The 55,248-nt window shown below is 62.8% G+C and carries 53 protein-coding genes, 1 tRNA gene and 1 pseudogene (1 of these 55 only partly in view); 32 read left to right on the top strand and 23 right to left on the bottom strand.

Annotation, left to right across the window (positions count from 1 at the left end; genetic code table 11):
- Together bufB and bufA2 are read right to left on the bottom strand one after the other, a co-directional pair.
- On the bottom strand, positions 1-602 hold the 5' portion of the coding sequence (bufB, locus tag PRZ01_RS06570) for an MNIO family bufferin maturase (protein WP_273595973.1). Its footprint begins 271 nt before the window's first position; 602 of the gene's 873 nt are visible here — the first part of the coding sequence; it begins with the start codon at positions 600-602; its stop codon lies off the left edge, out of view.
- 121 nt (positions 603-723) lie between these two features.
- Positions 724-999: a BufA2 family periplasmic bufferin-type metallophore gene (gene bufA2 / locus PRZ01_RS06565; RefSeq protein WP_273595972.1), complete on the bottom strand. Its 276-nt coding sequence runs from the start codon at positions 997-999 to the stop codon at positions 724-726.
- Between the two features lie 286 nt (positions 1,000-1,285).
- On the opposite strand from bufA2, the gene PRZ01_RS06560 reads away from it, so the two are divergent.
- Both PRZ01_RS06560 and PRZ01_RS06555 read left to right on the top strand, forming a co-directional pair.
- Positions 1,286-2,560 (top strand): MFS transporter, encoded by a 1,275-nt coding sequence (locus PRZ01_RS06560; protein WP_273595971.1) that lies wholly within the window; start codon positions 1,286-1,288, stop codon positions 2,558-2,560.
- Between the two features lie 19 nt (positions 2,561-2,579).
- Positions 2,580-4,184, top strand: a complete 1,605-nt coding sequence (locus tag PRZ01_RS06555; protein WP_273595970.1) for a glycoside hydrolase family 10 protein — start codon at positions 2,580-2,582, stop codon at positions 4,182-4,184.
- Between the two features lie 39 nt (positions 4,185-4,223).
- Here PRZ01_RS06555 and PRZ01_RS06550 read toward each other — a convergent pair whose 3' ends face one another.
- Complete coding sequence (locus tag PRZ01_RS06550) at positions 4,224-4,712, bottom strand: glutathione peroxidase (RefSeq protein ID WP_273595969.1); 489 nt, start codon at positions 4,710-4,712, stop codon at positions 4,224-4,226.
- Positions 4,713-5,019: 307 nt separating this feature from the next.
- Here PRZ01_RS06550 and PRZ01_RS06545 point away from each other — a divergent pair, with 307 nt between their 5' ends.
- Positions 5,020-5,958 carry a hypothetical protein gene (locus PRZ01_RS06545; protein ID WP_273595968.1) on the top strand — a complete coding sequence of 313 codons (939 nt, stop codon included), beginning with the start codon at positions 5,020-5,022 and terminating at the stop codon, positions 5,956-5,958.
- A gap of 28 nt (positions 5,959-5,986) precedes the next feature.
- On the opposite strand, the gene lplT is transcribed toward PRZ01_RS06545, so the two are convergent.
- On the bottom strand, positions 5,987-7,267 hold the full coding sequence (gene lplT, locus PRZ01_RS06540) for a lysophospholipid transporter LplT (protein ID WP_273595967.1): 1,281 nt from the start codon (positions 7,265-7,267) through the stop codon (positions 5,987-5,989).
- Between the two features lie 182 nt (positions 7,268-7,449).
- On the opposite strand from lplT, the gene alr reads away from it, so the two are divergent.
- On the top strand, positions 7,450-8,559 hold the full coding sequence (gene alr / locus PRZ01_RS06535) for an alanine racemase (protein WP_273595966.1): 1,110 nt from the start codon (positions 7,450-7,452) through the stop codon (positions 8,557-8,559).
- A 2-nt stretch (positions 8,560-8,561) separates the two neighbouring features.
- A complete protein-coding gene (gene arfB, locus PRZ01_RS06530) occupies positions 8,562-8,966 on the top strand; it encodes an alternative ribosome rescue aminoacyl-tRNA hydrolase ArfB (RefSeq protein WP_273595965.1) in 405 nt (134 codons plus the stop codon).
- A 223-nt stretch (positions 8,967-9,189) separates the two neighbouring features.
- Here the strand turns inward: arfB and PRZ01_RS06525 are convergent, their stop codons facing one another.
- Both PRZ01_RS06525 and PRZ01_RS06520 read right to left on the bottom strand, forming a co-directional pair.
- On the bottom strand, positions 9,190-9,924 hold the full coding sequence (locus PRZ01_RS06525) for a substrate-binding periplasmic protein (RefSeq protein WP_273595964.1): 735 nt from the start codon (positions 9,922-9,924) through the stop codon (positions 9,190-9,192).
- 103 nt (positions 9,925-10,027) lie between these two features.
- On the bottom strand, positions 10,028-10,660 hold the full coding sequence (locus PRZ01_RS06520; protein ID WP_273595963.1) for a LysE family transporter: 633 nt from the start codon (positions 10,658-10,660) through the stop codon (positions 10,028-10,030).
- Between the two features lie 98 nt (positions 10,661-10,758).
- On the opposite strand from PRZ01_RS06520, the gene radA reads away from it, so the two are divergent.
- The gene (gene radA, locus PRZ01_RS06515) at positions 10,759-12,120 is read left to right on the top strand and encodes a DNA repair protein RadA (RefSeq protein ID WP_273595962.1); all 1,362 of its coding nucleotides are present in this window, start codon (positions 10,759-10,761) and stop codon (positions 12,118-12,120) included.
- Positions 12,121-12,165: 45 nt separating this feature from the next.
- On the opposite strand, the gene PRZ01_RS06510 is transcribed toward radA, so the two are convergent.
- Positions 12,166-14,154, bottom strand: a complete 1,989-nt coding sequence (locus PRZ01_RS06510) for a diguanylate cyclase domain-containing protein (RefSeq protein WP_273595961.1) — start codon at positions 14,152-14,154, stop codon at positions 12,166-12,168.
- Between the two features lie 346 nt (positions 14,155-14,500).
- On the opposite strand from PRZ01_RS06510, the gene PRZ01_RS06505 reads away from it, so the two are divergent.
- The 7 genes from PRZ01_RS06505 to PRZ01_RS06475 all read left to right on the top strand — a co-directional run bounded on the left by PRZ01_RS06505 (position 14,501) and on the right by PRZ01_RS06475 (position 18,603).
- Positions 14,501-14,836, top strand: a complete 336-nt coding sequence (locus tag PRZ01_RS06505) for an antibiotic biosynthesis monooxygenase family protein (RefSeq protein WP_273595960.1) — start codon at positions 14,501-14,503, stop codon at positions 14,834-14,836.
- Positions 14,833-15,258, top strand: coding sequence for a hypothetical protein (locus PRZ01_RS06500; protein WP_273595959.1), 426 nt, complete (start codon positions 14,833-14,835; stop codon positions 15,256-15,258). Before PRZ01_RS06505 ends, PRZ01_RS06500 begins: the two co-directional genes overlap by 4 nt.
- A gap of 92 nt (positions 15,259-15,350) precedes the next feature.
- Positions 15,351-16,274: a branched-chain amino acid transaminase gene (locus PRZ01_RS06495; RefSeq protein WP_273595958.1), complete on the top strand. Its 924-nt coding sequence runs from the start codon at positions 15,351-15,353 to the stop codon at positions 16,272-16,274.
- A 35-nt stretch (positions 16,275-16,309) separates the two neighbouring features.
- Positions 16,310-16,516, top strand: coding sequence for a zinc-finger domain-containing protein (locus PRZ01_RS06490; RefSeq protein WP_273595957.1), 207 nt, complete (start codon positions 16,310-16,312; stop codon positions 16,514-16,516).
- Between the two features lie 14 nt (positions 16,517-16,530).
- Positions 16,531-16,980: a YybH family protein gene (locus tag PRZ01_RS06485; RefSeq protein WP_273595956.1), complete on the top strand. Its 450-nt coding sequence runs from the start codon at positions 16,531-16,533 to the stop codon at positions 16,978-16,980.
- A 76-nt stretch (positions 16,981-17,056) separates the two neighbouring features.
- On the top strand, positions 17,057-18,058 hold the full coding sequence (locus PRZ01_RS06480) for a YheT family hydrolase (protein WP_273595955.1): 1,002 nt from the start codon (positions 17,057-17,059) through the stop codon (positions 18,056-18,058).
- Positions 18,059-18,075: 17 nt separating this feature from the next.
- Complete coding sequence (locus tag PRZ01_RS06475) at positions 18,076-18,603, top strand: DUF2946 family protein (protein ID WP_273595954.1); 528 nt, start codon at positions 18,076-18,078, stop codon at positions 18,601-18,603.
- Positions 18,604-18,688: 85 nt separating this feature from the next.
- Here the strand turns inward: PRZ01_RS06475 and PRZ01_RS06470 are convergent, their stop codons facing one another.
- Together PRZ01_RS06470 and PRZ01_RS06465 are read right to left on the bottom strand one after the other, a co-directional pair.
- Complete coding sequence (locus PRZ01_RS06470) at positions 18,689-19,252, bottom strand: c-type cytochrome (RefSeq protein WP_273595953.1); 564 nt, start codon at positions 19,250-19,252, stop codon at positions 18,689-18,691.
- Positions 19,253-19,421: 169 nt separating this feature from the next.
- Positions 19,422-20,720, bottom strand: coding sequence for an SGNH/GDSL hydrolase family protein (locus PRZ01_RS06465; RefSeq protein WP_273595952.1), 1,299 nt, complete (start codon positions 20,718-20,720; stop codon positions 19,422-19,424).
- A gap of 114 nt (positions 20,721-20,834) precedes the next feature.
- Here PRZ01_RS06465 and PRZ01_RS06460 point away from each other — a divergent pair.
- Together PRZ01_RS06460 and PRZ01_RS06455 are read left to right on the top strand one after the other, a co-directional pair.
- A tRNA-Arg gene (locus PRZ01_RS06460) sits at positions 20,835-20,909 on the top strand.
- A 251-nt stretch (positions 20,910-21,160) separates the two neighbouring features.
- The gene (locus PRZ01_RS06455) at positions 21,161-21,727 is read left to right on the top strand and encodes a PEP-CTERM sorting domain-containing protein (protein ID WP_273595951.1); all 567 of its coding nucleotides are present in this window, start codon (positions 21,161-21,163) and stop codon (positions 21,725-21,727) included.
- A gap of 113 nt (positions 21,728-21,840) precedes the next feature.
- Here PRZ01_RS06455 and PRZ01_RS06450 read toward each other — a convergent pair whose 3' ends face one another.
- Positions 21,841-23,181 carry a glutamine synthetase family protein gene (locus tag PRZ01_RS06450; protein ID WP_273595950.1) on the bottom strand — a complete coding sequence of 447 codons (1,341 nt, stop codon included), beginning with the start codon at positions 23,179-23,181 and terminating at the stop codon, positions 21,841-21,843.
- 272 nt (positions 23,182-23,453) lie between these two features.
- Here PRZ01_RS06450 and PRZ01_RS06445 point away from each other — a divergent pair, with 272 nt between their 5' ends.
- Positions 23,454-25,370, top strand: coding sequence for an acyl-CoA synthetase (locus tag PRZ01_RS06445; protein WP_273595949.1), 1,917 nt, complete (start codon positions 23,454-23,456; stop codon positions 25,368-25,370).
- Positions 25,371-25,413: 43 nt separating this feature from the next.
- On the opposite strand, the gene PRZ01_RS06440 is transcribed toward PRZ01_RS06445, so the two are convergent.
- The gene (locus PRZ01_RS06440; protein WP_273595948.1) at positions 25,414-26,961 is read right to left on the bottom strand and encodes a mechanosensitive ion channel family protein; all 1,548 of its coding nucleotides are present in this window, start codon (positions 26,959-26,961) and stop codon (positions 25,414-25,416) included.
- 399 nt (positions 26,962-27,360) lie between these two features.
- Between PRZ01_RS06440 and PRZ01_RS06435 the strand changes: the two genes are divergently transcribed.
- The 4 genes from PRZ01_RS06435 to PRZ01_RS06420 all read left to right on the top strand — a co-directional run bounded on the left by PRZ01_RS06435 (position 27,361) and on the right by PRZ01_RS06420 (position 31,475).
- Positions 27,361-28,788 (top strand): circularly permuted type 2 ATP-grasp protein, encoded by a 1,428-nt coding sequence (locus PRZ01_RS06435; RefSeq protein ID WP_409993813.1) that lies wholly within the window; start codon positions 27,361-27,363, stop codon positions 28,786-28,788.
- Positions 28,789-28,860: 72 nt separating this feature from the next.
- Complete coding sequence (locus PRZ01_RS06430; protein ID WP_273595947.1) at positions 28,861-29,829, top strand: alpha-E domain-containing protein; 969 nt, start codon at positions 28,861-28,863, stop codon at positions 29,827-29,829.
- Positions 29,830-29,846: 17 nt separating this feature from the next.
- On the top strand, positions 29,847-30,674 hold the full coding sequence (locus PRZ01_RS19230) for a transglutaminase family protein (protein WP_273595946.1): 828 nt from the start codon (positions 29,847-29,849) through the stop codon (positions 30,672-30,674).
- Positions 30,675-30,743: 69 nt separating this feature from the next.
- Positions 30,744-31,475 (top strand): proteasome-type protease, encoded by a 732-nt coding sequence (locus tag PRZ01_RS06420; protein WP_273595945.1) that lies wholly within the window; start codon positions 30,744-30,746, stop codon positions 31,473-31,475.
- A 78-nt stretch (positions 31,476-31,553) separates the two neighbouring features.
- On the opposite strand, the gene nadC is transcribed toward PRZ01_RS06420, so the two are convergent.
- Entirely contained in the window at positions 31,554-32,411 is an 858-nt protein-coding gene (gene nadC / locus PRZ01_RS06415) for a carboxylating nicotinate-nucleotide diphosphorylase (RefSeq protein WP_273595944.1), read from the bottom strand.
- A gap of 81 nt (positions 32,412-32,492) precedes the next feature.
- Complete coding sequence (locus tag PRZ01_RS06410; RefSeq protein WP_273595943.1) at positions 32,493-33,191, bottom strand: fumarylacetoacetate hydrolase family protein; 699 nt, start codon at positions 33,189-33,191, stop codon at positions 32,493-32,495.
- A gap of 194 nt (positions 33,192-33,385) precedes the next feature.
- Here PRZ01_RS06410 and PRZ01_RS06405 point away from each other — a divergent pair, with 194 nt between their 5' ends.
- The 3 genes from PRZ01_RS06405 to PRZ01_RS06395 are packed head-to-tail and all read left to right on the top strand — an operon-like array spanning position 33,386 to position 36,906.
- Positions 33,386-34,471 carry a septal ring lytic transglycosylase RlpA family protein gene (locus PRZ01_RS06405; RefSeq protein WP_273595942.1) on the top strand — a complete coding sequence of 362 codons (1,086 nt, stop codon included), beginning with the start codon at positions 33,386-33,388 and terminating at the stop codon, positions 34,469-34,471.
- A 12-nt stretch (positions 34,472-34,483) separates the two neighbouring features.
- Positions 34,484-35,728, top strand: a complete 1,245-nt coding sequence (locus PRZ01_RS06400; RefSeq protein ID WP_273595941.1) for a GGDEF domain-containing protein — start codon at positions 34,484-34,486, stop codon at positions 35,726-35,728.
- Positions 35,728-36,906 (top strand): GGDEF domain-containing protein, encoded by a 1,179-nt coding sequence (locus PRZ01_RS06395; protein ID WP_273595940.1) that lies wholly within the window; start codon positions 35,728-35,730, stop codon positions 36,904-36,906. Before PRZ01_RS06400 ends, PRZ01_RS06395 begins: the two co-directional genes overlap by 1 nt.
- Before the next feature lie 24 nt (positions 36,907-36,930).
- Here PRZ01_RS06395 and PRZ01_RS06390 read toward each other — a convergent pair whose 3' ends face one another.
- Together PRZ01_RS06390 and PRZ01_RS06385 are read right to left on the bottom strand one after the other, a co-directional pair.
- Positions 36,931-38,589, bottom strand: coding sequence for a tetratricopeptide repeat-containing diguanylate cyclase (locus PRZ01_RS06390; protein ID WP_273595939.1), 1,659 nt, complete (start codon positions 38,587-38,589; stop codon positions 36,931-36,933).
- 82 nt (positions 38,590-38,671) lie between these two features.
- On the bottom strand, positions 38,672-40,207 hold the full coding sequence (locus PRZ01_RS06385) for a CoA-acylating methylmalonate-semialdehyde dehydrogenase (protein ID WP_273595938.1): 1,536 nt from the start codon (positions 40,205-40,207) through the stop codon (positions 38,672-38,674).
- A gap of 96 nt (positions 40,208-40,303) precedes the next feature.
- Here PRZ01_RS06385 and PRZ01_RS06380 point away from each other — a divergent pair, with 96 nt between their 5' ends.
- Both PRZ01_RS06380 and PRZ01_RS06375 read left to right on the top strand, forming a co-directional pair.
- Positions 40,304-41,266: a LysR family transcriptional regulator gene (locus PRZ01_RS06380; protein ID WP_273595937.1), complete on the top strand. Its 963-nt coding sequence runs from the start codon at positions 40,304-40,306 to the stop codon at positions 41,264-41,266.
- A gap of 70 nt (positions 41,267-41,336) precedes the next feature.
- Positions 41,337-42,170 carry a YecA/YgfB family protein gene (locus PRZ01_RS06375; RefSeq protein WP_273595936.1) on the top strand — a complete coding sequence of 278 codons (834 nt, stop codon included), beginning with the start codon at positions 41,337-41,339 and terminating at the stop codon, positions 42,168-42,170.
- Positions 42,171-42,188: 18 nt separating this feature from the next.
- Here PRZ01_RS06375 and PRZ01_RS06370 read toward each other — a convergent pair whose 3' ends face one another.
- The 3 genes from PRZ01_RS06370 to PRZ01_RS06360 form a co-directional block, all read right to left on the bottom strand.
- Positions 42,189-43,541 (bottom strand): Hsp70 family protein, encoded by a 1,353-nt coding sequence (locus tag PRZ01_RS06370; protein ID WP_273595935.1) that lies wholly within the window; start codon positions 43,539-43,541, stop codon positions 42,189-42,191.
- A gap of 64 nt (positions 43,542-43,605) precedes the next feature.
- A complete protein-coding gene (locus tag PRZ01_RS06365; protein ID WP_273595934.1) occupies positions 43,606-44,880 on the bottom strand; it encodes a D-amino acid dehydrogenase in 1,275 nt (424 codons plus the stop codon).
- Between the two features lie 19 nt (positions 44,881-44,899).
- A complete protein-coding gene (locus PRZ01_RS06360; protein WP_273595933.1) occupies positions 44,900-45,538 on the bottom strand; it encodes a LysE/ArgO family amino acid transporter in 639 nt (212 codons plus the stop codon).
- Positions 45,539-45,614: 76 nt separating this feature from the next.
- Here PRZ01_RS06360 and PRZ01_RS06355 point away from each other — a divergent pair, with 76 nt between their 5' ends.
- Together PRZ01_RS06355 and PRZ01_RS06350 are read left to right on the top strand one after the other, a co-directional pair.
- Complete coding sequence (locus PRZ01_RS06355) at positions 45,615-46,553, top strand: LysR family transcriptional regulator ArgP (RefSeq protein WP_273595932.1); 939 nt, start codon at positions 45,615-45,617, stop codon at positions 46,551-46,553.
- 202 nt (positions 46,554-46,755) lie between these two features.
- A complete protein-coding gene (locus PRZ01_RS06350; RefSeq protein ID WP_273595931.1) occupies positions 46,756-46,980 on the top strand; it encodes a hypothetical protein in 225 nt (74 codons plus the stop codon).
- Between the two features lie 35 nt (positions 46,981-47,015).
- On the opposite strand, the gene PRZ01_RS06345 is transcribed toward PRZ01_RS06350, so the two are convergent.
- A complete protein-coding gene (locus tag PRZ01_RS06345; RefSeq protein ID WP_273595930.1) occupies positions 47,016-47,438 on the bottom strand; it encodes a universal stress protein in 423 nt (140 codons plus the stop codon).
- A gap of 146 nt (positions 47,439-47,584) precedes the next feature.
- On the opposite strand from PRZ01_RS06345, the gene PRZ01_RS06340 reads away from it, so the two are divergent.
- Entirely contained in the window at positions 47,585-48,430 is an 846-nt protein-coding gene (locus PRZ01_RS06340) for a metallophosphoesterase (protein ID WP_273595929.1), read from the top strand.
- A 73-nt stretch (positions 48,431-48,503) separates the two neighbouring features.
- Here the strand turns inward: PRZ01_RS06340 and PRZ01_RS06335 are convergent, their stop codons facing one another.
- Both PRZ01_RS06335 and PRZ01_RS06330 read right to left on the bottom strand, forming a co-directional pair.
- Positions 48,504-49,286 carry a UPF0149 family protein gene (locus tag PRZ01_RS06335; RefSeq protein WP_273595928.1) on the bottom strand — a complete coding sequence of 261 codons (783 nt, stop codon included), beginning with the start codon at positions 49,284-49,286 and terminating at the stop codon, positions 48,504-48,506.
- 49 nt (positions 49,287-49,335) lie between these two features.
- Entirely contained in the window at positions 49,336-50,298 is a 963-nt protein-coding gene (locus PRZ01_RS06330) for a LysR family transcriptional regulator (protein ID WP_273595927.1), read from the bottom strand.
- 187 nt (positions 50,299-50,485) lie between these two features.
- Between PRZ01_RS06330 and PRZ01_RS06325 the strand changes: the two genes are divergently transcribed.
- Complete coding sequence (locus PRZ01_RS06325) at positions 50,486-50,734, top strand: hypothetical protein (protein ID WP_273595926.1); 249 nt, start codon at positions 50,486-50,488, stop codon at positions 50,732-50,734.
- Between the two features lie 190 nt (positions 50,735-50,924).
- Here the strand turns inward: PRZ01_RS06325 and PRZ01_RS06320 are convergent, their stop codons facing one another.
- The gene (locus PRZ01_RS06320; protein WP_273595925.1) at positions 50,925-52,817 is read right to left on the bottom strand and encodes a phosphoenolpyruvate carboxykinase (GTP); all 1,893 of its coding nucleotides are present in this window, start codon (positions 52,815-52,817) and stop codon (positions 50,925-50,927) included.
- A 278-nt stretch (positions 52,818-53,095) separates the two neighbouring features.
- The gene (locus PRZ01_RS06315; RefSeq protein ID WP_409993819.1) at positions 53,096-53,542 is read right to left on the bottom strand and encodes a phage integrase N-terminal SAM-like domain-containing protein; all 447 of its coding nucleotides are present in this window, start codon (positions 53,540-53,542) and stop codon (positions 53,096-53,098) included.
- A gap of 293 nt (positions 53,543-53,835) precedes the next feature.
- On the opposite strand from PRZ01_RS06315, the gene PRZ01_RS06310 reads away from it, so the two are divergent.
- The 3 genes and pseudogenes from PRZ01_RS06310 to PRZ01_RS06300 all read left to right on the top strand — a co-directional run.
- Positions 53,836-54,333: a DinB family protein gene (locus PRZ01_RS06310; RefSeq protein WP_273595924.1), complete on the top strand. Its 498-nt coding sequence runs from the start codon at positions 53,836-53,838 to the stop codon at positions 54,331-54,333.
- A 126-nt stretch (positions 54,334-54,459) separates the two neighbouring features.
- Positions 54,460-54,681, top strand: a complete 222-nt coding sequence (locus PRZ01_RS06305) for a hypothetical protein (protein ID WP_273595923.1) — start codon at positions 54,460-54,462, stop codon at positions 54,679-54,681.
- Between the two features lie 157 nt (positions 54,682-54,838).
- Positions 54,839-55,047, top strand: a pseudogene (locus PRZ01_RS06300) (transposase); the annotation flags it as partial.
- Between the last annotated feature and the right edge of the window lie 201 nt (positions 55,048-55,248).

Here is a 55,248-nt window from a genome sequence, read left to right as displayed (position 1 = left end):
CTGGCGGGCATGCGGTCGATGTAATCGCGTGGATCAAAGCCATGATTGCGGCTGGACACATAGACGTTGTTCACGTCCAGCAATAACTGGCAGCCGCTACGGCGCAGCAGCTCGGCCACGAACTGGGCTTCACTCATTTCATCGGCCGTGAATCGCACATAGCTGGAGGCGTTTTCCAGCACCAGCGGGCGCTGCAGAAACTCCTGCACCTGCTGGATGCGCGGCACCAGATGCGCCAGCGCCGACTCTGTGCAGGGCATGGGCAACAGGTCGTGCAGATTGCGGTGATCCACGCCGGTCCAACACAAATGGTCTGAGACCCAGGCCGGTTGTACCCGCGCCGCCAAGCTCTTCAAGGCTTGGAGATAGTCCAGATTCAAATCGTCGGTGCTGCCGATGGACAGCGACACGCCATGCATGACCATGGGGTAATCGCGCCGGATACGGTCCAGATGGTGCAGCGGGCGGCCACCCGGCACCATATAGTTTTCCGAGATGATTTCCAACCAGTCCGGGCGCAGCCCTCGGGACAATGGCGACTCAAAAGCGCTGTAATGCTCGGGCCGCAGGCCGAGACCGAAGCCATGAACAGGTGTTGTCATAGGATATTTCGCTGGATAAATAGCCCGTGCTGTGGGTCAGGTCTTGCAGGCTACGGGCCACGCCCCTGGGCTTGCACAGCGTGCAGTCCCAGGAGCGCTGACTGTCAGTGCAGGATCGCGCTTACTTTTCGACCTTTCCGCCCATTTTTGTGCACTCGTCCGCCGACTTCTTGCTGACCCAGCCCTGGCCCTTGCAGCTGTTCTGGCCCTTGCATTCGTTCTTGGCGGTCTTGCAATCGGCCGTGCCCTTGCAGCTGTTGACGCCGGAGCACTTGACCATGCCCATGCCGTCGTCAGCCGCTTGCGCGTTCACGCTGAAGCCGGCACTGGCGAACAAGGTGGCGGCGGCGGCAGCGATGCTCAGGCCAGCGGAGAGAGATTTGAAAGTCTGTTGCATGAGGAACTCCCGATCAGTAAAAACAAGTGGTTAGAGACAGAACAGGTCGCTGAAATGCTGAAGCCTGTGCTGCTTCAGTCGCTGCCGGCGTGCCGTTCTTACAGCGGCATTGAAAAATATTTGTGCGCTGCGTAATTCGCCGGGCCGCGCCTTTTCGAAAACCCCCGCCCCATCCAGCGCCCGCGTCACGGAGAATGGCGCCCTGACTGATCCATCGCCCCATGCCACTGTTTGTTTCACCTCCTTCGCCGGCTTGCTGCCCGGCACCTCACCTGGCCGCCACGTCATGAGCACAACGGCGTCGCCCTGGCGCTGGATTCCATCGCTCTACTTCGGCCAAGGCCTGCCCTATGTGGTGGTGATGACGCTGTCGGTCATCCTGTACAAAAACCTCGGGCTGGACAACACAGACATCGCGCTCTACACGAGCTGGCTCTACCTGCCCTGGGTGATCAAGCCGCTATGGTCACCGCTGATTGAGCTGGTTCACACCAAGCGGGCCTGGATCGTGGCGATGCAGTTCCTCATCGGCCTCGCGCTGGCGATGGTGGCCCTGACGCTGCCGGGGCCGCAGGCCTTCAAGCTCAGTCTGGCGGTGTTCTGGCTGATGGCCTTCGCCTCGGCGTCGCACGATATTGCGGCCGATGGCTTCTACATGCTGGCCCTGCCCCGGCGCAGCCAAGCGGCCTTCGTCGGCGTGCGCTCCACCTTCTACCGGCTGGCCAATATCGGTGGGCAAGGCGGGCTGGTGTATCTGGCGGGTGAATTGCAGGAGCGCACCGGCTCGATGACCACCGCCTGGTCGCTGGTGTTCGGCCTGCTGGGCGGCCTGTTTGTGCTGATGGCGGTGTATCACTGGCTGATCTTGCCCCGGCCTGCCCTGGACGTCGAGACGCCCGAAGCGGCACGCCCGCCAGGCGGCCTGCTGACGGGCTTTGCGAGCGTATTTGCGGAGTTTTTTCGCAAGCCCGGCATCGGCGTGGGCATCGGCTTCTTGCTGCTGTACCGATTCCCTGAAGCGCAACTCCTGAAGCTCGCTGCGCCCTTTCTTCTCGACACGATCGGCGCTGGCGGCTTGGGGCTGAGCAACAAGCAAGTAGGCATCGCCTATGGCACGGTGGGCTTGACCGCCCTCACGTTGGGCGGCTTGGCAGGCGGCTGGATCATCTCGCGCGTGGGGCTCAAGCGGGCCCTGTGGCCGCTGGTGCTGTTGATGCATGTGCCCAACCTCGCCTTTCTCATTTTGGCCCTGACCCAGCCTGACAGCCTGCTCGTGATCAGCCTGGCATTGGCCGTCGAGCAATTGGGTTATGGCCTCGGTTTCACGGTCTATCTGATGACCATGATGTGGTTGGCCGAAGGCCCTCACAAGACCGCGCATTACGCCCTCTGCACCGGTTTCATGGCGCTGGGCATGATGCTGCCGGGCATGTGGAGCGGCTGGCTGCAAGCGCAGCTCGGCTACCTGCATTTCTTCATCTGGGTGTTGATCGCCACCGTGCCCTCCTTCGTCATGACCGCCCTGATCAGGGTCCCCGCCGACTACGGCAGGAAAGACTGAACGCGTTCTAATGCCCTCCATGCTTTCGCGCCGTACTCTTTTAACCGCCACGGCGGGCGCCCTGGTAGCCTGCGCCGAATCGCCCCTGCGGCCCGACCAGCCTCGCCCCCTGCCCTTGCAGGCCGCAGCGACGGGAGCCATGGATTGGGCCGCTCTGGCGCCGCCCCTGCCGCGTGAAACCCGGGCGGCCTGGGTGGCCACGGTCGGCAATATCGACTGGCCCAGCCGCAAGGGGCTCAAGCCCGTCGAGCAGCAGGCTGAAATGTTCGCTCTGCTGGACCGCGCCGTGGCGCTGAAGCTCACCACCCTCATCCTGCAGGTTCGCCCGGGTGCCGATGCCCTCTACGCCTCAGCCCTGGAGCCCTGGAGCGAATCGCTCACGGGCACGCAGGGCCAGGCCCCCGAGCCCTTCTACGATCCGCTCGCGATGTGGATCGAGCAAGCCCATGCCCGTGGCCTGGAGTTGCATGCTTGGTTCAACCCCTTTCGTGCCCGGCCCTCACAGGCGCGCTCGGCGCCGGCGGCGCTGCACCTCAGCCAGACGCAGCCACAGTGGATCAGGCGTTATGGCGACCAGCTGTGGATCGACCCCGCAGAGCCTGCCGCCGTTCAACACACGCTGGCCGTGATTCAAGACGTCTTGACCCGCTACGACGTAGACGGCATCCATCTGGACGACTACTTCTATCCCTACCCGGTCGTGGACCCGCTGACCAAGGCGGAGATCGACTTTCCCGATGAGCCGGGCTGGCAGCGCTACCGGCAAGAGGGCGGCACCCTGAGCCGCGCCGACTGGCGCCGTGACAATGTGAACCAGCTGGTGCAGCGCCTCTACCAAATGGTGCGGGCCAGCGGCAAACCCTGGGTTCAACTGGGCATCAGCCCCTTCGGCATTCCCAAACCCAGCCTGCGGCCGACCGGCATCACCGGCATGAGCCAGTACGACAAGCTCTATGCAGATGTCGAGTTATGGCTTACCCAAGGTTGGTTGGACTATCTCTTGCCCCAGCTCTACTGGCCCATGGCGCAGCCGCCCCAAGCCTTTGGTGTGCTGCTGGACTATTGGCACCGGCAGAACCCGTTGAGCCGGCACGTTTGGGCCGGCCTTTTCACCAGCCGAGTGATCCCGGCCGGCGACAAGGCGGATGGCTGGCCCGTCAGCGAAATCAGCGGCCAGATTGCCCTGCAACGCAGCCGCGCGCCCGGCACCGGCCATGGCCACTTCAGCATGGTGGCGCTGATGCAAAACCGCCGCGGCTTGGCCGACACCCTGGCAGCCGAGGTGTATGCCGAAGCCGCGCTACCCCCGGCCACGCCCTGGCTCGACCCACGCCCGCCTGCCCCCCTGCCGCCCCTGCTCATGCGTGCGGCCACTGACGCCACGGCGGCAAGCTGGCAACTGAGCTTTGCGCCTGCAGGCAACACCCCAGCCCCGCAGCGCCCTGCCGCAAGGGTGCTGCTTTGGACCCTGCATGGCACGCAGTGGCGCTTGTACATCAGCCCAGGTGAGCCGGACCGCTGCACGTTCACGGTGCCCGCGCAAAACCTGACCGGGCTGGTCGTTGCTGGCCTCAGCCGCAGCGGTGTCGAAGGACCCCGGCAGGCGTACCGGCTGGGCGACTGAACGACGCCCTCGGGCTCGGGTTTTCAGGCCATCAGGCCATCACGCCTTCAGCGCTGCCTCGATGTCGGCGCGTATTTTTTCAGGCGCGTCGTTGGGGGCATAACGCTTGATCACCTGGCCGTCGCGGCCAATCAGGAATTTGGTGAAATTCCATTTGATCAGCTCAGTTCCCAAAAATCCGGGCTTCTCGCTTTTCAGCCATTGCCACAGGGGATGCGCCTCAGCGCCATTGACCTTGACCTTTTCCATCATCGGAAAACTAACGCCGTAGTTCAGCTCACAGAAGGATGAAATCTCCTCATTGCTGCCAGGGTCTTGTCCACCAAACTCGTTGCTGGGAAACCCGACCACCACCAAGCCCTGGTCGCGAAAATCTTCCCACAGGGTTTCAAGCCCTTTGAACTGCGGCGTGAAGCCGCAGGCGCTGGCTGTGTTGACGATCAACAGCACGCGGCCTCGCTGGCTGGCCAGATCGGCCGGCTTGCCATCAATAGAAACTGCCTGAAAGTCGAAAGCGCTTTGGGCCATGAGTGCATCTCCATGCTGAGTGTGGCGGCAATGGTAGCCCGGCTGATGCCCCGGCGCAGCGGCTACCGGCCCATGCCCTTTTGGGGGCTTCAGGATTACAGGGCTGACCCAATATCTCGACGGCATCAAAAATATTTCATCTCGAGTAGAAATGGGGCTTGAAAAACCGCCCCCGGGGAGCTACAAGACAGCGCAGCCCTGCGCGCCGCGGAGGCGCCCGGGTTTGCAGGGCGTTCCTGGGTTCGCCTCGCTTGAATTTGCCGACATCGGGTTTTCTTACGCAACGCTATGCACAGGAGAGATTCTTTTGAACCATCTGGCCTGCTTCACCCCGGGGGATCTGGCTGCCGCATCGGCGCCTGATCTGACAAGCTACCGCTGGCGACTGCTGGCGCAGGGGGATTCCTGGTTTTCCACAGCGGACGACAAGCTCAACGCGCATGCCAATCTGCTGCAGGAGATGGTCTACAAAGAGCCAACCTGCGCCGTCAACTGTGCCGGCAAAGGCGGGACCCTGAGCCACTTGGTGGATCTGGAATCCGCCCCCGATTTTGTGCGTCTGCTCAGCGACAAAGACTCAACGGTCTGGGACGGCGTGCTGCTGTCCATGGGTGGCAATGACCTGATCTCGGCAGCGCAAACACCCGCCCACGATGCGGCAGGCAATCGCGTCCCCCTGCACCTGCGCCTGCTGCGCCATCAAACAGAGTGGGGTGCCCCCTCCAGTGGCGTTGCGCGTTATTTTTCCGAGCCCGGTTGGGCCACTTACAGCGACTACTTGCGCACCAATGTCCGCCATCTGCTGACGCTGCGCGACCAGGGCCCATCAGCCGGCAAGCCCATGTTCATGCATTGCTATGCCGTGCCCATGCCACGCCCCGCTGGCGCGGAAGATGTCGGGTTGGGGCAGTCCGGGCCCTGGCTTTACCCGGCCTTGAAAGCGTATGCGCTACCAGCGGCAGATTGGGCGGCCGTTAGCCGGCTGATGGTGTTTCACCTGGCTCAATTGCTGAAAAGCATGGCCGCCGACCCGGTGCAGTTTCCGGGCTTGCATGTGTTTGACTCCACCACGGTGCCGCTGGCCCCGGCAACGCCCGGCAGCAGCGGCAGCAGCGGCGACTGGCACAACGAGATTCACTTGAACCACAGCGGCTGCTTCAAGATTGCCCGCGCCTGGTCTGAACACGTGGAGGCGGTACTGAGCGGGGCCCACACCGCGGCCCCCGTCAAACGCAGCCGCCGCTGAAGGCACGGCGTCGGCGGTAGCCTTCGCCTCAGTGCACCTCGTCGCAGCGGGCCAGCGCCAGCAGGCGCTCAACCTCTTCGCGGTGGTTCACGCAGTTGTGTTGGTGCCAGCGGCGCACCATCCACATGGTCACCGCGACGATCCCGCCGAAGATAGAAATGGCGATAAAGGCTGACAAGCCCCAACGCGTCATGCCCGTGTACAGCGCGCCCAGCGCCAGGATACAGGCCTGCTCATTGAAGTTCTGCACGGCAATGGACCGCCCAGCACCCATCAGGTTGTGGCCCCGGTGCTGCAGCAGCGCATTCATGGGCACGACCAAATAGCCGCCAATGACGCCCAACACGATCAAGAAGGGAGTCGCCGCCCAGACATTGGTGATCATGTTCAGGCCGATGATGAGCACGCCCATCAAAATTCCCAGCGGGATCACACGGGTGGCGCGGTCCAGGCGCATATACATCGAGGCGACCACCGCACCGATCGCGGTGCCAATCGCCACCACCCCGCCCAGGGTGGATGCTTGCGTGGTCGTGTAGCCCAGAGCCATGGCGGCCCAGGCGAAAACGATGATGCGCAAATTGCCCGACACACCCCAGAACAGCGTGGTGGTGGCCAGGGAGATTTGCCCCAGCTTGTCTTTCCACAGCAATGAATTGCACATCGCAAAGTCCCGCACCAGGGTCAAGGGGCTGTGCGCCAAAGGCTGCAGCGCAGTTTGCGTGCGGGGGATGTAGAGATTGAAGCAAGCGGCAATCACATACAAGAACACCAGGCTGGCAATGGCCGCCTCGGGCGGTGTGTCAACACCGGTGTCGATGAAGGGAAAGTCGAAGCTCAGCAAGATCGGCGCAAGATGGGGCCCCACCAATTGCCCGCCTAAAAGAATGCCCAGAATGATGGAGGCGATGGTCAGCCCCTCAATCCAGCCATTGGCCTTGACCAATTGGGAAGGCGGCAGCAACTCGGTCAAGATGCCATATTTGGCGGGTGAATACGCGGCCGCACCCAAGCCGACGATGGCATAGGCCAGCAAAGGATGCGCGCCGAACAGCATCATCAAACAACCCACGATCTTGATCAGGTTCGAATAGAACATGACCTTGCCTTTGGGCACCGCGTCGGCAAAAGCCCCCACAAAAGGCGCCAAAAGCACATAAAACAAGGCAAACATGGGGCCAAGCGCAGGAACTTGCCAGGCTGGCGCGCCACTCGACTTCAACAGTTCAATGGCACCGACCAACAATGCCTGATCAGCCAGCGAGCTGAAAAACTGCGCTGACATGATGATGGAAAAGCCTTTTTTCATGAGCCCATTCAATACTGCGGGAAAAAGGCCTGCCGGCTGGCGCGGGATTGAACCCAGCGCTGACGCCGGGAACCTACGGGTCGGCAAATAGGATGCTGCGGCGGCTTTATAGCATGCCGTCCCAACTTAGGAGCGTCCCGCAGGCGCCAGAAAGACCCGCCAGCAGTGCCACAATTCGCCCCATGCCACGCCCAATTGAAGCCCTGATCCACACTCAAGCCATCGCCCACAACTTGGCTCGCGCCCGCGCGCATGCGCCCGATGCCCAAGTCTGGGCGGTGGTCAAAGCCAATGCCTATGGCCACGGTATCGCTAACACCTTTGACGCTATGCGCAGTGCAGACGGCTTTGCGCTGCTGGACTTTGCCGAGGCGCAGTTGCTGCGCGAGCTGGGCTGGCGCGGCCCCATCTTGTTGCTGGAAGGCTGCTTCGAGGCCCGCGACCTGGAGTTGTGCTCGCGCCTGAAGCTCTGGCATGCGGTGCACAGCGAGCAGCAGATTGACTGGCTGGCCATGCACAAGACCCATGAGCCGCACCGGGTGTTTCTCAAATTGAACAGCGGCATGAATCGCCTGGGCTTCACGCCCCAAAACTTCCGCGCCGCTTGGACCCGCCTCAATGCACTGCCCCAGGTGGATGAGATTTCGTTGATGACGCATTTCTCGGACGCTGACGGCGATCGCCTCGGAGCCTGCGGCATCGCCGAGCAACTCGCCAACTTCGAGCGCGTCACCGCTGACCTGCCAGGCGAATGCAGCCTGAGCAACAGCGCCGCCATCCTGCGCCACAGCGAGGCGCTGCGCAGCGATTGGGTGCGCAGCGGCATCATGACGTATGGGGGCGTGCCCGATTTTCCCGTTCACGATCAACAGCACTGGGACCTGCGCCCGGCCATGACGCTGCGCTCAAAAATCATCGGCGTGCAACAACTGCAAGCCGGTGACACCGTGGGTTATGGCAGCAGCTTCACGGCCGACAAGCCCATGCGCATTGGCGTCGTCGCCTGCGGTTATGCCGACGGCTACCCCCGCCACTGCCCCACCGGCACGCCGGTGCTGGTGGAGGGGGTTCGCAGCACGACGGTGGGCCGGGTTTCGATGGACATGCTGGCGGTGGACCTGACGGATCTCCCGCGTGCCGGCCTGGGCAGCGAGGTGACGCTCTGGGGCCAGGGCCCCAAGGGACAGGTACTGCCCATCGATGAGGTGGCCCACGCCGCCCAGACCATCGGTTATGAGCTGATGTGCGCATTGGCGCCGCGCGTACCCGTGACGGTCGAGCGGAGCGACTGAGCGTGCATCTGCACTGGACGCCGGCCGACTGGGAGCTTGATTTCTCCTTCATCCGCGCCAGCGGGCCAGGCGGCCAGAACGTCAACAAGGTTTCCAGCGCCGCGCACCTGCGCTTTGACATCCGGCGATCGACCCTGCCCGCAATCGTCAAAGAGCGCCTGCTCAGTCTGTCGGATCAGCGCGTGACGCTAGACGGCGTCATCGTCATCAAGGCGCAGGAGTCACGCAGCCAAGAACAAAACCGCGCCGACGCCGTGGCCCGACTGATCGCCCTGGTGCAAAGCGTGGCCCACACGCCCAAAGCGCGCCGCGCCACCAAACCCAGCTACGGCTCCAAGCTGCGCCGCCTGGAAGGCAAAAGCCTGCGCAGCAACATCAAGGCCGGGCGCGGGCGGGTGCTGGATTGATGTGGCGCGGATTGAGGCACATGTCACTCCGCAGAAGCCTGCTTTTCCTCCGTGACGAACAGAACTATCTTGTTGTCCTCGCGCGGCGTTACTACACCGCGCGCAATGGCGTGAAAGCGGGCGTAACCCCATCACTCTGCCAATATGTGGTCAGGTATCGCGGCAACGAGGGCTGGTGCAAAGCGTGACGCGCAGCGGCAATGTCGAATGCGCCCGGCCTGCGTCAATAGCGCCTGGGCGCGTCGCTGTTCACCCGGGCGTTTTCCAGCCGTTTGATCATGGCCTGCAACTCACCGCTGGCCTGCATCAGGCGAATGGTCGCGGAGACCTTGGCTGCCACCTCGCGCTTGGCGGGCACCAGCACATGGAACAGTTCACGCCGATTGAAGTCGCCGATATTCTTCACCACGCCTTCCAGGCTCAACTCCTTGATGGCGTCGGCGCCATTCAAGGCGGCGTCGATGGCGATGTCGATCCGCCCCGACTCCAGGTAGCGGAACAGTTGAGCGTTGTCGTCCGCCTGCACGACAGGCAGACCCTCGGTGGCGACGGCCGCATGCACATCGCCCTTGACCACCCCCACCCGGTAGTCTTTGAGCTCACTCAGGCTGTTGAGGGTCATGGCCCGATCGACCCGCGCAAAGGCCGAGGTCACCAGCGCATAGAACGCAGGTTCAACCTGAATCAGCTGCGGGTTTCGCGAAAAATACGCCGCCACTCGCGACACCTCGCCGTCCACCTGATTCATCCGGGTCAAGCGCTCAAGTCGGGCGGAAGGATAGGGTTCGATCCGAAGGGTCAGGCCAGCCCGCTTGTAGATGGCGCGCAGCAATTCAGCTGCCACGTCCTGCAAAGCCTCATGCTGAATGATGCCCAGCCGTACATCAACCTGTCCTCCAGCAAACGCGGGCAGGGCCACGACAGCCAACAAGGTCAGCAGGGCGTTTCTCTTCTTCATGTTGAAGCGCAGGCGAATGCTGCGGCGAGCTGAGTGAATCAGCCAAACATATTACAAAATAATTCAGGAAAGTTTCGAGTGCTTACACCGAAACCCTGGCGTTTCAGGCACTGCGTTTGAATGCCGAGAGCAAGAGCCCTGCTGCAATGAACAGGCTGCCGAAGGTGCGGTTCAGCGCCTTGACCTGCTGGGGCGAGCGCAAGGCCTTCAGCACGCGCGCAGCAAGCACGGTGTAGCCGGCCATCACGACCAGATCGGTGAACATCAGCGTGGCGCTGATGGCCAGGTACTGCGGCAACAAGGGCTGGTGCAGATTAAGAAACTGCGGCATCACCGCCAGCAAGAACACGGTGCCCTTGGGGTTGACCGCGTTCAGCATCCAGCCCCGCAGCACCAACTGGCGCAGGGTGACTTGGGCCGCGCCCGCCTCATCCTGCTGCACCAAGGGCTTGGCCGGTGCGCGCCATTGCTGTACGCCCATCCACACCAAGTAGGCGACGCCGGCCCACTTGACGATGGCGAAGCCGAGGCTGGAGGCGGCAATCAAGGCGCCCAGGCCCACGCCCACCAGCATGATCTGGGTCAGGATGCCCAGGATGAGCCCGAAGGTGGTGAAGTAGCCGCGCTTGAAGCCATGGTTCAGGCCCGAGCTCATGGCGGCGATGGCCCCCGCGCCTGGCGACAGGCTGATGGCCCAGCACGCCGCAAAAAAGCCCAGCCAGACTGAAAATTCCATGATGTACTGCTCCGCAAACGACTCGGGTTTTTACCATGTCGCGGCTTTTCTCGCCGTCACCGGGCGGACAGCCCCTGCCGGGCGCGGACAATCCAGCCATGGCCACCAAAGAAAAATCCGTCTACACCTGTTCTGAATGCGGCGGCAGCAGCGCCAAATGGCTGGGCAAATGCCCCAGTTGCGGCGCCTGGAACACCCTGATCGAAGGCATTGCCGAAACCCCGGGCGGCAAAAACCGCTACCAGGCCCTGGCAAAAAGCCAGCCCGTGGCGACGTTGTCAGACATTGAGGCCACCGATTTCGACCGCACGCCCACAGGCCAGGAAGAACTCGACCGCGTGCTGGGCGGTGGCATTGTGGCGGGCGGCGTGGTGCTGATCGGCGGTGACCCAGGCATCGGCAAATCCACCTTGCTGCTGCAAGCGGTGGACGATTTGTCTCGCCACCTGAAGGTGCTGTATGTGACGGGCGAAGAGTCAGGCGCGCAGATCGCCATGCGCTCGCGGCGCCTGGGGCTGGCGGGCACACAGGTGCGAGTGTTGACCGAAATCAGCCTGGAGAAAATTCTGGCCACGCTGGATGCCGAGCAACCCGCGTTTTGCGTGATTGATTCGATCCAGACGCTGTATTCCGAGCACCTCAGCTCCGCCCCCGGCTCGGTCGCGCAGGTGCGCGAATGCGCCGCCCACCTCACCCGCAAGGCCAAGGCCTCGGGTTGCGCCATGGTGCTGGTGGGGCATGTGACCAAAGAGGGCGCCCTGGCGGGCCCCCGGGTGCTGGAGCACATCGTGGACACGGTGCTGTACTTTGAGGGCGACACGCACAGCAGTTTTCGGCTGGTGCGGGCCATCAAGAACCGCTTCGGCGCGGTCAACGAGATTGGCGTCTTTGCCATGACGGAAAAGGGCCTGAAGGGCGTGGCCAACCCGAGCGCCATTTTTCTCTCCACCCATGGCGAGCCGGTGCCGGGCTCCTGTGTGCTGGTGACGCTGGAAGGCACGCGCCCCATGCTGGTGGAATTGCAAGCCTTGGTGGACGCTGGCGGGCCCAACCCGCGGCGACTCTCGGTGGGGCTGGAGCGAGACCGCCTGGCCATGCTGCTGGCGGTGCTGCACCGGCATGCTGGCGTGGCCACCATGGACCAAGATGTGTTCATCAACGCGGTGGGCGGCGTGCGCATCAGCGAACCAGCGGCCGACCTGGCCGTGTTGCTGGCCATTCAAAGCTCACTGCGCGGCAAGGCACTGCCGCGCGGCTTCATCGCCTTTGGCGAAGTGGGCTTGGCGGGTGAAGTGCGGCCCGCCCCACGCGGGCAAGAGCGACTGAAGGAGGCCGCCAAACTGGGCTTCACCGTGGCCGTGGTGCCCAAGGCGAACGCGCCCAAAAAGCCGATTGAAGGGCTGACCGTTCACGCCGTCGAGCGCATTGAAGACGCGATGAGTTGTGTGCGTGGCCTGTGAGGTATTGACGGTCAAACAGCCCAAGGGGCGAGGCCCCAACAACCGCTATTGAGGCTGCTCGGGCGGATGGGCTTGGGAGGTCTGAGGGGCCTGGGGGCCGCCCATCAACGCCCGGCCTTCGCGCTTGTTGCGGTACATGGCTTCATCGGCGCTCTTGGCCAGGCTCAATTCGTCCAAACCGTCTCGCGGGTACATGGCCAGACCGAGGGAGCAAGTCACTTCAACCCGCACGCCGCCCAGCTCCATGGGCATGGCCACTTGGTTGAATATTTTTTCGACCACCAACTGGGCAGTTTCAGCCGTCATCGCGCCGGTCAGCAAGACGACGAATTCATCCCCGCCGATGCGGCCCACCGTGTCGGTCTCGCGCACCGCGCTGCGAATTCGCTTGGCCACGGTTTGCAGCAACTGGTCGCCCACGCCATGACCGTATTGGTCGTTGATGGGCTTGAAGCGGTCCAGGTCCAGCAAAATCAAGCCCACGCGCTCTTGATAGCGCCGCGCATTGGCCAGCGCAAAACGAAAGCGTTCGTCAAAATGCGCCCGGTTGGCCAGCTCGGTCAGCGGGTCATGCAAGGCCATGAAGCGCAAACGCTCTTCAGACTGGCGCCGCAGATTGATGTCCGACAGCGTGCCGACCATGCGCACCGATTGGCCCAGCGCGTCCCGCTCTACCACCATGCCGCGCGACAGCACCCAATTCCACGGTCCGGCAGCTCCGCCCGCCCCGGCCACCCGATATTCGCTCACCAGAGATGCTGTGAACCCGTCCAGGCAATGCTGAAACTCGGTGCGCACCCGCTCCAAATCCTGCGGATGAATGGCGGCACGCAACTGGTTCATGGAGGAGAACTCCTGACCGGGCGGCAAGCCCATGATGGCCTTCCAGCGCTGCGAGCAGTTGATCAGGCCGCTGTCCACATTCCATTCCCACACCCCGTCACCCGCGCCCTCCAAGGCAAAAGCCCAGCGCTGCTCGCTTTCGCGCAGGGCCTCTGTCATGCGCTCGGCCAAGGCATGCGCGCGCTCGCGCGAAGTCAACATCATCCACAGCAACAAGGCCAGCAAAGACCCCAGCAAGCCGCCGACCCAAGGCACCATCCACGCCACATCGGCGGCACGAATGCGGGCAAACTGCGGCCCGGCCTGCAGCACCAAAGTCCAATCCTGCCCGCCCAGGCTGAAGGTTTTGCGCGCGCTATGCAGCGTTTGCCGGAGATCGCTCAACTCGTCTCTCCCGCCCCGGCCGGCACTGCGAAACAGCAAACTTTGCGTCTGCAGGCGCTGGCCGTCGTACAGAGCAAGGTTCAAGCCCTCGGGCAACTCGGCGTAAAGGCTTGAGAACAAACGTCCGGTGTCCACCGGCGCCACCACCCAAACCTGCAACTGCTCACGGCGGAGGGGCACAGTCGCCGGCAACCCGCCGCCCTTGTAAACGGGGAGCACCTGCAAGTAGCCGTCGCCAGCGCCGAGCTGCAAGGCGCGCAAATACAATTTGTCAGACAGCAATAAGCGCCCCTGATCGCGCGCCTGCTCCAGCAGCGTGCGAATCTGCGATTGGCGTATCAGCACCTGTTTGGCAACGTCGGGCCCGACACTCCAAACCGATTCGGCCCGCGCCCAGGGCGCCACGCCGTCACTTGAATCGCCCGGCCCAAGCTGGCCCGCAGCCCGCACAATCATCAACCCTTGAAGGCCGGCAAACTCCGCCCCCTGTGGAAGGGCTTGAACGTAGAGGCGCAACGCACCTTCATCGGCCTGCGGATGCGCAGCCAAAAAACCCTGCAAGCCCTGCAAAACCTGGCGCTGCGATGCCATCTGCAATTCAAAGCGGTGCGCCAGATCATGCAGGCTGGACTCAAATGCTTGCTGCAGCAGGGCCTGCTCACGTTGCGACTCAAAGCGCCAATACCCACCGGTCAAAACCAGAGAAATCGCCAAGACAAGCAAAGGCAAACCCACATGCAAGGGCTTCAAGGCCAAGCGCGTACCGGAAGGCTTTGTGCAAATTTCAGGCGTGAGCAGGGGATTCATGATGAGGCACCGTGAATGAACCCAATGACCCCCATGAATCGCCGCCGAAGTTGCTCCAACCTTCGCTGCACCGCAGGCATGACCATCCCTTGTCAGTTGGCAGGGCGGCACCTCTAGTCTCGAGTCACTAGGGCCCAGGCCTGCAGAGTCTGAGAATGCACGCCAGCACGCCCGTCAACACGCACAATGGCAACCTGACGGTGACTGAAGCACTCCGCAACAGGTCACAGAATACGCCAAGCTCATGACGAATCAAACAAATTTCTCGGCCGGGCACCCGGCGGGTGGCGCGCCTCGCGCTGAATTGCCCGTTAAGCCGCCTATTGAGCCGCCTTATTTTGCAGTTATGTTCACTAGCCAACGCACGGCCGGCGATGCAGGATATGGCGACACGGGCGAGCGCATGGCCGCACTTGCCGCTGAGCAAACGGGTTACCTCGGCGTCGAAAGTGCGCGTGACGCGAGCGGGCTCGGCATCACCATTTCTTATTGGCGCAGCGAGGCCGACATCGCCGCTTGGCGCCGGCACGCTGAGCATCAACTGGCGCGCGACCAAGGCCGCCGGGACTGGTACCAGCACTACACTGTGCGCGTGGCCAAAGTGGAGCGAGCATACGGCTGGTCTCGCGCCGACGGCCCGGCTGACCCACAGATTTCCACCTCATCAGGAGACCCGCAATGAATCCCTGGGTGGGCGGCGTGTTGGCAGTGGCGGCCATGTTTCTGGGCGGCGGCTTGTGGGGCTGGAAGGGCGTCATCCTGGCGCTGACGGGCGTGGTGTTCTGGCTGCTGCTGCAGTTCTCGCGTTTGATGCGCCTGATGCGAGCCGCCTCGGTGACCCCGGTGGGTCACGTCGAGAGTGCGGTCATGCTGAATGCCCAGTTGCAAGTGGCCATGCCCGTTGCCCAGGTGCTGGCCCTGACCCAGAGCCTGGGGAAGAAGGTGGCGGCGGACCCCGAAACCTTTGTCTGGCAAGACGCGGGGGGTGAGCGCGTGGAAGTGCTGCTGCGCCAGGGCAAGGTGCAGAGCTGGCGTTTGCTGAGATTGCCGGCCGGAGCCGCTGAAACGACCGAACCGGGGCCGGTCAGTACGCCCGCGCCTTGAATCGGCTTTTGCCCCGCAACGAGCCGCCCCGTAGAATTCGGGGTTTCGATTCTTCACCGGCTTAAAAGCCGGGCTGGACAACAAGGACTCCCATGGGCTTGGACGACCGCGACGGCAAAATCTGGATGGATGGGCAACTGGTGGACTGGCGCGACGCCAAGATCCACGTCCTGAGCCACACCCTGCACTACGGCTGCGGCGCCTTTGAGGGCGTGCGGGCTTACAAGACGGATCTAGGTACCGCCATCTTCCGCCTGAAAGAGCACACCGAGCGCCTGTTCAACAGCGCCAAGATCCTGCGCATGAAGATCCCCTTCAGCTTCGAGCAGGTGGCCGAGGCGCAAAAGCAAGTGGTGCGCGAAAACCAGCTGGAGAGCTGCTACCTGCGCCCGCTCACCTGGATTGGCTCTGAAAAGCTGGGCGTCAGCCCCAAGGGCAACAAGATCCACCTGATGGTGGCCGCCTGGGCCTGGGGGGCCTATCTGGGCGAAGAAGGCATGAAGCGCGGCATCCGCGTCAAGACCAGCAGCTACACCCGCCACCACGTCAACATCACGATGACGCAGGCCAAAACGGTCAGCAATTACACCAACTCCATCCTGGCCAATATGGAGGCCACCGACGACGGCTATGACGAGGCGCTGCTGCTGGACGCCTCCGGTTTCGTCTCGGAAGGTGCAGGCGAGAACCTGTTCGTCATCAAGAACGGCGTGGTCTACACGCCTGACTTGTCGGCCGGCGCGCTCAATGGCATCACCCGCAACACCATCTTCCACATCTGCGAAGACCTGGGCCTGAAACTGGTGGAAAAGCGCATCACCCGCGACGAGGTGTACATCTGCGACGAAGCCTTCTTCACCGGCACCGCCGCCGAGGTCACGCCCATCCGGGAGTTGGACCGTATCGAAATTGGCGCCGGCTCACGCGGGCCCATCACCGAAAAAATTCAGGCCGCCTTCTTCGACATCGTGAATGGCCGCAATCCCAAGTACGCCGACTGGCTCACCTTGGTCTGATGCCCTCCTCAACAAGAATTCAAGGAACAAATGCCATGAGCGACCCAAAATCAATGGTTGAAGTGACCGCCCACGACGTGCAGGGCCCCGGCGTGGTGGCTTGCCCCAATCCCAAGATGACACTGTGGAGCAGCCACCCCAAGGTGTTCATTGACCTCAGCCACGACGGCCGGGGCAAGTGCCCCTACTGCGGTACCGTCTACAAGCTAAAGGCCGGTGAAGTACTGCATCACGCCCACTGACCGCTCCCACAGCCATGCAACGACCCAAGGCCCAGACCGCCGCCCTGCTTGCCGCCCCCGAAGACACCGAGCAGCAGTTCTATGAAGCGCTGCAATCGGCCGATCTGGACCGGCTGATGGACGTCTGGGCTGACGAAGAAGAAGTCTCTTGCGTGCATCCCGGCGGCCCCCGCCTGGTGGGCTGTGGCGCGATTCGCGCCGCCTTTGAAACCGTGTTTCTGCAAGGCGCCATCAACGTGACGCCCGAGCGGGTGCGGCGCATCCACACCGGCGACACCGCCATCCACCAAGTGCTGGAGCGCATTCACCTGGAAACGCCCGAAGGCCGCCAAAGTGCCTGGGTGATTGCCACCAATGTTTACCTGAAAACGGCATTTGGATGGCGCATGGTGGTGCACCACGCCAGCCCCGGCACCGCCCACGACATCCAGGAAATTGTCGAAGAACCAGCGACCCTGCATTGAGGGCAGCTGGCCCCACACGCCGCCCCGACAGTGGGGCCGGTTGTCGAATCGAAAACAAGTTGATGCTCCTTTGACCATGAACTATCAAGCCCCTGGCTGGTTGCCCGGTGGGCATGCGCAAACCATTTGGCCCGCGCTGATGTCGCGCAACAGCCCTGCGCCAGCACTGCGGTTTCAGCGCGAACGCTGGCAAACCCCGGACGCCGACTTCATTGACGTGGATTGGCTGGCCGAGGCCCCGCCGAAAGCGCCCACGGACGCAACGCCGGCAAACATAACGCGCCCACTGCTCGTGCTCTTCCACGGGTTGGAGGGCAATACGCAAAGCCACTCTTCGCAAGCTTTTGCCAGCATGGCGCGAGCACGTGGATGGGCTTTTGCCCTGCCGCATTTTCGCGGCTGCTCGGGCGAATTGAATCTGGCGCCACGCGCCTACCACTCCGGCGATTTCGAAGAAATCGACTGGATGCTCAAGCGCTTTCAAGCGCGCTGGAAGGGCCCGTTGATCGCCGCTGGCGTGTCGCTGGGCGGCAATGCCTTGATGCGCTGGGCCGAAGAAAGCGGCAGCGACGCAGCGCGCAGCGTCCACGCCGTTTGCTCGGTCTGCTCGCCGCTGGACTTGGCCGCCGCAGGACGCGCCATCGGCGAAGGCTTCAATCGGCTCGTCTATACCCGCATGTTCCTGCGCTCCATGGTGCCCAAGGCGCTTGAAAAGCTGGCCCAGCACCCGGGCCTGTTCGATGGCGAACGCCTGCGGCAAGCCAAGAATCTATACGAGTTCGACAACCTGTTCACGGCCCCGCTGCATGGCTTCCGAGACACCGAAGATTACTGGGCGCGCGCGTCCGCCAAGCCGCACCTGCGCCATATTCGCGTCCCCGCGCTGGTGCTGAATGCCCGCAACGACCCCTTCGTTCCAGCCCACAGCCTGCCCACGCAGACGGAGGTGGGCAGCCATGTCACACTGTGGCAACCTGCACAGGGGGGGCATGTGGGCTTTCCCCGCGGGCTGCCGCCCGGCCATGTGCTCGACATGCCTGACCAGGTGTGCAACTGGCTGGCCACCCATCTGCCCTGAACAGACTCTGACCCCTTATGGACGCCATCGTCGAAGCCGCCCTGAAAAAATGGCCCCATGTGCCGCATTGCTACGGCTGGCTGGCGCTGGATGCCCGCGGCGACTGGTACATGCGCGACGAGCGCACGCAAGCGGCCGGCCCCTTCCCGCAGGTCAAGGGCAGCCGCGTCACGCACGACAAACTGCGTGAATTCATTCAGCGCAATTACGCGGCAGACGATCGCGGTTGCTGGTTCTTCCAGAACGGGCCCCAGCGGGTCTACTTGGAACTGGAAGCGGCACCCTGGATCTGGCGTGTGGCCGCTAACGTGCTGACCCACCACCAAGTCACCAGCCATACGGGCTTGACCACGGACGTCAGCGCCAGCTTCATGGACGAGCACGACCGCCTCTTCCTCGCCACGCCCCTGGGCATGGGCCTCGTGCACAGCATGGACATGCTCTGGGCTGCCGAAGCCGTGCAGGCCGGTCAATGGGACCCGCAGCCCCGCGCCTTCAGCGATTTGCTCGAAGATTTCAAGGTGGTGCTTCAACCTCAGCCGTAAAAAAACCGACCCAAGGTCGGTTTTTCAGGAGTTGAAGCACAAAGCGCACAAACGGCGCGTCAATAGCGCTTCACTCAAAAGGTCTTTACTCAGCAGCCGACGCGGCGCCAGATGCCGCTGCAGCGGGCGCCTTGGGCTCGTCGAACTTGGCACCACCCTGGTTGGCCATGTACACCACGGCGCGGGCCACTTCATAGTCGCTGAAATCGCCGCCACCCTGTGGGCTCATCGCGCCCTTGCCGCCCAAGGCGGAGTGCAGCAATGCCTCGAAGCCGGTCTTGATACGCGGGGCCCAAGCTGCTTGGTCACCAAACTTCGGTGCCCCTGCGGCGCCCGTAGCGTGGCAGGCCGAGCACTGCGCCTGGAACACTTGCTCACCCGTTTTCATGACGCCCACGCTGCTGGCGTCTTTGATCTCGATCGAACCAATGGGCTGGATACGCGCGGCCACGGCCATGGCGTCCAGCGCTTCGGTGCCGGCGGAAGGCTTGGCATCCGTCGACACATAGTTGGCCAACATGATGATCACGATGATGGGCACCAAGAAGGCGAAGAACACAGCCCAAGCCAATTGCTTGGGCGTCTTGATCGGCCCGGTATGCGCGTCTTCTTCGTGATGGTCGTTCGCGTGATCAGGGGTTCCGCTCATGAAATCCTCGTTGGCTTCGGCAGTAGGAATGCGAGGCCCCACAACTGCGGGACCAAAACCGCGAGATTATAAGTCGCCAAGTAGCGACTTACGCCGCGCCCTGCACCCGCGACGTGGCGCCAGCGCGACTGCAGGACCGCAGACAAACCCGTGTGTCGCCATGTACCGCTCAGGGCAAGCGCTTGCTGGCGGCCAACTGTGCGGCCGCAACTTCCTGCAAGGCCTGAGCTTGTGCAGGCGTGATGCCCAAGTCCCGCGCCGCCGTTTCGCTTGCACCCAAACTCAGCGGATTGAGCCCAGTCAACCTACCAAACAGGGTCAAGGCACTCAGATAAGAGCCAAATTTGCTGGCGTGGATGCGGTCCAACCACCACAGGTCCAGGCCTGCCGCTGTTGCGGTTGCTGTCGTCGCATCAGACGAGGCAAAAAACCCACGCCCCTGGGCCACGCCGGTATCCACCGCACGCTGAAAGGCATCCCCCACGGGCACCACGCCCGCAAACCCCAGGTTGCCAGCCACTTTGGCATCAGCAGCCACACGCAGATCACGACTCATCTCGGCCAGGTTGGCGTAATAGCGGGGGGTCAGCGCCTGACCCTGCCGAGGCAGCGGCGCGCCGTCAGGGCTGGCCCTGTCCGGATGGGTCGGCACATGGGCTTCCACCATATCCGGCCGGGCCCAGGTCTGCACCAGATACACCTGCGTCTGCGCACTGGCATGGGGATTGGCCGCGATCACATGCACTCTTTCACAGGTGTCAGCCGACAGACCGGCCACCTGGCAAGACGCCATACCGCCAAACCACTGCGCCTCGGTCGACTGCAAGGCCTGCCCCTGATGGATGAAGCGCTCCAGCAAATCGGCATACACATTGAACATCTGCGGATGGGCACTCTTGCCTTTGCCCTCCGGCAGGGTGCCATCGCTCAACTCTTGCAGCACCACTTTCTGCCAGGCTTGCGACGCCACATTGCCGCGCAAATTCCAGGCCGCACCCGGCGTGTTCAAAAAATGACCACGCAGCGGCAAAGCGTTGCGGGTCGATAAAGACACCTCGTAATTCAGCCCGGCCTGCTCGGTCATCTTCTTGAACACCCCCGGGACACCGCCCCAGGGATGCGGCTCGAACGAGCCTTCGCCGGGCGTTCCAGCGGGATGGCTGTTGGTACCGCGCGGGTCCAGTGCGTTGAACGCCGCCGTCAAATCATGCACCTGAGCGGCGTTGTAACTCAGCACCGGATCGACACGGCCAAAGGTGAAGCTATTGCCCACGAACAGCACCTTCACCGGCTTGGCATTTGATGCGGATGCATTGACGTTTGCGCTCTCAGATGGCGTCGTTTCAGTGGCCGCATCACCAGGCACCAGCGGCGCAGCAGCGCACCCACCGCCCCACATCAACGTCACGCCAACAACAGCCACGAGGGCCTTTGCGCAAACTGCAGGAATACGACTCAAATCCGCCATCGGCAGGCCCTCCAAACGCACGCCAACTCCATGCAACGGCCCATTGTGACCCCAACACCCCACCACCCGGCGACAGTGCCCGAACTACCGGTTAGAATGCCGGCTGCCCTCCCTGCGACCGTGGTGAAGTGGATATCATTGGGCCCTCCGAAGGCTTAGGCGCAAGTTCGATTCTTGCCGGTCGCACCAGATTAGTGAATCAGGATGGTTCACAAAGTGACAAGTCGGGCATAAGTTGGCTTTATTGCCACCACAGGCCTTATCGCAAGTACGGCCACCCATATTGTTGAAGCGCGCAGCTGATACGGCCCGCCCCGCAGTGGCACGTTGAGTAGTCGCGCTGAGAACCCGCACCCCCATCACGCCCCCCCCTATACCGGGGGAGGGGCTGGGCAAGCCGAGGCCGTACTATCCGGCGGTCGAAATCAAGGGGGGGTGAGATGGCAAACTCGAAAATGGCCGGACGGTTCCGCGTGCTACTCGCCTTAGGCGCTGCATTGGTGGCCTCAATGGCTCAGGCCGATGTGGTCTACACCTACACAGGAAACGCGCTCAACCGAGGTGACAGTTCCATGATCGGACGGCATGTCTCGGTGACTTTGGATTTTCTCCACGCCCTTGCTCCAAATACAAAAATCAACATTCCGCACCTGGCCGACCACGTAAGCGCCGGCCTCCTGAGCTACGGCATTTCGGGCGGCGGCCAGCAGTACACGGACGGGTCTGCTTATAACCACATGGATGACTTCCTCAGCGTGAGTACCGACGGAAGCGGCAATATCTCCAACTGGGAGGTGGCTATCTTTCCTCTGGAGGGTTCGATCCTCACACAACGTGACGAAGATCTGGTGCTGGAAGAGGGTGGGCTCAATCTGGCTTACAACTATTCGAAGCCTGGCACCTGGACCTTGCTGGACACCACGGTGCCTGAACCTGGCACGCTGGCGCTGGCACTTGGAGCCGTCTTCGCCCTCTCGGCAACGCGGCGCCGGTCGAGCACTCGTTGAGAATGAGTAGGGGCTCGCTTTTGCTTGACGTGCAGGCAGCAACCGGCCGTCTTCTTGCAAACGTTAAAGCGCCTTGAGCCTGCAGGTTTCGTTCTGACAACCCGCCACCCCACTCAAGCCTGCGGCACAAGAAAGCGACGCTCCCAGGCACTGATCTCGTTGAGATAACTGTCGTACTCCAGGGCCTTGACGGCCAAATAGGCCTGCACGAACGCAGCGCCCAACAGTTCTGGGGCATGGGTGCTGGCGGCCATTTGCTCGTGGGCGGAGACAAAGCTGCGCGGCAGGCTTTTCGGTTGATCGTAGGCATTGCCCACCAGGGCTTGGGTGGGGGCTTGCTTGTCTTGCAAACCCGCCAGGCCGGCGGCCAGGTTCGCGGCAATGGCGAGATACGGATTCGCATCGGCGCCAGCCACGCGGTTTTCCACCCGGCGATTGGCAGCGGAGCTGATCGGCACGCGCAAGGCGGTGGTGCGGTTGTCATGCCCCCAGTGAAAGTTGACAGGGGCCTGGCTGCCGGTCACGTAGCGGCGATAGGAGTTCACAAACGGCGCGTAGACCAGCATTAAATCGGGCGAGTAGCGCTGCAGGCCCGCAATGAAATGTCCAAATTCCGGGCTGGCACTGCCATCGGGCAGGCTGAAGATGTTGTGCCCTTGCACGTCCAGCACGCTCTGATGCAGGTGCATCGAGCTGCCAGCCTGGCCAGCCATGGGTTTGGCCATGAACACTGCATTCAGCCCATGCTTCAAGGCCACTTCCTTGGCTGCATACTTGAACAAAAAGGCTTGGTCTGCCATGGTCAGCGGGTCGCCGTGGGTCAGGTTGATTTCGTACTGGGTGACGCCCACCTCATGGATCCAGGTGTCGCCGCCAATGCCCAAGGTGTCGATGGCAGCGTGGAACTCATCCCAAAACGGCGCCAACTCGTTCAGCATGTTCAGGCTGAACGCCGACTGCCCCACCTCCGCGCGCCCACCGCGCCCGGTGGGCGGCACCAAGGGCTGCGTCGGGTCGACATTGGCTGCAGTGATGTAGAACTCGATTTCGGGCGCCACCACGGGCTTCAAGCCCACCGCCTCGTAACGCGCCAACACCTGCTTGAGCACCGAGCGCGGCGCAAAGGCGCACAACTCGCCGCTGAGCTCCAGGCAATCATGGATTGCAAGATAACGGGGCACCGAACTCCAGGGCACCGGCTTCAGCGTGGCGAGATCCGGGATCAGGCGAACGTCCGGGTCTTCATCGGGAAAAATCGGGTCATAAGAATAATCACCCGTGACGCACTGCATGGAAATGGCCTGGGCAATGCGCAATTCCTGCCCCCGCGCGAAACTCGCAGCGGGCATCAGCTTGCCACGCGGGTAAGCCGACACGTCGGGAAACAGGCATTCAACGTCGCGAACGCATTCTTCATGAAATCGTTTTAAAAGACTGGCGCTGCTGGTGGGCATAAAAAGTGAGGGTTGAAAAAAGAAGAGGAATTGACAGTCAAACCATCAGCACGTCGACAGCCGAAAGCGGCGATGGGATTTTGCTGACCCGATGGCAGCTGTGCAACGGTGTACACCCGAACGCTGAGCGCCTGACGCGCAGATTGTCCGAATCCATCTCTTTTCCGTCCGCATTCAACCTTTTTTGTCATCACCAAGAATCGCATACTCATTCCTTGAAAAGGGTACGAGGTACTTGGCCGGCCTCAACCCACAACAACAGGAGACACCGCATGCTCATTCGTCACAACGCAGACATTCGTAGCCTGGAAGCCGCCCAGCCCGACCCATTTTCAACGCACACCAGCACCTACGCGCTCATTGCAGAGAGTGCAAAAAAATGGCCTACGGCCACTGCCTTGTCTTTCTTCGCCCACGCCGAAGATTTCAAGCGCCCGCAGCGTTGGACTTATGCCGAGTTGCTGGCCGACATCACCCGCAGCGCCAACCTGTTTCGCCGCCTGGGCATTCAACGCAAAGACGTGGTGGCCTTTGTGCTCCCCAACCTGCCCGAAACCCATTTCACCATCTGGGGCGGCGAGACGGCCGGCATTGTCTTCGCCATCAACCCGATGATCGAAAGCGCGCAAATGGGTCAGCTGCTGAATGCGGCCCATGCGCGCTGGCTGGTCACGACAGCCCCGGCAGCGGACGCCGAGACCTGGGCGCGTGTCGGGCAGGCCTTGGCAGCAGCCGACTCGGTGCAGGGCATTTTGGTGGTTGACCCCATGCGCCACTTGCCAGGCGATGTGGCCCGGCCCGATGCAATGGCGGCGCTGCCCGCCACCTTGCAAGGCCGCCCGGTCCTGGACTTTCATGCAGCACTGCAGCAAGAGCGCGGCGACGGCCTCAACTTTGAACCCCCGAAAGCACAGGACACGGCCTCCTACCTTTGCACGGGGGGCACCACAGGGCTGCCCAAGATTGCCCGCCACACGCACCGCAATGAAACGGCCAACGCCCTGCAGCTCGTGGCCGTGGCGGAGGATTTGTTCATGGCGCCCGGCCGCAATGTCCTGACGGCCCTGCCCCTGTTTCACGTGAATGCGCAGATCGGCACCGGGCTGGCCGCCTTTGCCGCCGGGGCACATGTGGTGCTTGCCCCGCCCGCGGGCTATCGCGCCCCGGGCTTGGTTGCGAACTTCTGGAAAATTGTCGAGCACTACAAATTGGCGTCGTTCTCCGGGGTGCCCACCATCTATGCCGGACTGATGCAAGTGCCCGTTGCCGGCCATGACTTGTCGTCTTTGACCTATGCCGTTTGTGGCGCGGCACCCCTGCCGGTGGAACTGGCCCTGCGGGTTCAGGCTGAAACGGGCCTGCGCATCCTGGAAGCCTATGGCCTGACAGAAACCACCTGCGCGGCGTCCGTCAATCCAGGCGATGGCCAGGCCCGCATCGGCTCCATCGGATTCTCGCTGCCCTGGCAGGCCATGCAGGTCGCCGTCTGCAATGAAGCCGGCCACTTCTTGCGATGGGCCGGCACTGACGAAGTCGGTGCAATTTGCATGAACGGTCCCAACGTCATGCCCGGATACCTGGATGAAGCGCACAACCGAGGCACATTCTTTGAAGCGCCCGGGCCCGATGGCGTCACGCGCCGATGGCTCAATTCTGGCGACCTGGGCCGCCAAGACGCCGACGGCTTCTTCTGGCTGACCGGCCGCAAAAAGGAGTTGATCATCCGGGGCGGCCACAATATCGACCCCAAAACCATCGAAGAAGCGCTGGCCAAACACCCTGACGTGGCCATGAGCGCTGCCGTGGGGCGCCCCGATGCCTATGCCGGCGAAGTGCCGGTAGCCTATGTGCAGTTGAATGCCGGTAGCACCGTCAGCATGGCCGACTTGATGGCGTATGCCGCCGAGTTCATTGGCGAGCGAGCCGCACAGCCCAAGGCCATCCGGATTCTTGCCAGCTTGCCGCTGACTGCAGTCGGAAAAATCTTCAAGCCCACGCTGACAATGATGGAGATTGAAAGCGTCGTTCGCGAAGAAGCGCAGCGCCTGGGCGTCATACTGGACACACTCCGCGTCGCCCAAGACTCACGCCTTGGCATCGTGGCCCATTGGAAGCTGGGCAGCGGCAACGCGGCCGAATTCGCGCGCGCCCTGGGCGTACACGTCTTCAAGAATTTTCCGCTGGATTGACCGTCACGACAGCGTTGCGCCAGCTACCCCGCGCCGACCTCGCTCACTCGGGCTTGGCGGGCGCAGGAAACCAGGCGCTCTTGGGCACAAACTTGGCTTGCGCCGGGTCGCCCAAGTAGTGCGGCGACATGATCTGCACGCCATACTCGTTGAACACATCCTGAATATTGGCGTGCAGGGTGCTGAGCACCTCCGCCCGGGGACGGGGCTGGGCAGGAACGGCCTGACACACCAAGCGGTACTCCGGATAAAAATCTGACAGCGCCGTCTGAAACACCACCGGCGCGGGATGATTCAGCACACCTGGCGTACGGCGTGCGGCTTCGACAAGCATGGCCTCCACCTGACGCCATGCCGTGTCATACCCAATGGTCACCGTGGTGTCGACGATAAAGCCTGGCCCTTTGACCGTGCGCGAATAGTTTTTGGTGACTGTCCCCAGCACCACCGAATTGGGCAGCGTCAACTCCTCGCCCAGACCGGTGCGAATGCGGGTGGTGAACATTCCGAGCTCTGTCACCGTGCCCTCATGGTCGGCAATGCGCACATATTCGCCGACCCGGATGGTGCGGGAGAACATCAAGATCATGCCGCTGGCGCCCTGACCCACCACGCTGGACGAACCCAGTGAAATCATCAAGCCCAGCAGCACCGACACGCCCTTGAATGCCTCGCTGCCGGAGCCCGGCAGGTAGGGGTAGGCCATCACCAGTGCAAACAACCAGACGCCGATGCTGACGATGCGCCGGGTGGGTCGCACGGTGTCGCGGTCCAGCCAGCCCCAAACAACATCCCCGTTCTCGATACGGTCGAACAAGGTGGCCAGCATATTGTTCACGCCGCGGCCAATCGCGAAAATCACCACCGCCACAAACAGGTCCGGCAAGGCGTGAAGCACGCTGGTGCCCAGGCGCTCCGCCACCTGAAACAAGTAGTCGCTGAGCTGCTCACCCCAGGGCCGGGTGTACGGGAATTTACTCAGCACATAACTCAGCCATTGATAGGTCAGCAGCGTCAGCACGGCCCAGCTGAGCAGGCGAACGACAAGGCGCGTGGCCGCCGCCAAGCGGTCGCGCTGCAACAACTGCACACCGGCGATTTGCAGGCTGCCGGTAATTTTTCCCACCAACCACACCAGCTTGGTGCTGAGAAGGTTGCGGCCCCGCAGCACCAGGGCAAATAAGGCAAAAAACACCGCTGATGCAATGGTTGCCGCGATCACGCCATGCCAGAGCCGTGAGCCATCCCGGCTTTCACGCGTCTCCGCAATCATTTGTTCGAGCTGAAATTTGGCCTTGGCGGCGGCTTTGTCCAGCGTTTCATGCCGAGCCACATCGACGTCATCCGGAACCAGCAAAAAAGCCAGCTCCCCGTCGATCATCAACACACGGCCCTGAGGCACCTTGTTGATGCTCACCACGCCCTGGGTCAGTCGCGTCAACTGCTCGTCAATGGCCCACTGCGCGCGGCGCGCACGTTCGCCGGGCGTTGTGCCCAAAAAGGTGCCCCGAAAAATGGCGATCTCTCGGTTAAACACCACCAGCGAATGCGATTCGTCCCCGGCAGAAGGCATCGCGGCGCTGGCAGTCATGCCGGGCAAGGCGGCCCCACCGCTGGGCACTAAAACCTGTGCAAAAACTCCGGACCACATGCCCAACCACAGCAGGACGACCCGGACAAAACAACTACTCCAACGGTGACGAATCGATGCGTGCATGGCGAAAAATGGGCAATGGCGAAGGGGTCTCAAACAAGAGATGCTCGGTTTCGCCAAGCATATCGCCAGTGTTGCCCCCAAAGTCAGGGACAAAGCGACAAGAAGCGTTGCGCCAAGCACCAAATCGGCGCAAGCATTTCCAGTAGGCTCAAGTCTGTACGGTCGCGCACCAAAATCGACCGGTTTCGGCGCACACTGGCCCACCACACTGGGCACAGGCCTTGCAATGGCCTATGCATCAATCGGGTTCACGCCTTCGGAGTCTTGTCATTCATGCATGCGCTTACTCTCCCCGCCGCGGGCCATTACGACGAAATGCTGCTGTCCAGCGGTGCCATCCGCCCGCACTACCAACAGTTTGCCAACTGGTTGCATGCCCAAACCCCCGACGCCCTGGCGAAAAAGCGGGCCGAAGCCGACCTGCTGTTCCACCGCGTGGGCATCACGTTTGCGGTCTATGGCGATGAGGCAGGCGCTGAGCGCCTGATCCCCTTCGACACCGTGCCCCGCATCGTGCCCGCCTCCGAGTGGCAGATGCTGGAAGCCGGCCTGCGGCAGCGGGTCAGCGCCCTGAACAAATTCTTGTGGGACATCTATCACGACCACGAAATCATCAAGGCCGGCCTGATTCCCGCTGAACAGGTGTTTGCCAATGCGCAATACCAGCCCGCCATGCAGGGGCTGGATCTGCCGCACGGCATCTACACCCACATCACGGGCGTGGATCTGATCCGCCACTCGGACGGCGGCTACTACGTGCTTGAAGACAATCTGCGGGTGCCCTCCGGCGTCAGCTACATGCTGGAAAACCGCAAGATGATGATGCGGCTGTTCCCCGAGCTGTTCGCCCGCTACCCGGTGGCGCCGGTGGCCCACTACCCGACCTTGCTGCTCAACACCCTGCGGCACGCCAGCGAGGCCGAAAACCCCACCGTGGTGGTGTTGACCCCGGGCCCTTTCAACAGCGCTTATTTCGAACACGCCTTCCTGGCGCAACAGATGGGGGTCGAGTTGGTGGAGGGCCAGGACTTGTTCGTCAAGGACGAATTCTTGTACATGCGCACCACCGTGGGCCCCAAACGGGTGGATGTGATCTACCGCCGCATCGACGACGCCTTTCTCGACCCACTCGCTTTCCGCGCCGACTCCATGCTGGGCGTACCGGGCTTGTTGTCGGTGTACAAGCAGGGTCATGTGATTCTGGCCAACGCCATCGGCACCGGCGTGGCGGACGACAAATCCATCTACCCCTATGTGCCGGACATGATCCGCTTCTACCTGGGTGAGGAGCCGATTCTGTACAACGTCCCCACCTGGCAGTGCCGCAAAAAGGCCGATATGGACCACGTACTGGCCCATATGGGCGAGTTGGTGGTCAAGGAGGTGCACGGCGCCGGGGGCTACGGCATGTTGGTGGGACCGGCATCAACACAGAGCGAGATCGAGGATTTCCGCGCCCGCGTCAGCGCCAACCCCTCAAACTACATCGCGCAACCCACGCTGTGCCTCTCCAGTTGCCCCACCTTTGTGGAAAGCGGCATCGCCCCGCGCCATATCGACCTGCGGCCCTTCGTGCTGACCGGGCGTGAGGTCACCATGGTCGCGGGCGGCCTGACCCGGGTGGCGCTCAAGCAGGGCTCGCTGGTGGTGAATTCGTCGCAAGGCGGCGGCACCAAAGACACCTGGATTCTGGAGGCCTGATGCGTACCCGCCACCGCCCCCTCACCAGTTACGCCCCGCGCACTTGCCTCCCCCTTCCCCTGAAAGCCCGTCATGCTGAGTAGAACCGCCGCACAGCTCTACTGGATGAGCCGTTATGTCGAACGCGCCGAAAACCTGGTGCGCATGCTGGATGTGACCCATTCGCTGTCCCTGCTGCCCCAATCACGCGGCGCCATGACGGAGTTGGCCGCACCCTTGGCTGTCACCGGCACCCTGGAGTCCTATACCCAAAGCCATCAGGCGCTGGAAGCTGAAGGGCTCTTCCACTACATGGCCCTGGACTTGAACAACCCCGCGTCGGTTTTGAGCTGCCTGCGCCAGGCCCGCGAGAACGCCCACGCCGTGCGCGGGCAGATCACCAGCGAAATGTGGGAGGCCATCAACGCCACCTGGATTGAAGGCCGCACCATGGCCAAGCGCGGCGTGCCTGACATGTCCGGTTTTTTCGACTGGGTGAAAGAGCGCTCGCACCTCATACGCGGCGCCACCTACGGCACCTTGCAGCGCAATGACGCCTACTGCTTCATCCGGCTGGGCACCTTCATTGAACGTGCCGACAACACCGCCCGCCTGCTCGACGTGAAGTCCCAGCTGATCGAACCCGCCCAGCCCAGCCTGGTGCCTGTGAAGGTTGAAGTGGAAAGCGCCCCCGACTTCTACACCTGGAGCGCGCTGCTGCGCTCGCTGTCGGCCTTCGAGGCGTATCACGCCGTGTACCGAGACCGGCTGGACGCGCGCCGGGTGGCCGAGTTGCTAATCCTGCGCGCCGACGTGCCCCGCTCACTGCGCGCCTGCGTCGACGAAATCTGCGAGGTACTGCCGCAAATTGAAACCCGCACCGACTCGTTGGACGCCGGCCGCATTGTCAAGCAGCTCGCGGGGCGCATGGCCTTGCGCCTGCGCCACGGTACGGTGGACGAAGTGCTGGACCTGGGTGTGCACGATTGGTTGACCACCTTTCTCACCAAGTCGGCACAATTGGGCGATGCCGTGCGTGAAGCCTATTTCGACGCGAACTGACCACTTGAGAGCCCGCCGTGCACCTCGCCATCCATCACGAAACTGTCTATCGCTACGCCAGCCCGGTGAAGCGGAGCACCCAATACCTGCGCCTGACGCCCGTTGACGGCGCACGCCAACGGGTGATCAGCTGGCACCTGAGCCTGCCGGCACACGCCAGCCGCTGCCTGGACGCGTATGGCAATGCGATGCATGTGCTGGCCCTGGACAAACCGCACAGCGAGATCCATCTTTATGCCCGTGGCGTGATCGAGACCGAAGATGCCCCTCCCCAGCCCGACGCCCAAGACGGCGCGTTTCCGCCCCAGGTTTTTTTGCGCGATTCCCCGCTGACGCAGGCCGATGCCGCCTTGCGCGACTTTGCGTTGGCCTATACGGCTCGGGTATCGAGCGATCCCCTGCAGGGCCTGCACGAGCTGATGACCGCGCTGGGGCAGCACATGCCCTACACCCCCGGCACGACCGATGCCGCCACGCCCGCCGCCGAAGCCTTTGCCCGCCGCCTGGGCGTGTGCCAGGACCACGCGCAAGTCTTCGCCACCTGCGCCCGCCTGCTCGGCATCCCGACGCGTTACGTCAGCGGCTACCTGGCGGCCGACGCCGAACACGTGGCCAGCCACGCCTGGGCCGAGGCCCGCCTACCGGGCAAGGGCGATGTAGGCGGCGGCTGGCTGGGTTTTGACGTCTCCAACCAATGCCTGGCGGACGCCCGCTACGTCAAACTGGCCATCGGGCTAGACTACCTAGACGCATGCCCCGTGCGCGGCATGCGCCTGGGCGGGGGTGTTGAAGCCCTGCAAGCTGCGGTACAAGTCACGCTGGCCGCCAGCCAGCCGCAGGATTGACAACCCAGGGTTGAGGATAATCGGCCTCACTCCCCTTCTTTCACGACCGAACGCCCGTCGCTCTCACCTATGACATATTGCGTCGCCATGTGCCTCAAAGCGGGGCTGTTGTTCGCGTCGGACTCACGCACCAACGCCGGTGTGGACCAAATCGCCACCTTCCGCAAAATGAGCATCTTCGAGGTGCCGGGGGAACGCCTGATCACGCTGCTGAGTGCCGGCAACTTGGCCACCACCCAAAGCGTCGTGAGCCTGCTGCGCCAGCGCCTTGTCGACGAAAAAGAGCATCTGTACAACCGCCGCTCAATGTATGACGTGGCGGAGTTGGTGGGCCGCACGGTGAAAGAAATCGTCGCTCGCGACGCCAATGCGCAAAGCCTGGGCCAGGGTGTCGACTTCGGCGGCAACTTCATCGTCGGCGGGCAGATCAAGGGCGAGCCGCCCCGCATCTTCCACGTCTACGCCCAAGGCAATTTCATCGAAGCGACCGACGACACGCCCTATTTCCAAATTGGCGAATCCAAGTACGGCAAGCCCATCATCGACCGCGTGGTGACCCCTGACACCTCGCTGAAAGAAGCGGCCAAATGCACGCTGATTTCTTTTGACTCCACCATCCGCAGCAACCTCTCGGTCGGCTTGCCCATCGACATGCTGCTCTACCGAGCCGACAGCTTCGCGCCTGCCGAGCCGCACCGCATCACCGCCAGCGACCCCTACTTCAACATGCTGCGCACCGGCTGGGGCGAAGGCCTGAAAAGAGTGTTCGCCGAGCTGCCGGATGAGGACTGGTTCAGCTGAGCCAGTCGCGCTGCCGAAAGGACAGCAAAAGGGCTGCCCAGGCTTGCACAGTCAGCCCATGTAACGAGTTATGCAGGCTCACTCCACTCGCATCGAATAGTCGACTGCCCGCACGTCCTTGGTCAGGCGGCCGATTGAAATGCGGTCCACGCCGGTGGCCGCGATCCAGCGCAGCTGGTCCAGCGCCACGCCGCCTGAAACCTCCAGCAGTGCGCGACCCGCGGTCAGCGCCACGGCCTCGCGCATCAGGGCTTCGGTGAAGTTGTCCAGCAGCACACTCACGGCGCCAGCAGCCAGGGCTTCTTGCAGCTCGGCCATGTTTTCCACCTCAACCTGGATATCGACCCCGGCGTTCAAAGCCTGTGCAGCCCGCAGCGCCGCCCCCACCCCGCCGGCGGCGGCGATGTGGTTTTCCTTGATCAGGATGCCGGCATACAGCGCCAGCCGTTGATTGGCACCCCCGCCCACCCGCACCGCGTACTTTTGCGCCAGGCGCAGGCCGGGGATGGTCTTGCGGGTGTCCAGCACCACGCAACCGCGCGGGTTGGTGCTGGCGCCCTCAATCACCTTCACGTGCGCACGGGTCAGCGTTGCGGTGGCCGACAGCATTTGCAGAAAATTCAGCGCGGGGCGCTCGGCCGAAAGCAACGCGCGGCCATCTGCTTCGAGCGTGCAGACCCGGGTGTCAACGCCCATGTCAGCCCCTTCGTCGTACAGCCAATGGACGCGCGCGCTGGGATCCATCTGCTGAAACACGCCGTCGAACCAGTCGCGCCCGCACAGCACCGCTGCCTCACGCACACGCACATGGGCTGTCACCCGACGGCCCGCCGGCACCAGCTGTGCGGTCCAGTCGCATACGCCGATGTCCTCCATCAAGGCATCGCGGATATTTCGTTCGCGCGCTTCTTGCAGCGTTTCGTTGTGGTCGAACATGGCTTGGTCAGTGGAATTTGAAGGGAAGTACGCAAACAACCGAGCGGGGCAATCCTCGCCAGTTTAGAACTCAAAACGCTTTCACGCGGGCTCGCCGATCCACAAGGTCAGCTCAGCCACACCGTCGATCTTGCCTGTTATCAAATCGCCAGGAACGACCGGCCCCACGCCGTCGGGCGTGCCCGTGTAGATCAAGTCGCCGGCTTGCAAATGGTAGAGCTGCGACAAATTGGCGATGATTTCAGGAATGCTCCAGATCATGTCGCCCAGGTCGCCCTGCTGTTTGGGCTGCCCGTTGACCGCCAAGCTGATCGCGCCGCTCTTGAGCAGGCCCGTTTCACTGGCGCGCACCAACTCAGAAATCACGGCCGACTGCTCAAAGCCTTTGGCCGTATCCCAGGGGCGCCCCGCGGCCTTGGCCTCGGCCTGCAAATCGCGGCGCGTCATGTCGAGGCCTGCGGCATAGGCCCAGATCGCAGCCTGTGCGGCTTCGGGCGTCACCTTGAACACCGGTGCGCCAATCGCCACCACCAACTCCATCTCGTAGTGATAGTTTTGCGTGCCCGGCGGATACGGCAGCGTGGCGCCCGAGGGCGTCAGGGCGTTGGCCGGCTTGGTGAAATAAAACGGCGGCTCGCGGTCGGGGTTGCCACCCATTTCACGGGCATGGGCGGCGTAATTTCGCCCCACGCAAAAAATCCGGCTGACGGCATAACGGGCGTTGCTGCCGCGCACGGCCACGCTGGGTTGCTCGGGAAGCGGAAAGACATAAGTGCTCATGCTTGTGCTCTGGGTCAGGACTCACTCAACAAGGTTCACAGCATACTTGCTCTGCTTGCGCAGCCCGTACAAGCCGCTCAGCCCGGCCGTTACGTGATCGTTGCATAGTCGTTACGCGGCCGGAAGTCGCACGCCTCCCATGATTTACCGGCTTTGATTTGGCAAGGCCCGCTGAATGGTTTAGTGTGGCGCCCATGTCCCTCCCGAAAGCCCCTCACCGCCGCCCCCTGCAAGGTCGCACGCGCCACCCGACGGTCCCAGCGCTGGTCCTGGCGACCCTGACCTTGTGTCTGATCGGCTGTGCCAGCCGCCCACCCGCCACCGGGAAAAACACAGGGGGCGCCACCGCCTCGGTTGGCAAATGGCCGGATAAAGACGGCGCGGATGCATCCCCTCCGCCCAATCTACGGGGGGTGCCAAATGCCAACCCGCAAATTGAGGCCATCCGCAAAGGCGGGCCCAACAAGCCTTACGAGGTGTTGGGTGAGCGCTACGAGCCGGCCACCGACGATGCCCCGCTGGTACAGCGGGGGCTGGCCTCCTGGTATGGCAACAAATTTCATGGCCGCCCGACCTCCAGTGGCGAGGTGTACAACATGTACGCGATGACGGCCGCGCACGCCACCATGCCGATCCCGAGTTATGCCCGGGTGCGCAACCCCGCCAACGGGCAGGAGGTGATTGTCCGCATCAACGATCGGGGGCCCTTCCACAAGGGTCGCATCATTGACCTGAGCTACACCGCCGCGCTCAAGCTGGGCGTGTTGCACGGCGTTTCCAATGTGGAAGTGACACGCATCACCTATGAAGATATTCGCAGCGGCAAATGGCAGGGCGACCGTGCGGCGGACCCGGTAGTCGCCGCAGCCGTCACCACGCAAGGCGCCAGTCAGGTTGCAGAGATGGTGGCCGCGCCGGCTACTGTCGTCGCTGCGGCAGAACGGGCCGGGGCCCTGCAAGCGCCGGAGCCGGCCAGCTTGGCCAAGGTGGCGGCGCCCGTCAGCCCCGTGACCGACAGCCCCGGGGTCATGCCCAGCCAGGCCGCGCCCGGTTTTTGGGTTCAATTTGGGGCATTTGCCAAGCTGGACGGGGCCGAGTCCTTCCGCAAAAAATTGGTTCAGGAGGCCGACTGGATGGCACCCTGGCTGGCGGTGTTCAAGGACAAGCAATTGCACCGCCTGCAAGCGGGCCCCTATGCCTCTCGCGAAGATGCACGCCAGGCGGCCGAGCGGGTTCGCTTGGCTCTGGCTGTCACCAGCGTGGTGATCGAGCGGCGCTGAGATCGCAAGCCCATGCCGACCTTCGACGCCGAGACCTTGATGCTGGTGATTGCCGTATTCAACGGCTTCATGGTGCTTGTCTGGGTCTTGTTAGGGCGGGTGTTTCAAATTGCCCCACAAACCAGCCTGTTGCTGGCGGCTGCCCATCTGATCTTGGTACCGAGCTTTTACTGCCCATCCTGCGGTGCGCTGTGGCCTGAAGCTTTCGGCACCTGGATTGCAATCCAGCCTTTGTTATTCGGCCTGTGCCTGATCAGCCTGGGCGTCAATCGCCTGATGCGGCTGTATTCCAAGGCCCGCTGGCTGATCGGTGTCACCGGCCTGACCAGTCTTGCCAGCCTGGTGTTGAATGTTGCGGGCAGCCCCGAAGCCGGCTTATTCGCCCATTCGCTCGGTTGCGGTCTGTTGGCATTGCAAACCACCCGGGATATCTGGACGGGACGGGACGCCGACCTGCCGCGCCCAGTCACGCTGTTCCTGGTTCTGCCTTATGCCTTGCTGACCTTGCTGCTACTGAGCGAAGCCCTGGCCGTGATCATCTGGCCCGCACCACCACGCTGGATCATCGGCGGACAAACCCCCAAAGCCTCGGTAGTTTGGCTGTATCTGCTCATCTCGCTGTGCATCGGCGTGGGGCTGGCAGGCCTGCTGGTGGGGCGTCTCGTCAAGCGCATCAAGTACATCAGTCTGCGCGACCCGCTCACCGGTGCGCTCAACCGGCGCGCGTTCGAGGTGGCATTGCAAAACCTGCAAGCCCTGACCGAGCGAGGCCACAACCACTGCCTGATCATGCTCGACGTCGATCATTTCAAGCAGGTCAACGAAACCTTGGGGCATGCGGGCGGAGATGCTGCATTGCAGCATCTCACCACGATCCTGAACGCAAACATGCGCGCCCTGGACCAACTGGCGCGGCTGGGCGGCGAAGAGTTCTGCCTGCTGCTCGCCCACACGCCCCTGCGTGAGGGGCTGCGCGTGGCGGAGCGCGTGGCACAGGCCCTGCGTGCCTCACCCGTGCAATGGCGAGGCCAATCCTTGGTCATGACCGCGAGCTTCGGGGTGGCCCCTTGCCTGCGCGACGACCCCTTGGGCGAACGCAGCCTGGCGCAGGCCGATGCGCTGCTCTACCGCGCCAAGACAGATGGCCGCAATCGTGTCTACGTTCAGCCCAGCGAGAACGAGCGCGTGAGCGATGGAATCCCCCCTTCTGCCCCCTCCGGGTTCCACGCGCAACAGCCCTCGGCGGGAGGGCATTGATGTCCAGCTTTCTGGCACACGGCGACCCCGCCACCTTGCTCACCGCCATGGTGTTGATCTTCAGCGTGGCCTGCTTTTCCTGGGGCGCGATGGCCCACTCCAAGGTCGTGCCCACCAAGGTCTCACTGTGCATGGCAACGGTCAACATCCTGATGGCCGCATCGTTACTCACGCTGGCACTTCGCGGCGTGGTGCCAGACCTGCTTAGCGAATGGGGCTCGGACGTCTTTTCCATCTGCGCGATGGCCGTGCTGCGGGCCACCATCCCGGTACTCGCCAACAAGCGCCTGGCCTGGCGCAGCGGGGCCGTAATTAGCGCCGGCGCAAGTGCACTGCTGGCCTCGCGACCCTACGCCGGAGGGGGGATGCATTGGCACGCCGTAGTGGTGTTTGCTGCATTGGCCACCTTGACCCTGCTTGCGGCCGTGGACGCTTGGCGTGAACTGCGCACAGAGGTCAAGCGAGGCATGGCAGCCCTGTTGTCTGGTCCGCTGTTTATGGTGTGTTTGCTCCTGAGCTATCGCCTGGTTCAAATCGTCATCAACGCAGAGGGGCCCGCCAATCTGCTCGACACCCAGCGCAGCAATGTGCTGTTTCTGTGGCTCGGCTTGCTGATGAATCTGCTGCTCAACGGCACGATTGCCCTGCTGGTGCTGCTGCAGTTGATCCTGCATATCCAGCGGCTGACGCGCCTTGACCCGCTCACACAGGCTTTGAACCGCCGCGCGTTGCAAGAGGCCATCCGCATCGAACACACCCGCTTGCGACGCGGCAAACCCTATGCCGTGTTGATGATAGACATGGACAACTTCAAGCACCTGAACGACACCCTGGGCCATGCTGCCGGCGACGCCGCACTCAAACGCCTGGTGGAAATACTGGGCGACTCTGTGCGCGATGTCGACCACCTGGGCCGCTGCGGCGGCGAAGAGTTTTGTGTGGTCTTGCCCCTCACAGATCTGGCCGGAGCCACGCTGGTCGCCGAGCGCATGCGCTACACCCTCGAAAACGCTGAGTTCATCTGGCAAGGGCGCCCATGGCCCTTGACTGCCAGCTTCGGTGTGGCCGAAGCCCTGCCCAGCGACACGAGCGAAGAAAGCGTGCTGATCCGTGCCGACCAAGGCCTGTTCAAGGCCAAATCACAGGGCCGCAACGTCGTCCAAGCCCGCGAGTCCTGAACAGGCTCGCGTCCACCCTGCGCATCAAGCCAAGGCGACCCGATTGCGCCCGAGGTGTTTGGCGCGGAACATGGCGCTCTCCGCCCGTGTCACCAACAAATCACTGACATAGGGGGGCGCGTTGGCCAGGCCAATGCTCAGAGTCACGTCCAGCGCCGCACCAAACTGCGACCAGGGGTAGGCCTCCACCGTCTCACGCAGGCGCTCGCACACCTCGAACGCGCGGTCCGCCACGGTGTCGGGCAACACCACCAAGAATTCCTCCCCGCCCCAACGCACCAGCAAATCGCTGCCACGGGTGTTGTCGCGTAGCATTTGCGCCAGGACTTGCAGAATGCGGTCCGCCACCGCCCGCCCATACCGGTCGTTGAGCAGCTTGAAATGGTCCACATCCACGAGCGCAACGGTTAACGCCGCCCCGGTACGCTCTGCGCGGCGCAGCATGGCGGGCATGCGCACGGCCATCAAGCGTTGATTGCCCAGGCCCGTCAACGGGTCGAACAACTGCCCGTGCGGGTGCGCCGACAAGGCAGCGTCCAACTCGGCGGTATCCCGCTCAGTGGCATCCAGGTCCTCCGCCACACCGTCCAGCGCCCGCACTGCCTCGACCCTGCTAACAAAGAAGCGGGCCTGTGCCCGCATCTGCGCGGCGTTACGTTCCTGCGCCAGGCCTTGATACTGCTCCAGGTGCCCGAGCGCCGTCTGCGCATGGCCCAAGGTCTTGTGCGCCCGATACGCTGCATGATGAAGTTGCATGGCGATATGGGCTTTGATGCGCCCTGCGGATGCTGCCAGCGTGGCATCAAGATCGGCCGCAGCCTCCTCAGCCTGCCCCTGCGCGAGCTTCATTTCTGCCAGGTTGCAACGCAGCCGCCAACCCAGGGCAAGAAAGCCTTGCGCATCGGCCAGTTGCAGCGTCACTTGCAGCAACTCGTCCGCCTCGATGCAACGATCCATGCGCATCAACGCCTCGCCGCGATTGGCATCACCCAAGGCCAGCAAGAACTTGTCGCCCAGGGCCAGCGCCGGTGCGCGCACCGCCAACGCATGTTGATAGGCACGGTCCAGGGCTTCTGAACACTCGCGCTGATGTTCCGGCTTTGTGCTGTGGTGCAGCAGGTTGAACAGGCCCAACGCCACAATGGCCAGGTTGCTATTCGACACCATGCGCTCGTAATCGCTGGCGTCATCGCCCAGCAAGGCACTCGCTTCATTCATCAAGCGCTCAGCCTGCCACGGGTCGCCCATGCGCTCCAGGCAAGCGCCCACCGCGTTCAAGGACACCGCGATCAATCGCTTGTCGCCCAACTCGCGGGCGACGGCGAGACTTTCATTCACAAAGGCGAGCGCCAGCTCGAATTCGCCCACTTCGGCGGCACCAAATGCCGCCCGGCGAAGCAATTCGCACAGCCGCGGTGTGCTGCCTTGCTGGCGCAACTGCGGCAACAAGGCCTGGCTGGCCACCAGCACGGCCGGCATATCGCCCAAACGGTAAAAATAGAACACCCGCAGCGCGCCGGCCGCCAGATGCTCCTCCAGAAAACCAAGCGCCTGTGCGCTCTTCCAGGCCTTGTTCGCCGCGGCCAGCCCCTGCTCGGCATTGCACTGCTGCTGCGCCTGGGCTTGCGCCAACCACTGCTGGATCTGCTCGCCCGTTGCTTCGCTGCCCTGAACGTCTTGCATAGTGGCCAAAAACTTGATGAAGCCGCTAGCGTAGCCGAAGACAGCGGGCTTGCTGCCTTGCCATCAGCAATAACTTCGAGAATCAGCGGCTTTGCGGCATCACAAACTCAGCACCTTTGGCCACACTGGCGGGCCAGCGCTGCATCACGCTCTTTTGCTTGGTGTAGAAGCGCACGCCCTCTTCGCCATAGGCGTGCATATCGCCGAACAAGCTCTTCTTCCAGCCGCCAAAACCATGCCACGCCATCGGCACCGGGATGGGCACATTGATGCCCACCATGCCGACCTGGATGCGGCGGGCGAATTCGCGCGCCACATTGCCGTCGCTGGTGTAGCAGGCCACGCCATTACCAAACTCATGCGCGTTGACCAGATCCACCGCTTGGGCAAAATCATTCACACGCACGCAGGCCAGCACAGGGCCGAAGATTTCTTCCTTGTAGATGCGCATTTCGGGCGTGACGTGGTCGAACAAGGTGCCGCCGGTGAAGAAGCCATCCTCATGACCCGCGACCTTGTGGCCGCGGCCATCCACCACCAGAGTGGCGCCCTCTTCCACACCGATACCAATGTAGTTCTCGATGCGGTCACGCGCCTCGCGGGTGACGATGGGGCCCATCTCGGCGTCCAGCGCCATGCCGTTCTTGATCTTCAAGGCGCGCGCGCGCTCGGCCAACTTGGGGATGATCTTGTCCGCCACGTCGCCCACCATCACCGCCACCGAAATGGCCATGCAGCGCTCTCCCGCCGAGCCATACGCAGCGCCGATCAGGGCGTCCACGGTCTGCTCGATGTCGGCGTCAGGCATCACCACCATATGGTTCTTGGCGCCGCCCAGTGCCTGCACGCGCTTGCCGTTCTTGGCGCCGGTTTCGTAGATGTACTGCGCAATCGGCGTGGAGCCCACAAAGCTCAGCGCCTTCACGTCCGGATGGTTCAGCAAGCCATCAACCGCCAGCTTGTCGCCTTGCACCACGTTGAACACGCCGTCCGGCAAGCCCGCTTGCTTGAGCAGTTCGGCCACGAAAAGGCTGGGCGAAGGGTCGCGCTCGCTGGGCTTGAGGATGAAGCAATTGCCGGTGGCCAGAGCCATGGGTGCCATCCACATCGGCACCATGAAGGGGAAGTTGAAAGGCGTCACGCCCGCCACCACGCCCAGGGGCTGGCGCAAGGTCCAGTTGTCCATGCCGGTGGAAACCTGGTCGGTGAAATCGCCCTTGAGCAACTGCGGGGCGCCGCAAGCGAATTCAACGATATCGATGCCGCGCGCCACTTCGCCCAGCGCGTCCGTAAAGACTTTGCCATGCTCGGCAGTAATCATGGCAGCCAGCGTCTCCTTGTGCTGATTCAACAGTTCCAGAAACTTGAACATCACGCGGGCACGGCGCAGCGGCGGCGCATCTGCCCAAGCCGGAAACGCGGCTTGAGCCGACGCCACGGCAGCGTTGACATCGTCCAGGCTGGCCAGTTGCACCTGACGCGCCACGGCGCCGGTGGTGGGATTGAACACCGCCTGGCTGCGGCCAGAGGTGGCGGCTTGCAGCTTGCCGCCGATGTAATGCGTCAGGTCGGCGGTGCTGGCGTAGGCGGGAACAGGGGCGAGTGTCGAAGCGGTCATGTCGGTGTCTCCTAGAACTGGCCTTTAGTCTAGGCAGGAAGGGGGCGTCTGCCAATCCGATTTCACCGATTTGATTGTTCGATAATGCGAACAATCATGCCTCATCCCAACACTCCCATCGACAGCAGCAAACCGGCGGAGTTCCGCCATGAGGTGCTGTGGGGCCAGCTCCATACCCTCACAGTCATTGCGCAGCTGGGCAGCTTCACCAAGACCGCGCAGCGCCTGGGCTTGTCCAAGGCGGCCGTCAGCCAGCGTATTGCCGATCTGGAGCGCGCCATGGGCCAGACCCTGGTGGCACGCACCACCCGCTCGGTGCGGCTCAGCGAGGCCGGGCAAAGGCTGGTGGAAGAAACGGGGGCCAGCTTCGCCCACATCACCCAAAGCCTGGGCGCCGTCCGCGACGCGGTGGGTCAGGCGCGCGGGTTGGTCCGCCTCACCGCGCCAGTGGCGCTGGGCCGCCAGCACGTGGCGCCCTTGCTGAACCGCTTCTTCCAGCGTTACCCGGAAATCCGGGTGGAGCTGGATTTGTCCGATCGGCTGGTGCCGCTGACGCAAGAAGGCTTTGACCTGGCCATCCGCCACACCAGCGCCCCGCCGGACAGCCACGTTGCCTTCAAGCTCTGCGACACCCGCACCGTGCTGGTGGCCAGCCCGGCCTATGTGCAAGCCCACGGCGCCCCTGCGCATCCGCAAGCCCTGGGCGCGCATGCCTGCCTGGCCTATCTGCGGCCCGGGCCGGCCGTGTGGCTGTTCGAGCGCACCGAGGGCACGCAAACCCAGCGCCAGCGCTGCCCGGTGCAGGGCCCCTTGCGCGCCGGCAACAGCGAGATCCTGCGCGACGCCGCGCTGTCCGGGCTGGGCCTGACGCTGCTGCCCGATTTCACCGCCGCCCACGCCTTGGGCACTGGCGATCTGGTGGCGCTGATGCCTGACTGGCGCCCGGCCGGATTTTTCGGCGATGCGATCTACGCAATTCACCCCTGGAGCAGTCAAACCCCACGACCGGTGAAACTGCTGATCGACCATCTGCGCCAGGGCTTGAAGGCGGGCTTTTGAAACCATGTTTTACCCGCCCTGAATCCCCGTGCCCCAAGCCCACCGGACAAATCAGCGGGACAATACACGCATGAGCACGCCCCCCAAGAAATCCACCCGCCCGCCATTCGCCCGTCCGGGCACGCCTTCTGGCACGCCGTCGCGAGGGGCCTCTGGTGGGCCCTCCCGTGCGCCAACAGGGGGGCCATCGCGCGGGCCTGCAACGCCACGCCCGAGGCCGGGCCAGAGCGCCTCGCCCCCTGCCGCCGCACCGATCGAGAAGCCTCGGCTGCGCCCGCTCAACGACACCGAGATGGCGCAGCTTGAAGCTTTGCTCGATAGCGTGCCCGCCCCGCTGGAGCCGCTGGATGTCAGCATGCTGGATGGTTACTTGGTCGGTGTGCTGCTGCAACCCAAGGCGGTACCCGCCTTTCAGTGGAGCCGCTACGTGCTCGACAGCGAGGGCCGACCCGCACCCGCGGGCTTTGACAGCCACACCCTGATGAATCTGGTGAAGCGGCGCTACCAGGAGCTCAACCAGGCCATCGTCGACCGCCAGTGGTTCGACCCCTGGGTGTTCGAGCTCGAAGACGAGGCTGAGCCCTCTGAGGTGCTGTTCCCCTGGGTGGCGGGTTTCGCCTTGGCGACGGATGTCTTCCCCGATCTATTGCGTGGCGACCCGTCGGAATTGCTGGAGCCGCTGGCCGCACTCTTCATGCACCTCGACCCCGACGATCTTGAAGATGCCGACGATTTGCTGGAAGAAATCGAGACCCTGGAGCCCCCGTCCGACGTGAGCGAAGCGGTTGAAAGCTTGGTCAGCGCCTGCCTGATGCTGGCCGACACCAGCCGCCCGCAACATCAGGCGGCCGCGCCCCAGCGCCCGCCAGCCCGGCGCGGCCCACCGCAGCGCGGGCGTTACTGAACCTGAAGCCGCGAGGCCTCAGCGCGCAAACAAGCGCGCCGCGTGCAAGCCCAAGCCCGTGGCCACCGACGCAAAGCGGTCGCCGCGCACATGAATGGCCTGGGGATAGTCGGCTGCAATGCGCTCCGCCAGCAGGCGCAGGCCGGTGGAGCCGCCGGTGAAATACAGCGCGTTGATCTGATCCGGCCGCAGCCCAGCCATGGCCACCGTCTCACGCCCGGCTTGCACGATGCGGCCAATGTCGGCGTCCAAAGCGGCCACGGCCACGGCCTCGGTCAACTCGATCTGTAAGCCGGTCTCGACCACGCTCAGGTCAATGACCGTGTCGCCACCACCGGACACCGCAATCTTGGCGCCTTCGGCCCGCGCGGCCAGCTCGTGGCCCAGATGATCTTCAACCACCGTCATCAGGCGTTTGTGGTGCTGCAAATTGCCGTAGAAGCTGCGCATATTGCGCAACTCCGCCACGCGCCCAGGGCTGTACACCGTGTTGATCAGGTGCCAGGTGGCCAGATCGAAATAGACGCCGCTGGGCACCTCACGCGCCGGCGCGCCCGGCCGCTCGGGCCCGTAGGAGCCGTAGCCGAATTCACGCAGCACGCTGGCCAGTTCGACGTGACGGTCAAAGTCGGTCCCGGCGATGTGCACGCCGTGGTTGGCCAAGATGTCATCCCGGCGATCAAGCCGCGACATGCGCTGCGGCCCCACCCGCACCACTGAAAAGTCAGAGGTGCCGCCGCCAATGTCGGCCACCAGCACGATCTGCTCGCTGTCGCACTGATGCTCGAAGTCAAACGCCGCAGCAATCGGCTCAAACTGGAAATGCACCTCTTCAAAGCCTGCCGCATGCGCGGCCGCTTCCAGCGACTGTTGTGCGGCGGCGTCCCGTGCGGGCTCGCCATCCACGAAGAAAACCGGGCGCCCCAGCACCACCTTGTTGAGCGGTGCGGCCGCCCCTGCGGCGAGCGCCTTGTTGCGCAAGCGCTTGAGGTAACCCGCCAAAATATCGGCATATTTGACGCCGCGGCCGCCGCCCACATCGGTGGTCTGGTCGATCAGGCCCGAGCCCAGAATGCTCTTCATCGAGCGCATCAACCGGCCGTCTGAGCCTTCGATATAGGCGGCCACAGCGGCGCGGCCAAAGGCGCGCGGCGGGCCGTCGGCGTCATGGCGACCTTCAGCGAAATAAAACACCGCCGTCGGCATGGTCAGATGACCGGGCTCCAATTCCACCAAGGCCATGCCGGGATGGGCATCGCTGCTGTCCTTGCGCGGGATCGCAATGGCCGAGTTGGACGTGCCGAAGTCAATGGCGCAAAAGCTGGCCAGGTGCGCACTGGAAGACGCTGGCGCGGGAATATTGGAACTCATGGGGGCGGGTGTCAGGTGGGGCGAGGATTGTAGCGGCCCGCCCCGCACCCAGATAGCCCGGGGTTCAGCAGCCGTAGCAGTTGAAATTCATGTCAGGTCGGCGCCCTGCCATCAACTCCGCCAACGCCAGGCCCGAGCCCGCGCCGTGCGTCCAGCCCAAGGTGCCGTGACCCGCGTTGAGCCACAGGTTGGACGCCTTGCGGCTGCGGCCGATGTAGGGGATGTTGGTCGGCGTGCTGGGCCGCAAGCCGGTCCAGTAATTGCGCTCGGTGAGGTCGGCAACCCCGGGGAACAAGGCTTCATAACGGTTCACCAGCGCGTCACAGCGCACCTTGGAGGTGGCGCGGTCGAGGTCGGTGTCGAAACCAATCAATTCCGCCGTGCCGGCGATGCGGATGCTGTCGCCCAGGCGCGAGATGGCGATCTTGCGGGTGTCGTCCAGCAAGCTGACCACACTGGCGGCTTCGGGCTTTTTCAGCCGCAGGGTGGCTGAATAGCCCTTGGCCGGGTAGATGTTGAGAAACTCGCCCAGCGGGCGCACCAGGGCCGGCGTGTAGGAGCCCATCGCGGCCACAAAAGCATCCGCCTTGAGCGTCTGGCGCACGCCTGAGCGGATGTGCGCGATCTGCACTTCATCAATCTCGCTGCCGCTGCGCGACAAGGCCAGCACATCGTGCTCCCACAAAAACTGCGCACCGCGCTGCTGGCACCGCTGGGCCAGCTTTTGCGTGAAGACGCGGGCATCGCCCGACTCATCGCTGGGCGTGAACGTGCCGCCGTAGATGTTGTTGCCAAAGCTGGCCAGCGCAGGCTCCACCTTGAGCACCTCTTCGCGATTCAACACCCGGCGATCAACCCCGTGGCGGCGCATGATTTCAGCGCCAGCTACGCCCGAATCGAAATCCGCCTGTGAGGAGAAAAAGTGCAGGATGCCGCGCTCCAGGCGCTGGTACTCGATGCCGGTCTGCGACACCAGATCCTTGAGCGCTGCATGGCTGTAGCGGCCCAGTTGCACCAGTTGCTCCACATTGCGCTCGAATGCCGCGTTGGTGCACTGGGTGAGAAAGCTCAGGCCCCAGATCCACTGCCGGGGGTCCAACGTCGGGCGGAACAGCAAAGGCGAGTCATCACGCAACAACCACTTGGCCACCTTCAGCGGTGCACCGGCGTTGGCCCAAGGCTCACAGAAACTGACCGAAATCTGGGCACCGTTGGCATAACTGGTTTCCAGCGCAGCATCCGGCTGCCGGTCCACCACGACCACCTCGTGGCCCTGTTCAAGAAGGTACCAGGCGGTGCTGACGCCAATGATGCCGGCCCCGAGTACGACTACTTTCATTGAATCCGACTCCCGTTTTTCAGGCCCGCAGTGGAGCCCACAACAATTGAACACCCAAAAACCACATCAGTGCGGCCACAAACGCATCGATAAAGCGCCACACCCAAACCCTTTGCAGGGCGGGTGCTGCGGCCGCAGCCCCAAAGCCGAGGAAAGAAAACCACATCACCGACGCAACGCTGGCCCCCAAGGCAAACGCCGCGCGCCCGTCCGCGCCCGCCTGAAAATGCGCCGCACCCACAGTACCCAGGAGCACCACGGTGTCCAGATACACATGCGGGTTCAGAAAGGTCATGGCGGCCGCGCTCGTCAACGTCGCTTGCAAACTCTGCGCCACTCCCGCTGCCTGCAAGGCACTGCAGCCAGCCCAGGCCCGTTGCGCAGCACGCAAGCCATAGGTCAGCAGAAATAACGCTCCACTCCAGCGGAATACCTGCATCAGCACCGGCTGGCTGACGATCAAGGTCCCCAGACCGAACACACCCAGCACGATCAGCACGACATCAGCCAGGCTGCACAGCACAACCACCGGCAACACATGGTGTCGCATCAAGCCTTGGCGCAACACCAAGGCGTTCTGCGCGCCAATAGCCATGATCAGGCTGGCCCCAGTGAGCCAGCCTTGGCTCAGAGCGACGGCACTGGGAGAGGCAAACATAAGACGCGGATTGTCAGGAGTTTCCGGAATTTTCAGAAGCAATATGAATAGTTCTGCCAGTACATTAACCGTACTTATGAAAGACCTTGACTACGCCAGCCTGGATTGCCTGACCGCACTGGCCGATGAACGCAGCTTCGAGCGGGCCGCGCAGCGCTTGTCCATCAGCCAGAGCGCGGTGTCGCAACGACTGCGCAGCCTGGAGTCGCAGGTGGGGCAGCTGCTGGTGGTGCGCTCGCGCCCCCTGCGCTTGACCGAACCGGGCAAGGTCTTGCTGCGCTATGCACGACAACTGCAGGCCATGCGCACCGACATGGCGCGTGAGTTGGGCGGCCGGGTCACGCCGAACGAGCGCATCGCCATCGCCGTCAATGCCGACAGCCTCGCCACCTGGGTGCTGCCGGCCCTGGACCGCGTGGTGCAGGCCGGTTTGAAAGAAGGCTTCGGGCTGGAGCTGGTAGTCGACGACCAGGACTTCACCCACGACTGGCTGCGCCAGGGCGAGGTGCTGGGCTGTGTCAGCACGGTGCGCCAAGCCCTGCGGGGTTGCGCAGTGCAGGCCCTGGGAGTGATGCGTTATGTGGCCGTGGCCAGCCCGGCGTTTGTGCGGGAGCGCCTCCCCCGCGGGCTCAATGAGGCGAACTTTGCGAGCACGCCCTTCCTGGTTTTCAATCGCAAGGACGACAGCCAGGCGTTGTGGGTGACCAAGGCCTTTGGGGTGCGCAGCCCGCGCTTGCTTGAGCGCTACGTGCCCTCCAGCGAGGCGTATGTGCGCGCCGTCAGCATGGGCTGGGGGGTGGGCGTTGCACCGGAGTTGCAACTGCGGCCCCTGATTGCCAGCGGCGAGTTGCAACTGTTGCGCAGCGATGTGAGCGTCGACGTCACTTTGTACTGGCACCAATGGAAGCTGCTGTCTGAACAAACTGCAGCGCCAGCGCGGGTGGCCTTGCTGGACCAGATTGGTCAAGCCTTGGCGACGGGCGCACGTGCTGCGCTGCACCAAGCCGAGGCGTGACTTTTCCCCAACTAAGTGCAATTTCACCCGCATCTTGGGGATTAAAAATGTGTCGGGATACCGCACACTCAAGACACAGAGACAAAAACGCAAGCCCGTGCGGAAATTCTGTAAAGAATCTCCGCCTCGCGACAAGCGGTTCGTGAATCCAGCCCCTGGTGAGTGGAGCCAGGGCTCTCTTGAGAGACAAGCGAGGTTTGATATGCGATTCGCACCTGCACTGCGCTTTTTCCGCCGCAACCCGGCCGCCTCGCTGGAACAAGACCCTGCCGACATGGGCACGGCCTTCGGCATGGAAGCCAGCTTGGACGGCAGCAACGACTACCGCAGCCACACGCCAGAGCCTGTGCTGGAGTCCCAGCGCATCAGCCCGAACGGCCTGCACCAGGAGTCCCCGCTGGCTTGGTTGTCCAAGCGCAGCAGTTGATGTCACTCGGCGCCTGACGGGCGCCGAGTGGTCGCCTAACGCACCACCAGCACGGGTACTTTGCAGTTCGCCATCACTTTGGTGGTGACCGAGCCCAGTACCAAGTTGCCCAGTGCGCTGTGGCCGTGCGAGCCCAGCATCAGCAGGTCAAAATCGCCCTTGTTGGCCGCCGCAACAATCACCTCGGCGGCGGAGCCCGACTTGCTGACAAACTCGGCCGCAATGTGCTGCCGCTTGAAAAATGCCCGCAGGGTCTTGAGCACTTTTTCGCTCTCGTCGGTGTAGTAACTCTTCAACACCTCGCGGTCCAACACGGCGGCCGCACGCGGTGGCACCGACGGCACCACGTGAATCACGGTGTACTCGTGGACTTCGCCCAGCCATTCGTCATGCGCGGCCAAATAAGCCAACATGCGTTTGGTGTACGGGCTGCCATCTACGGCGACAAGAATTTTCATGAGGAAACTCCCCGAACAAAGGTTTCAATGTGCCAGCGTACTCACTTGCGCGCTTGACCCAGATCAATCAATGCGGGCGACCATAGCGCAGCTCACCCGCACCCGCAAGCCCCGGGCATCAGCCACCGCCACGATAGACTGAGCGCATGCGTGTCCAGCTAATTTCTGACCTTCATCTTGAGCGGTATCCCGACTTTCAACCCAAGGCGGCGGCGGGTGCCGAGGTGCTGGTGCTGGCGGGCGACATTGGCTCCTACCAAGCCGGCTCGCGCTTGACGTCGGACGACTTCGGGCTCGAACGGTTTTCGCCAAGGCGCCCGGGCGCCCAGTGGCCACGCGTGCTCTACGTGCCCGGCAACCACGAATTCGACGGGTTGGAGTACGCCGACGCCTACGCGCGGCTGCGCGAGTTGTGCACCCAACTCGCCATTGAATGGCTGGACCGGGAGGTCATCACCATCGGCACGGTGCGCTTTGTCGGCGCGATTCTCTGGAGCGATTTCGACGCCTTTGCCAGCGCAGCGCCGACCCTCACCCAGCAATTGCAGCTGCGTGAAAAAGCCTACCGGGCGGCCAATTTTTATCTGCGCAAGAACAGCACCCGGCGCGGCGATGCCCCCGTACTGGCCGAAGGCATCCGCACCCTGGCGCTGGAAAGCCAGGCCTGGCTGCGACACGCCTTGCAGACGCCATTCGAGGGCTGCACGGTGGCGGTGACGCACTTTGCGCCCACCCTGCGCAGCGCCGATCCGCGCTATGGCCTGACGCCGGGCACCGCGGGCTTTTGCAATGCCATGGACGACCTTTTGCCCCTGGCGGACGTCTGGATGCACGGCCACCTGCACTGTGCCAACGACTACGAAGTGAGCGGCCAGGACGCCAGCGGGCGCGATTTCGCCTGCCGTGTTGTCGCCAATCCCCTGGGCTATTTCAGCAAGGGTGAGCAGGCCACGTTCCGAAGCGACTGGGGGATTGATCTGCCCTCGCGCTGAGCCCATGAAAAAACCGCCCGGCGCTGGCTCAGCGCATGGGCGGTTGTTCAGTAGAGGAAAGCGCTGCGGCCCCTCAGTTGGCGCCGTGGCACTGCTTGTATTTGCGCCCAGATCCGCAGTGGCAGGGGTCGTTGCGGCCCAGCTTAGGGCCCTCGCGGCGCAGGGTCTCCACGTGGTAGCGCTGGGTCTGGGTCAGGTCGCACAAATCGGCCACGGTCACCACGAGTTCTTCAATGGCGTCGTCCAGGTCTTTGAGCGGATGCTCGCGGTCCAGTGTAGCAACCACTTCTTTTTCTTCGGGTGTTTCGGCGGGCAGATGGCGGTACAGGCGGGCCAGCGCGGCCATCACGGCGTCGTCATCCATCTCGGAGAGTTCCGGGAAGCACAGGGCGGCGTGTTGAAAGCCGGCCACCCATGGCATCAGCGTGCGCGAGATCAGGCTCATGCTGTCATAGGTGGCGCGAGCGGCGGCTTCGTCCGGGTCGCTGGGTGCTTCTTCTTCGACGGCAGGGGCGGCCTCAGCGGAACCTTCGGCGGGCTCTTCAAGGTCCAGCACCACGGGGTCGAACCAACCGTCTTCGACCATGGCGCGGTTGAGTGCGCCATGGCGGCGCTCCGCCAATTCGCGGATGCGTGCCAACCAAGTGGCGTCGACTTCTTCGGGCAGCACGCCACCGTCGTAGTCGAAAATATTGGGCAGCCACTCATCAATTTCAATCAAGCGCGGCTGCACCAGCACACCGCACAGGTAACCATCCAGCATGGAGGCATCCAGGGCTTGCAGGGGCGCCGGTGTCGTGGCGAGAAGTTCGTCGAGTTCAGCGAACTCGGATTCGGTCAGGTCGAGGGTACTCATGCTCGGATTGTCGCCGCAGTTCCGCACAAAATGAAACCCTCAACTGGCGTCAAACGCCGATGGGGTGGGCTTCGTTCGCCAATTGGGCACGGCGCGCTGACTCGGTCAAACAGGCCCGCATCCAGCGATGGGCGCTGCGGCTTTCACTGCGCAAGTGCCACAGCATGTCCACGTTCACCTTGGACAACAGCACCGGCAATGGCCGCTCCAGCAACTGTGACTGATAACCCGTTGCCTCGACGAAGCGTGCCGGCAGCACCGTCAAGAGGTCAGAGCGCGCGACCACGCGCCCGGCGGTGAAGAATTGGTTGACCGTCAGCACGATCCGGCGCTGGCGATTCACCGCGTTGAGCGCCTCGTCCACAAAACCGTGGGGCCGCCCCGAAAAGCTCACCAGCAAATGGTGAGCGGCGCAGTAAGCATCCAGATCCAGAGCTTGGTCTGCCAGAGGATGGCCGCGCCGCATCACGCACACATATTCGCTGTCATACAGGCGCTGCTGGCGGATCGGCGCCTGATGGCCCAAAGACTGCAAAGTCGCCACTGCACCTGGGAAGTAGCCCACCGCGAAGTCAACCTCCCCCTGCTCCAGCAGGGCACGCGGGTCCCGGGTCGTCAAGGGCAGCACATGCACATTGGCCAGGGCGCGGGCCTCCTCCAGTTGCGCGACCAGGGGCGGCAGCAATTGGGCCGCCGTCGCATCGGCCATGGCGATGCGAAAGGTGGCTTCTTCCAACTGCGGCTCAAACTCACCCGGCGCCAGCAAGGACTGCAAGCGCTGCAGGATATGACGCACCTCCGGCCACAAGCTCTCGGCCCGTTGCGTGGGCCGCATGCCAAAGGCTTGCCGCACAAAGAGTTCTTCACCCAGCGCTTCGCGCAGGCGCTTCAGCGCATGGCTTACGGCGGGCTGCGTCATCGCCAGGCGCTGCGCAGCCCGGGTCAGATTGCGCTCGGCCATCACGGCGTCGAAGACCCGCAGCAGGTTCAAGTCCAGATTCAGGAAGTTCATGGCAATGCGTGCCTGCCGCAGTTATATTGATATTGTTTATATGTTAAATAAAAACAATTCATTTGTTGCATGTCTAGGGTTTACCCCATAATCCGCCCATCGGTTCACAAACCATCACCGCAGACGACGCTCGGCAGGTCCAAAACAGCCACCAGAAGCATCGCTTGCTGACCCAAGGAAAGACATCATGAGCGTCGCAACCCAAACTTTCGGCCTGCCCCTTCGCCACAATATGCGCCAAAACGTGCGCCATGGCGGTTCGTTCACCTCCATCGGTGCACGTGTCTGGCTGCACATGATCGCTACGGTCAAGGCCCGGCTGGCTGCCTCAGCGAATGCCCGCGCCGAGCGCGAGATCCTGGCACTTGCCGCTGAATATGAGAGCAGCATGCCTTCATTTGCCGCTGAACTGCGCGCTGCCTACAGCCGCCGCTGAGCGCAATCGGCAATGCCCACCGGCGGCCAGTCATTCCCCCGGTGCTGTTACTCAAAGGGCCAAAAGGCTTCTCAAAAGAAAAGGCCCGCTGATGATTTCAGCGGGCCTTTTCTCTTTGTAAAACCTTGCAGAACCGAGTAGGGCCACAAGGACGGCCACTCAGGGCCGCTCAGATGGGCTAACGATGCGCTTACTCCGCCGCGAGACGGGTCTCGATCATGGCCTTGGTTGCGGGCAATTCAGCCGGCAAGTGGTAGGCGAGTTGCTGGAACAATTCATCGTGCAGCTTCATCTCGGTGGTCCAAGCGGCCTTGTCGATGTGGGTGGTGATGTTGAACTGCTCCTGCGTGAAATTCAGGCCGGTCCAGTTGATGTCCTGGTAACGCGGGGTCACACCAAAGGCGTGCTCTTCACCCTGGCCAGAACCTTCGACCCGGTCCAACATCCACTTCAAAACCCGCATGTTTTCGCCATAACCTGGCCACACGAATTTGCCGTCAGCACCTTTGCGGAACCAGTTGACGCAGTAGATCTGCGGCAGCTTGGCGCCCGAGGTGGCGCACAGCGCCGCCAGCTTCTTGCCCATGTCCAGCCAGTGCTGGAAGTAGTCGGCCATGTTGTAGCCCATGAAGGGCAGCATGGCGAAGGGGTCACGGCGCACCACGCCCTGCTGGCCAGCCGCCGCGGCGGTGGTCTCGGAGCCCATGGTGGCGGCCATGTACACGCCTTCCACCCAGTTGCGGGCCTCGGTCACCAGCGGCACCGTAGTGGAACGGCGGCCGCCAAAGATAAAGGCATCAATCGGCACGCCGGCCGGGTTGTCCCATTCGGCGTCCAGCGCCGGGTTGTTGATGGCTGACACCGTGAAGCGCGCATTCGGGTGGGCCGCCTTGGCGCCCGTTTCCTTGGCAATCGCGGGGGTCCAATCTTTGCCTTGCCAATCGATCAGGTGCGCGGGCGGCGTGTCGGTCATGCCTTCCCACCACACATCGCCTTCGTCGGTCAGCGCGACGTTGGTGAAGATGACGTCTTTGTTCAAGCTGGCCATGCAGTTGAAATTGGTCAGCGTGTTGGTGCCCGGCGCCACGCCAAAATAACCCGCTTCAGGATTGATGGCGTACAGGCGGCCGTCGGCAGCTGGTTTGATCCAGGCGATGTCGTCACCAATGGTGGTGACCTTCCAGCCATCAAACGCGGCCGGCGGGATCAGCATCGAGAAATTGGTCTTGCCGCAGGCACTGGGGAAGGCGGCGGCGAAGTGGTACTTCTTGCGCTCGGGCGAGGTCACGCCCAGGATCAGCATGTGTTCTGCCAACCAGCCCTGGTCACGCCCCATGGTGGAGGCGATGCGCAGCGCGAAGCACTTCTTGCCCAGCAAGGCGTTGCCGCCATAGCCCGAGCCGTAAGACCAGATTTCGCGCGTTTCGGGGTAGTGCACGATGTACTTGGTCTGGTTGCAAGGCCACTTCACATCGGTCTGGCCGGCTTCTAGCGGCGCGCCCACAGTGTGCACGCAAGGCACAAACACGCCATCGCTGCCCAGCACGTCCAGCACTGCCTTGCCCATGCGGGTCATGGTGCGCATGTTCACAGCCACGTAGGGGCTGTCCGACAACTCCACACCGATGTGGGCAATGGGCGAACCAATGGGGCCCATGCTGAAAGGCACGACGTAAAGCGTGCGGCCCTTCATGGCGCCCTTGAACAAGGCCGGTGTGCCGTCCTTCTGGCCAGTTTGCAGCAACTCGCGCATGTCGGCGGGCGCCATCCAGTTGTTGGTCGGGCCGGCATCTTCCTTCTTGGCAGAGCAGATGTAGGTGCGGTCTTCAACACGCGCCACATCGCTGGGGTCGCTGCACGCCAAGAAGCTGTTCGGGCGCAGGGCCGGGTTGAGTTTCTTGAAAGTACCGGCCGCCACCAGTTGCGCACACAGGCGGTCATATTCGGCTTGGCTGCCGTCACACCAGTACACGTCGCGCGCTTGCGTGAGTGCCGCAATCTCGGCCACCCAGGTGATCAACTGCTGGTGTTTCACATAGGCCGGCACATTCAAGCGCAGGCCTTCCATCACGGGCTGGTTCATAGCTTTCCCAATCAAAGTTAAATCAGTATTGGGTCAAGCTCGTTAGCAAGTGCTCACCTACAAGGTTCACGCTGCAAGTCGGGCCTGACCCAATGCCGCTCAACGCAGCATCCGGTCTCAAACGCGGATGCAGTGACAAGGCAAGACCGACTCGGGACGGTGTTCGGGCTGTTACAGAGATGCGTCATCGATCGATGAGCGCACCCGCCGATTGTCACCCCAATGTAACCACGCCGTAACTTCCGGAGAACCCGCATCTATGCATTTCGGGAATAAAGTCATGCAGGCCAGGCGTATGCATTCGTCGAGGCTCGACAGGACGTTGACAACCTCGTCGCGCGACATCGCCACTGGTAAGCGCCGCTGCGGTCGCGGGCGGCCGATCTCAGGCATCCTGGGTAGTTGCACACCCAACACTTTGCCGTAGAGGAACAGCAGGGCTGGCAAGGCCTGCCTGTGCGTTGCCGGTACCACTTGCCGTTTGCTGGCCAACCAGGTGTCAGGAAGGATTCAACGGCAGCACCATCAAGGTCCCGAGGATGGCGTAACCCGTAATGTCGAATGAAGGCTCGCACCCAGAACACGTAGGCGTCCTCGGTGCTGCGGCTGTAGTGCAGGAATCGGATGCGCTCGCGAAGTTGATCTAGCAGCCGCGGCGCCTTCAACGAAGGCAGGGTCGCTGAAACAACTTCGGGGCTAAGCGCCTTGCGCTTGGCTGCCCCCATTGGTGCGATAGACGGATCTCGCATGTGCATCTCCAATGCACAAAGCTGCCCCTATGTGGGTTGCTACCGAGCAATCCAGCCAGAAATGCAGCTCAGAATCTGAGTGAGATTTTTGCCTGTTATTTAATACTGTTGTTTTGTACGGCATATGCCACACAAAGCCAAGCTGCAAGCCGATTTCAGCCTTGTCACATCGGACATGTTATGGAGACAGGGGGCTAAGTTATGCGTCACTGCTGGCTCCATATATCCAAGTTGGGCCCGCAAACCCACTGCCCCCAACGCCCCACACTATGAACACACTTCAGTCACTCTTCGCGCAGAAGTCTTGGTCCAACAACGAGTTATTCAATCTGCTCGCCACGGTCACCTCTGAGCAGCACGCAGCCGCTGTTCATACGGCGACTCGCACCCTCAACCACATCTATGTCGTTGACCGCATCTTCCAAGCTCACTTGCTTGGAGAGCAACATGGCTACATGGCCACGAACACGGACGAAACCCCGGAACTTGGTCAACTTCAGTTCTCTGTGGCCCAGACTGACGCCTGGTTTGTAAGGTACGCATCCACGGTCACCGGTGGTCAGCTGAGTGAGAGCATCGCGTTCCGCTTTACAGACGGTGATGCTGGAACAATGACCAGGGAAGAAATTCTTGTTCACGTCATAACGCATGGCTCGTATCACCGAGGCAATGTGGGTCAGATGCTCAAGGCAATTTCTATCGCGCCGCCCCGAGACCTTTACACCAAGTTTTTGCATGCCAGTGAACCGGCGCGCAGGCGGGCCTAACCCCTCACTCAAGCCGAGCCCCAACAGCCGTGCACTTGGCCGGCGCGGCCGTGCGGGGCATCATCAGCCGCGCCGGCCAAGCGCCCGTCTGCTGGGTCCGGCTTAGCTCGTTAGGCCTCACAAGACATGCCGTCTGACCTCGAAAGCCGCTCTCTTCGGTTTCTGGCGACGCTTCTAGGCGCCGAGTCACTGGACGACCTTCTTGGCGACCCGAAGTTCGATGGTCAGCGCCGCGCCGACTATCTTCTTTTCGGCCGTCGCGTGATCCTGGAGTTGAAGTCGCTCGAAACCGATACCGCTTTTCCTGCATCCAAGCCCGACCGTCGCTTCGCTGAAGGCGAACGCTAGAAGAGAGGAGAAGTGACCACAGCCAGTGTCCTGCTCCCCACCAGCCGTACCAATCTATACGAGCAGGGGTCCGCAATTCAGGAGAATCGCGGACATGAGAAAGAGCAAATTCACCGAGGAACAGATCATTGGGTTTCTCTAGCAGGCTGAGGCCGGCATGGCGGTGGCGGTGGCGGAGATTTGCCGCAAGGCGGGTTCTCGGATGCCACGTTCTACAAGTGGCGGGCCAAGTTCGGCGGCCTGGAGGTGTCCGAGGCCCGACGGCTGCGCGAGCTGGAGGCTGAGAACGCCAAGCTCAAGCACCTGCTGGTCGAGGCCCACCTGGACATGCATGCGCTCAAGAGCGTGCTCGGTGTAAAAAGATTGCCCCACAAGCCTGCAGGCGCGGCGTTCAGACAGCTGATGGTCTTGAATCAGCGCTGAGTCCGCGAGCTCCGGCAGGAATCAGTCGGACCTGCAAAATTCGTTTTTCCCAGCGTGTGGCTGAACGAGGTCGTCTCTGTCTGCGCCGTTAGGGAGCGAGTTGAATGCGACGGACATTCTGGTGGGCCATGGCGCCGTTGAGCA

Source organism: Roseateles koreensis, assembly GCF_028595305.1.
In the GTDB taxonomy this organism is placed as follows: Bacteria; Pseudomonadota; Gammaproteobacteria; order Burkholderiales; family Burkholderiaceae_C; genus Paucibacter_A; species Paucibacter_A koreensis.
This window is presented reverse-complemented; position numbering and strand designations above follow the sequence as displayed.

Excerpts from the sequence above, each read along its gene's own strand:
- bufA2 (WP_273595972.1), bottom strand. The coding sequence starts at position 999 with ATGCAACAGACTTTCAAATCTCTCTCCGCTGGCCTGAGCATCGCTGCC.
- PRZ01_RS06560 (WP_273595971.1), top strand. The coding sequence starts at position 1,286 with ATGAGCACAACGGCGTCGCCCTGGCGCTGGATTCCATCGCTCTACTTC.
- PRZ01_RS06555 (WP_273595970.1), top strand. The coding sequence starts at position 2,580 with ATGCTTTCGCGCCGTACTCTTTTAACCGCCACGGCGGGCGCCCTGGTA.
- PRZ01_RS06550 (WP_273595969.1), bottom strand. The coding sequence starts at position 4,712 with ATGGCCCAAAGCGCTTTCGACTTTCAGGCAGTTTCTATTGATGGCAAG.
- lplT (WP_273595967.1), bottom strand. The coding sequence starts at position 7,267 with ATGAAAAAAGGCTTTTCCATCATCATGTCAGCGCAGTTTTTCAGCTCG.
- alr (WP_273595966.1), top strand. The coding sequence starts at position 7,450 with ATGCCACGCCCAATTGAAGCCCTGATCCACACTCAAGCCATCGCCCAC.
- PRZ01_RS06525 (WP_273595964.1), bottom strand. The coding sequence starts at position 9,924 with ATGAAGAAGAGAAACGCCCTGCTGACCTTGTTGGCTGTCGTGGCCCTG.
- PRZ01_RS06520 (WP_273595963.1), bottom strand. The coding sequence starts at position 10,660 with ATGGAATTTTCAGTCTGGCTGGGCTTTTTTGCGGCGTGCTGGGCCATC.
- radA (WP_273595962.1), top strand. The coding sequence starts at position 10,759 with ATGGCCACCAAAGAAAAATCCGTCTACACCTGTTCTGAATGCGGCGGC.
- PRZ01_RS06510 (WP_273595961.1), bottom strand. The coding sequence starts at position 14,154 with ATGAATCCCCTGCTCACGCCTGAAATTTGCACAAAGCCTTCCGGTACG.
- PRZ01_RS06505 (WP_273595960.1), top strand. The coding sequence starts at position 14,501 with ATGTTCACTAGCCAACGCACGGCCGGCGATGCAGGATATGGCGACACG.
- PRZ01_RS06500 (WP_273595959.1), top strand. The coding sequence starts at position 14,833 with ATGAATCCCTGGGTGGGCGGCGTGTTGGCAGTGGCGGCCATGTTTCTG.
- PRZ01_RS06495 (WP_273595958.1), top strand. The coding sequence starts at position 15,351 with ATGGGCTTGGACGACCGCGACGGCAAAATCTGGATGGATGGGCAACTG.
- PRZ01_RS06490 (WP_273595957.1), top strand. The coding sequence starts at position 16,310 with ATGAGCGACCCAAAATCAATGGTTGAAGTGACCGCCCACGACGTGCAG.
- PRZ01_RS06485 (WP_273595956.1), top strand. The coding sequence starts at position 16,531 with ATGCAACGACCCAAGGCCCAGACCGCCGCCCTGCTTGCCGCCCCCGAA.
- PRZ01_RS06480 (WP_273595955.1), top strand. The coding sequence starts at position 17,057 with ATGAACTATCAAGCCCCTGGCTGGTTGCCCGGTGGGCATGCGCAAACC.
- PRZ01_RS06475 (WP_273595954.1), top strand. The coding sequence starts at position 18,076 with ATGGACGCCATCGTCGAAGCCGCCCTGAAAAAATGGCCCCATGTGCCG.
- PRZ01_RS06470 (WP_273595953.1), bottom strand. The coding sequence starts at position 19,252 with ATGAGCGGAACCCCTGATCACGCGAACGACCATCACGAAGAAGACGCG.
- PRZ01_RS06465 (WP_273595952.1), bottom strand. The coding sequence starts at position 20,720 with ATGGCGGATTTGAGTCGTATTCCTGCAGTTTGCGCAAAGGCCCTCGTG.
- PRZ01_RS06455 (WP_273595951.1), top strand. The coding sequence starts at position 21,161 with ATGGCAAACTCGAAAATGGCCGGACGGTTCCGCGTGCTACTCGCCTTA.
- PRZ01_RS06450 (WP_273595950.1), bottom strand. The coding sequence starts at position 23,181 with ATGCCCACCAGCAGCGCCAGTCTTTTAAAACGATTTCATGAAGAATGC.
- PRZ01_RS06445 (WP_273595949.1), top strand. The coding sequence starts at position 23,454 with ATGCTCATTCGTCACAACGCAGACATTCGTAGCCTGGAAGCCGCCCAG.
- PRZ01_RS06440 (WP_273595948.1), bottom strand. The coding sequence starts at position 26,961 with ATGACTGCCAGCGCCGCGATGCCTTCTGCCGGGGACGAATCGCATTCG.
- PRZ01_RS06435 (WP_409993813.1), top strand. The coding sequence starts at position 27,361 with ATGCATGCGCTTACTCTCCCCGCCGCGGGCCATTACGACGAAATGCTG.
- PRZ01_RS06430 (WP_273595947.1), top strand. The coding sequence starts at position 28,861 with ATGCTGAGTAGAACCGCCGCACAGCTCTACTGGATGAGCCGTTATGTC.
- PRZ01_RS06420 (WP_273595945.1), top strand. The coding sequence starts at position 30,744 with ATGACATATTGCGTCGCCATGTGCCTCAAAGCGGGGCTGTTGTTCGCG.
- nadC (WP_273595944.1), bottom strand. The coding sequence starts at position 32,411 with ATGTTCGACCACAACGAAACGCTGCAAGAAGCGCGCGAACGAAATATC.
- PRZ01_RS06410 (WP_273595943.1), bottom strand. The coding sequence starts at position 33,191 with ATGAGCACTTATGTCTTTCCGCTTCCCGAGCAACCCAGCGTGGCCGTG.
- PRZ01_RS06405 (WP_273595942.1), top strand. The coding sequence starts at position 33,386 with ATGTCCCTCCCGAAAGCCCCTCACCGCCGCCCCCTGCAAGGTCGCACG.
- PRZ01_RS06400 (WP_273595941.1), top strand. The coding sequence starts at position 34,484 with ATGCCGACCTTCGACGCCGAGACCTTGATGCTGGTGATTGCCGTATTC.
- PRZ01_RS06395 (WP_273595940.1), top strand. The coding sequence starts at position 35,728 with ATGTCCAGCTTTCTGGCACACGGCGACCCCGCCACCTTGCTCACCGCC.
- PRZ01_RS06390 (WP_273595939.1), bottom strand. The coding sequence starts at position 38,589 with ATGCAAGACGTTCAGGGCAGCGAAGCAACGGGCGAGCAGATCCAGCAG.
- PRZ01_RS06385 (WP_273595938.1), bottom strand. The coding sequence starts at position 40,207 with ATGACCGCTTCGACACTCGCCCCTGTTCCCGCCTACGCCAGCACCGCC.
- PRZ01_RS06380 (WP_273595937.1), top strand. The coding sequence starts at position 40,304 with ATGCCTCATCCCAACACTCCCATCGACAGCAGCAAACCGGCGGAGTTC.
- PRZ01_RS06375 (WP_273595936.1), top strand. The coding sequence starts at position 41,337 with ATGAGCACGCCCCCCAAGAAATCCACCCGCCCGCCATTCGCCCGTCCG.
- PRZ01_RS06370 (WP_273595935.1), bottom strand. The coding sequence starts at position 43,541 with ATGAGTTCCAATATTCCCGCGCCAGCGTCTTCCAGTGCGCACCTGGCC.
- PRZ01_RS06365 (WP_273595934.1), bottom strand. The coding sequence starts at position 44,880 with ATGAAAGTAGTCGTACTCGGGGCCGGCATCATTGGCGTCAGCACCGCC.
- PRZ01_RS06360 (WP_273595933.1), bottom strand. The coding sequence starts at position 45,538 with ATGTTTGCCTCTCCCAGTGCCGTCGCTCTGAGCCAAGGCTGGCTCACT.
- PRZ01_RS06355 (WP_273595932.1), top strand. The coding sequence starts at position 45,615 with ATGAAAGACCTTGACTACGCCAGCCTGGATTGCCTGACCGCACTGGCC.
- PRZ01_RS06350 (WP_273595931.1), top strand. The coding sequence starts at position 46,756 with ATGCGATTCGCACCTGCACTGCGCTTTTTCCGCCGCAACCCGGCCGCC.
- PRZ01_RS06345 (WP_273595930.1), bottom strand. The coding sequence starts at position 47,438 with ATGAAAATTCTTGTCGCCGTAGATGGCAGCCCGTACACCAAACGCATG.
- PRZ01_RS06340 (WP_273595929.1), top strand. The coding sequence starts at position 47,585 with ATGCGTGTCCAGCTAATTTCTGACCTTCATCTTGAGCGGTATCCCGAC.
- PRZ01_RS06335 (WP_273595928.1), bottom strand. The coding sequence starts at position 49,286 with ATGAGTACCCTCGACCTGACCGAATCCGAGTTCGCTGAACTCGACGAA.
- PRZ01_RS06330 (WP_273595927.1), bottom strand. The coding sequence starts at position 50,298 with ATGAACTTCCTGAATCTGGACTTGAACCTGCTGCGGGTCTTCGACGCC.
- PRZ01_RS06325 (WP_273595926.1), top strand. The coding sequence starts at position 50,486 with ATGAGCGTCGCAACCCAAACTTTCGGCCTGCCCCTTCGCCACAATATG.
- PRZ01_RS06320 (WP_273595925.1), bottom strand. The coding sequence starts at position 52,817 with ATGAACCAGCCCGTGATGGAAGGCCTGCGCTTGAATGTGCCGGCCTAT.
- PRZ01_RS06315 (WP_409993819.1), bottom strand. The coding sequence starts at position 53,542 with ATGGGGGCAGCCAAGCGCAAGGCGCTTAGCCCCGAAGTTGTTTCAGCG.
- PRZ01_RS06310 (WP_273595924.1), top strand. The coding sequence starts at position 53,836 with ATGAACACACTTCAGTCACTCTTCGCGCAGAAGTCTTGGTCCAACAAC.
- PRZ01_RS06305 (WP_273595923.1), top strand. The coding sequence starts at position 54,460 with ATGCCGTCTGACCTCGAAAGCCGCTCTCTTCGGTTTCTGGCGACGCTT.